The organism is Novosphingobium naphthalenivorans NBRC 102051, assembly GCF_001590985.1.
In the GTDB taxonomy this organism is placed as follows: domain Bacteria; phylum Pseudomonadota; class Alphaproteobacteria; order Sphingomonadales; family Sphingomonadaceae; genus Novosphingobium; species Novosphingobium naphthalenivorans.
The window spans coordinates 1-57671 of sequence record NZ_BCTX01000020.1 but is presented as its reverse complement, the minus strand read 5'-3'; the positions used below and the strand labels follow the sequence as shown (position 1 = coordinate 57671).

The following is a 57671-nucleotide window of genomic DNA, read 5'->3' as shown; positions in this document are numbered from 1 at the left end:
AGGGCAGGGCGGTTCCGTCCACCAAACCGGCCAGGCGCATTCTGGCGCTGTATCTTCTGCTCGGCTTTTCGGCCGGTCTGCCGTTCTACATGTTCAATGCCGTGCTCACCCTGCGGCTGGCCCGCCACGGGGTGGACATCGTCGTCATCGGCTTCTTCGCCTGGGTAGCGCTGCTGCCGACGTTCAAGTTCGCCTGGGCGCCGCTGCTGGACCGCTACAGCATTCCCGGCTTCTCCGGCTTTTTCGGCCGGCGGCGCAGCTGGATCATGCTTTCGCAGCTCGGCATCTTCACGGCCATGGTGGCGATGGCGCTCACTTCGGACGACAGCAATCTGCCGCTGACCGCGCTATTCGCGATCCTGCTGGCATTCTGGACCACGACACTGGAAGTCGCCGCCGATGGCTGGCGCATCGAGCTCGCGCCGACGCAGGCGGAGCAGGGGCCGGTCGTCGCCGCGAACTTGTGGGGCTATCGCAGCGCAATGGTTGCGGCGGGCAGCGGCGCGGTGCTGGCGGCGGCTCTGCTGGACTGGACCTGGGCCTACCTGATCATCGCTGTCGCGGCCTTCCTGCCGTTCCCGATCCTGGCGGCGATGCGTCCCGAACCCGATGCCCGGACCGGACGCGGCGCCGCGCTGGCGGGTGGGCTGGCCGTGAGCGTCGTGACGCTGTTGGTGGCCGCGCTTGCCACGGCTCTAGCGGGCTGGGCCGTGCTGGCGGCGGCCGAGAGCGCGGGCTTTTCGTCCAAGACCAACGTGACGCCGATCGTGCTGGGCATTGCCATGCTGCCTTTCGTGGCGCTGGCCTTCGCGCTGCCGCGTATCCGGCGGCTGCCGCCGGGCGCGGACCGCACGATGAACGGGCTGGTCGGGCCCTATGTCGAGCTGTTCTGGCGCTATGGCTACACGGTGCTGCCGGTTCTGGCCTTCGTCTCGTTCTACCGCATGGGCGATGTGCTGACGCTCACGCTGTCGCATCCGCTGTGGAATGCGGCCGGCTATTCGCTCGAACAGATCAGCATGGCGGACGGCGCGGTGGCGCTGGTGTGCAGCATGGCCGGGGTCGCGGTCGGCGGACTGATGGCGGCCCGGTTGAAGCTAGTGCCGGCTCTCGCGCTCGGCGCGCTCGCTTCGGCGATCAGCAACTGGATATTCGTATGGCTGTGGTGGCATGAGCCGTCTTCCGCCGTGCTCTATATCTCGGCTGGGGTCGACCAGTTCGGCCACGGCCTCGCCGGGGCAATCTTCGTGGTCTATCTCTCGATGCTTGTCAGCCCGCGTTACCCCGGCACGCAGTATGCGTTCCTTTCGGGCTTCGCGTTCCTGCTGCCGCGCCTGCTGGGCGGTGCGGCCGGCGCGATCCAGACGCAGATCGGGTATGACGGCTTCTTCATGCTGTCGGGCAGCCTGAGCCTTGCAGCCGTCATCTTCCTGCCGGTGATTGCACGGGCCCGGGCACGCACGGCGGATCTTCCGGAAGGGGAAACCCCATGATCGAGAGTATCTGCGAAGAGGCCTTCGCGCCCGCCGCGCGCTATGTTGCCAGCGGCCGCATTCCGGGCGCGGCGCTGGGCGTGGTCACGGCTGAGGGCAGGGCCGTGCGCCTTGCGGGGCTTGCCGCCCGCGAGCCCGAACCCGAAGAGCTGACGCGCGACCACTGGTTCGATCTCGCCTCGGTCTCCAAAGTGATCGCGACGACGACCATGATCCTCAAGCTCGCCGAACAGGGCCGGCTCGATCTCGACCGGCCGCTTATCGACGCCATTCCAGACTTACGCCAGTACGATCCGCTTGGCGCGGCCGAGCGCAAGCTGACGTTCCGCGACTGTCTGGCTCACCGCACGTTCTTTCCGGCGGTCGAGCCGGTCTATACCTATGGCGACGATCCCGCGCGGCTGCGCGCTTTCGTGCTGCAGCGCGAGTGGCGCCATGGCCCGCCCGTCTATTCGGACATCAACTTCATCCTGCTGGGCATCGCGATCGAGCGGATTACCGGGGCGCCGCTGAGCGCTTGGCCGCAGGGCGAATGGCCGATGGGAGAGGGGCTTTCCTATGGTCCGCCGCCGGGACCGGCGGTGGCGACCGAGCGCTGCATGTGGCGCGGCCGGGTGCTCAAGGGCGAAGTGCATGACGAGAACGCCGCGGCGCTCGGCGGAGCGCCGGGCCACGCGGGGCTGTTCGGGACCGCCGATGGTGTGCTCGGCTTCGCCGCGGCGCTGCTGCGGGGCGATGTTCTTTCTCCGGCGATGATCGAGGAAATCCGCACCGCGCAATACGAGCACCGCACGTGCGGCTGGGAACTGCCCTTCGCGGGCTGGTCGGGCGGGCAGGCGTGCTCGGCCGTGACCATCGGCCACACGGGGTTTACCGGCACCGGCCTGTGGATCGACTTCGAGCGCGGCCTTGCCTGGACCCTGCTGACCAACCGCGTCCACCCGACGCGGCATTTCGACAGCGGCATCTTCGAACTGCGCGCCGAGACGGGCGAAGCGGTGGTGCGCGCGTTTGACGCGCGGGCCTGATCCGGCCGGTTCCATGCGCAGCCTGCGAGAGGGCATAACCCCAGGGCATGAGCGCGAAATCCGGTGCTTGCACGCGATGCGCGCCGCACCTTAGTCAGGTGCTATGAAACATTCTTCGGTTGCCCTTGGCGCAGCACTGCTGCTGCCTTTCGCCGCCCTTGCACCGGGTTTTCCAGGTCTCTCTTCCGCTTCTGCCCTCGCGGCGGCCGAGGCGCCCGCTTCGGACAGGCTGACCGCGAATCTTGCCCTGCCGTTCGCCAGCGGGCTTACCGGCGCGGCGAAGGCGTCGGTCTTCGCCTGGGTGGTGAACCGGGCCGGTGCGCGGAACATCTGGATCGGCGGGGACGGGCTGGAAGGACGCCAGCGCACGGGGTTCACGCAGGACGACGGGATCGAGATTTCGGAACTGGCGCTGAGCCCGGATGGAACCAGCCTGCTGTTCGTGCGTGGCGGCGATGCGGAATTTCCCGATGACAGTTTGCCGAACACCGGCGCCGCGCCGGAAGCGCCGGGCCAGATGCTCTATCTGCTCGATGTGAAAGGCAGCGGCGCTCCCAAGCCCATCGGCGAAGGTCACGGCGCGGCATTCAGCCCCGATGGGACGCGCGTGGTCTATACGCATCAGGGGGAAATCAGTCTGTGGTCCGCCGGGCAGCCGTCGCGCCGTCTGGCCAAAGTGCCCGGATCGGTGGTGGACCTTGGCTGGTCTCCTGACGGCACTCGCATTGTGTTCCGCGAATACCGGAGCGGGCACAGCCTGATCGGCGTTCTCGATCTGCGGCAGGGGAACCTGCGCTATCTGGGGATGACGCTGGGCCATTCGGCGGACCCGGTTTTTTCGCCGGACGGGCGCGAAGTGGCCTTTATCCAGTTCCGCGATCCCCCGGCTGAACTCTCCGCGAGCGAGGCCTCGTTCTGGTCGATCCGCGTGGCCGATGTCGAAACCGGCGGGGTGCGCACGGTCTGGACCGCGCCGGAGGGCGAGGGCGGCCAATACTATGGCACGCGCGGGCGGAACCTGTTCTGGACTGCGGCGGGACAGCTCCTGTTCCCGTGGGAGCGGACCGGCTGGCTGCACATCTGGACGGTTCCAGCTCAAGGCGGCGCGAAAGCGCGTGACCTCACGCCCGAGGCAAACGAGGTCGAGAATTTCCGTCCTTCGCCCGATGGCCATGCGCTGGTCTATTCGGCCAATCCCGGCGATCTCGATGCGCGCCAGATATGGCGTGTGGCGATTGCGGGCGGCAAGCCGCAGCGCCTGACGCCGCAAGACCAGTTCGCCTTCTTCCCGGTGTTCGGCGGCGATGTGCTGGCGGCCACTGTGACCGATGCGGTCCACCCTGCGCATATGGTGCGGGTCGAGGGCATGAAGCCGCTGGAGCCGGTCGCCACGGGCGCGGGCTATGTGAAGCCGCAAGTGGTGGTCTTTACCGCGGCGGACGGCGTGAAAGTCCATGGGCAGCTATTCCGGGGCAAGGGTGCGGGCAAGCGCCCGGCTCTGGTCTTCGTTCACGGCGGGCCGCGCCGGCAGATGCTGCCCGGCTATTCGACGATGTACTACTACAACAACGCCTATGTCCGGAATCAGGCCTTCGCGGCGCAAGGCTACACCGTGCTTTCGGTGAACTACCGCAGCGGCACCAATTACGGCCGCGCTTTCCGTGAAGCGCCGGAAACCGCGCGCGATGGCGCCTCGGAATACCGCGACGTGCTGGCCGGCGGCCAGTGGCTGGCCGCGCAGAGCGATGTCGATCCTGACCGCATCGGTATCTGGGGTGGAAGCTGGGGCGGCTATCTGGCGGCGCTGGCGCTGGCGCGGAACAGCGACCTGTTCAAGGCCGGGGCCGATTTCCACGGCGTCCACGCCATGGTCCGTCCGGTGGAAAAGACGCTCTCGCCCGAGGCAGCGCAAAAGGCGCATCAGCTCCAATGGGATTCTTCTCCGATGGGCGCGATCGAACGCTGGCACTCACCGGTGCTGATCGTCCATGGCGATGACGACAAGAATGTCGATTTCAGCCAGTCGCTGCTGCTCGCCCGCGAACTGACTGCGCGCGGCGTACCGTTCGAGGAGCTCGCGTTCCCGAACGAACGGCACGATTTCTTCCGCTATGCCGACTGGCTGACCAGTTACCGGGCTACCGGCGCCTTCTTCGACCGCTATCTGGAGAAACGCCCATGAAGCGCCTCCTTGCCGTTCTGGGCGCTGCCGTTGTCGGACTGGGAGCCGTCATGGGCGGCATGGCCGTGGCGGAGCCTGATGCGCCGGCCACGCTGCTGATCCGGAACGCCCGCGTGTTCGACGGCACTGGCGCTCCGGCCGAGAAGGCTGACGTGCTGGTGCGGGGCGAACGGATCGTGGCGGTCGGGCCGGGGCTCAAGGCGCCGCGCGGCAGCCGGGTCGTCAACGCTCATGGCGAAACGCTGCTGCCGGGTCTGCATGACCTGCACGCGCATCTGCGCTCGCCTGGTTACGATGCGCCCGAGGATCTGGGCAAGGCCTACGCCGGTTATCTGGTGCAGGGCATTACGACCGTCAACGACTACTCGGTCTCGGCCGAAATGTTGCAGCCCATCCGCGAGATGACTCGCCAGCCCGGCGGGATCTGGGCGCCGCACCTCAATCTCGCGATCCGCACCGGCGTTCCGGGCGGGCACGGCACGGAATATGGCTGGGGTGATTTCTTCACGATGAAAGCGGCCACGCCGCGTGCGGCCCACCTCGTGATGGCAAAGGCGCTCCCTTACAAGCCGGACGAGATCAAGGCGTTCACCGATGGCTGGCGCTATGGCCGGGGCGGCGATCTCAATAATATGAACGAGGAGACGCTCGCAGCCATTGTCGAGGATGCGCACAAGGCGGGCATCCCGGTGGTGACGCACACCGTGACTTTGGCGGGCGCGAAGATTGCGGCCAGTGCGGGTGTCGATTCCGTGGTTCATGGGGTCGGCGATGCATCGGTCGATGCCGATCTGATCGCGCGGATGAAGGCGAAAGGCACAGCCTATGTCTCGACCATGGTCGTCTATGAACCGCAGCAGACCCGCGCCTTCACCCCGGCCGAATGGGCCAGCTTCACACCCGGCGAAAAGGCGCGGGAAGAGGCGGAACGGGCCAAGGGACCGGAGCCTGTCGAGGACTACGATGCACGCCGCTGGGCGATCATGCAGGCCAATCTGAAAGCCATCCACGCCGCGGGCATTCCGATCGGGATCGGCACGGATTCGGGCATTGGCGGGGTCTATCACGGCCCGGCGGCGATCCGCGAGATGGTGCTCTATACGAAGCTGGGCTTCACTCCGGCGCAAGTGCTGGTCGCGGCCACGCGCACGAGCGCGCAGATCATGGGGCAGGGCAAGGATCACGGCACGATCGCGCCGGGGATGCGCGCCGATCTGGTGCTGGTCGATGGCCGGCCCGACGAGACGATCGAGGATATCTGGAATGTCTCCCGCGTCTGGGTTTCGGGGCGCGAGGTCCCGCTGAAAAAGCTGCACGCGCGGTTGGAGAGTTCCACGCAGACGCCTCTGCCGGTCCGCAGGATGGCCGGGCCGATCTGGACCGGCAAGCGCGCCGATGGCCGCACCGATCTGGATACGCTGCCGGTGGATGCCACCGATTCCGGGGCGGATCACAGCCACATCACGTTCGTCCACCCGGAAACCGGGCCGGAGGGTGAGCGGCCGGTGTTCATGGCCGCGCAGTTCGGTGCGGCACCGAAGCCTTTCGCGGAACTGGTGCTTCCGCTGACGCGCGGTGCGATCGATCTGGTTGATGCGCGCGGCTTCACGGGCATTGCCTTCACCGTGAAGGGTGCGGGAGACTATCGCCTGAATCTGGAAAGCTACGGCCTTTCCGAAGGCGACTGGTTCGGTGCGGGCTTCCACGCCGGTGAGCAGCAGGCCGAAGTGCGCCTGCCGTTTGCGGCCTTCACCAGCAAGGAGGAAGGTGCAAAGCTTGATCTTGCTGCCTTGCGCGCGCTGCGTTTCCAGCTGTCGGGCAAGCCCGGTGGCACCGCCTGGCTGGAGCTGGGCGACGTTCGTTTCTACTAAAGGGCCGACTGTCATGCGATCGTTTCTGCTTTTGCCTGCTCTGGCGCTGGCGATGCCCGCTCTCGCGGACGGACCACCCGTGCCGCCGGTGGCGGCCGCTGCGCAGCGCCCCCTTTCGCTGCCGGCAACGGCCCAGAACGCCGCTGTGCTGGACGCCGTCCAGCGCGCGCTTGCGGATGGGCCTGCCGGAACCCGCTACGGCATTCTCGTCACCACGATGGAGGGGAAGGACCTGCTGGCGATTGCGCCGGACCAGCGCTTCATCCCGGCTTCGAACACCAAGATGTTCACCACTGTCACGGCCTTCTCTGAACTTCCGGTTCTGGATGCCTCGGCGCAGGGCACCGGCGTGCGGCTGGAAAAGGCCGGGCGCGGTGCACAGGATGTCGTGCTGATGGGGCACGGCGACGCGCGGCTTTCCGGCGCGGACGATTGCACGCAGGATTGCCTGACGACGCTTGCCGACGCGGTCGCCGCCCGCACGCGCAAGGTGCGCAATGTGATTGGTGACGACACCTGGTTTCCCGATGAACGCTGGAGCCCGGGCATGAGCTGGAACAATATCCAGGCGCGCTACGGCACCGGCATTTCCGCCCTGACGATGGACGACAATGAACTGACGGTCACTGTTGCGGCAGGTGCGTCCGGGGAACTGGCCATTATCGGGGCCCCCGGCTTCTACACGATCGAGAATGCCGTGCGCACCGTTTCGGGGACGGAGAGCGCGATCGGCGTGATGCGGATGCCGGGCAGCGACCGGCTGGTGCTGAGCGGGACGATCGGTGCCGAAGCCAAGCCAGAGACCTTGCGTCTCGGGATCGACGACCCGGCACGCTGGGCGGCCTGGCGCCTGAAGCAGATGCTTGAGGCGCGCGGCGTGCGGGTGACGGGCGAGGTGCAGGTGCGCCACCGTCCGCTGACGCCCGCCGACGATCCCGCCCAGCGCGGCGGCACGCCAGCGGCTCATGCGCCCGAACCGGAGATGCTGGCGCAGCTTCCGGCCCTGCCGCTGGCCGAAGACATCCGCATCATCAACAAGGTCAGCCAGAACCTTCACGCCGAACTGATGTTGCGCCGGGTCGGCCGGGAGAGCGGCAGCGGCTCGATCGCGGATGGGCAGGCGGTGCTGCACAAGGTCATGGGCGAAGCGGGCCTGCCGGAGGAAGGCTATTTCTTTGCGGACGGTTCGGGGATGTCGTCCTACAACCGGATCTCGCCGCGCGCGGCCGTGACACTGCTCGGCTGGGCGGCGCGTCAGCCATGGGGCATGGCCTGGCGCGAGACGCTGCCGGTGGGCGGCGTCGATGGCACTCTGCGCAGCCGTTTTCACGATACACCGCTTGACGGCAAGCTCTTCGCCAAGACTGGCTCACTCAATGCCTCACGGGCGCTCTCGGGCTATCTGGTCACAGCCAAGGGGCAGACGCTGATCTTCTCTACCATCGCCAACGATGTGCCTGATGAGCGGGACAGCGAAGCGACGGCAGCGATGGACAAGGCGCTGCTGGCCATCGCTGCCGCTTATTGATCGGGGCTCAGGCTTCTTCCGGCACGAGCTCCATCCGGCTGACCGTCTGCGCGCGGACGGCGGCCGGGGAGAACGGCAGTTTCTGCATGTCGCCAGCCAGCCACAGCGGATAGAAATCCCGGTAGTGCGGTGAGGCCGGGTCGGCGGATTGGCCGGGCAGCAGCAGGAAGCGCGTATTGTCCCAGTTGCCGACGTCGGCGACCATCAGGTAGCTGGCGCCGTGGCGCACCTCGTAGCCGTGCTTGGCATTGAAACCGCGGGCCATCACTGTCGTCCCGTCCCCGCCCGAACGGCCCCCTGAAATTTCGGGATAGGCGGCATCGATTGCGGGAATGTCGGAAAGCGGATGCTTGATGGTGACGCGGTGGAGATCGCCCCAGCGCCATTGTGCCGGATCGGGGCCGGCGAGTTCGGCGGCCTTCGCCCATCCCGCCGCCAGCGCTTCATTCAGCAGGGCATCGCGGGCAAGGGTGGGATCGGCACCGAGGCGCGGGTCGGGCTGGGCGAGAGCGGTCAGCATTTCGTCAAGGTCGATCGACGTGATGAGATCGCGCGCTTCGGCGGGGATTACCGCCTTGCGGAACCGGTCCGACAATTCGGGCACGGTCATCTCGTAAAGCAGGGCGGCCGCGCTGTCCGCGGCGATGCCGCAGTCCCAGCGGCGCAGCAGCGCGGCGGCGGGCGTGGCTTCGGGCGAGGGCGTCTTGGGCAGCAGCTTGAGCAGCGCGCGGGCGGGCAGAGACTGCACGTCGTGCTGCAGCGCCACGCTTTCCTCGATACCGTGGCGGCCGGGCTTGCCCAGCACTTCGCGAATCCGGTCATACCGGAAGGGATCGCTCCACGAGAAGCTGATGATCCGTTCGCGGTAGGGATAGCCGGCGGGCAGGTTCATCGCGTTGGCCGAAGCGATCCAGCCGTTTTCGGGATTGTAGATGCTGGGCATCTCGTCGACGGTAAGGATGCCGCCCCAGTCGAAATCGCCGTCTCCCGGCGCGGGGAACAGGCCGTCGTGGCGCGGCCGCTTCGGTGTGAAGCCGATCGCGTGCCAGCCGGTGTTCCCGTCGATATCGGCATAGTGCAGGTTGGTGGGCGAGACATGCAGCTTGAAGGCCTCGCATAGCGAATCCCAGTCGTGCGCGAGATTGATCGCGATGATCGCGAACTGCATGTTGGCGCCGGGCAGCATGGTCACGGTAGCGAAGGCCGTCGCGCGGTTGCGTTCGGGATCGCGGGCAATGACCGGGCGGCCTTGGGCATAGCGCAGCATGACCGTTTCCGGGCTGCCGCCCTTGACCGGGATCGTCTCTTCGTACGTCTCGAAGCGCTTCCATTCGCCCTTGTGCCAGTACTGTTCCGGGTCGTCCTCCTTCGTGCGCAGGACGAACAGGTCAGTCTGGTCGATGTGGAAGTTGGTGCGGCCGAAGGCGAAGCGATCGGTATGCCCCTGCATGATGCCGGGCAGGCCGGGATAGCCGGCGCCGATCACGTCGAGCCCCGGTGCGGTGAGATGGACGATATGGCGCGGGCTGGCCCCGCCGATCGACAGGTGCGGATCGTTGGCGAGGATCGGGCGCCCGGTGGTGGTGTGCGATCCGGCCACTGTCCAGGCATTGCTGCCCTGCGCGGCCTGATCGCTGCGGTAGAGGTCCGGGTCCCAGCCGGCCAGTTCCGCCTGATCGAAAGGCAACGGTTTGCCCAGTTCGGGCAGGATGCCGAGATCGGCGAGGCTCACGGCACTGCAATCGAGGCCTTCGGGGACAGTGAACGACCACGCGGGGCGCAGCGGGTCCATATAGTGATCAAGGTCCAGCTGGCCGCGCGCCTGCAGCATGGCCCGGCGCACTTCGTCGTCGGCATTTCCGGTCGATCCGCCGCGCGTGCGGATCATGTCTTCCAGGTTCCAGTGCAAGGGCCGGATGCCGATGATGGCATATTCGGGCGGCAGCAGTGACGGATCGGCTTCGGTCTCGGCAATGCGGGCATTGATCCCGGCGATGTAGCCGCGTGCACAGTCGAGCACCTCAGCGGGGATCGCAGCCAGTTCGGCCGCGATGTCACCGCGATAGTGGAAATGGCGCACGGCGCGGTCGGCTGCGGCAAACTTCGCCCCGAAGGCTTCGGCCAGCCGGCCGAGTTCGCGGCGATTGTCGAAGTCGAGCTGGAACAGCCGGTCGCGCGCGACGAGATAGCCCTGGGCAAAGAAGGCATCGTGCTTCGATTGCGCGCGCACGTGAGGGATGCCGAAACGGTCTTCGCGAATGGCGATGGGGGCACGTGCGCCGGGGACGCGCAAGGTGCGTTTGGCGGCGCGGTGCGTCACGGCCGCATGGGCAAAGCCAGTGGCGGAGATGGCAAGAAGGGCAGCCGATGCCAGCAGGACTGCGCGACGCTCTATCATTCAGGCTCTCCGGATTGCCCCAGGAATAGGCCATGCTATCCCCATCACGCTGTCTGGCACGCATAGTTTGCCGCAGCGAGCCCATAGCCCCGAGCTATCGGCCGGAACCCCTTTCCCGGAGCAGGGAAAGTGCGTCGAATTTGCCACTATTCCCCATGGCTATACCTTTGACAACCCGGAGAAAGGTCCATCTATTGACCGCAATCCGCCTGCCTGTAACGTCCTGTCCCGGAAATGACATAGTCCGTTGGGCGATGCCGTTTTTCCATCAGACCAGGCCGGGGCGAACGGGCCATGAGGGACTTTCGCATCAGGCCGTCCGGAGAGGGACGAATGAGGTTGGGCGCGTCACCTACAAGGGGTGTTGCGCACGAAGTTTAGAATGCGACTGACCGGCACGGAACGGCGATCGCGTGAGCTCGGCAATCAGGCTCACGCGCCGTCGAAATGGCCGGCTTCCAAGGGGGGTGTCGATGTTCGACCGTACTCGAATTAACAAGATGTTTGTTTCTCGCCTGACCATGGGGGTCGCGCTGGGAGCTGCCGCCAGTGTCTATGGTGCGCCGGCTTGGGCGCAGGATACGCAGGCCTCTGCGGTGGATAAGGTGGACGAGGACAACATTGTCATCGTCACCGGTTCGCGCGTCGCGCGCCAGGGCTTTGAATCGCCCACGCCGCTGACGGTCATGTCGCAGCAGGATATCCTGAATCAGTCGCCGACCAACAACCTTGCGGACTTCGTCAACCAGCTGCCGGCTCTTGCAGGCAGCACGATGCCCTCGAACTCGCGCCTGGCGCTGAGCTCGGGCCTTGCCGGCATCAATGCGCTCAACTTGCGCAACATGGGCGAAATCCGCACGCTGGTGCTGCTTGACGGCCGCCGTTCGGTCGGTTCGAGCGTGACCGGCCTCGTCGACATCAACACTTTCCCGCAGCAGCTAGTCAAGAGCGTCGAAGTGGTGACCGGCGGTGCCTCGGCAGCCTATGGCTCGGACGCTGTGGCAGGCGTGGTGAACTTCGTGCTCGACAAGAAGTACGAAGGTCTCAAGCTCAGCGCCGATACCGGCATTACCCAGTACGGGGACGGCTTCAATTATTCGTTCAAGGGCGCCGGCGGCTTTTCCTTCGCCGATGGACGCGGCCATGTCCTGCTGAGCGGCGAGTATGCCCACAAGGACGGCATCTTCAAGACGACGCGCAAATGGAACGCCCACGGCGACCGCATCATCCCCAACCCGGACTATACCGCAGATAACGGCCTGCCGCGTTATATCCGGGTCTCGCCGGGCGGCACCAACAACGTCCTGCCGGGCGGTATCATCAATTCTTCCACCGGCACTGTGGCGAACAGTCTTCGCGGCATTTATTTCGGCGAAGGCGGCTCGGTCAACCAGTACGACTATGGCTCGCTTTCGACCTCGTCCGTGTCGGTCGGTGGCGACTGGGCGCTGGCGGACAATGGCCGCAATATCGGCCTTGATGCCCAGGATGACCGCCGCGGCCTTTACGGCCGTGTCAGCTACGACGCTACTGACTGGGCAACCGTCTGGGCCGAAGCGTCGTACACTTGGACGCGATCGCTGTTCAACGCCGGGCCGCAGTACGCCAGCTCGCGCACGCTCACCTCTGACAACGCTTACCTGATCAACGCGCTCGGTGCGGACGCGCTGGCCGGCGTTACGTCGGTCAAGCTGGGGACGACGTCGTCCGATCTGCCTTACCGCGAGACCAACAACCAGCGCGATGTCCAGCGCTACGCGCTCGGTGCCGAGGGTGAGTTCACGATGTTCGGCAAGCCGGCCATCTGGAGCGCCTATGGCCAGTACGGTGAAACCAACACGCGCGAACAGCTCCGCAACATCATGAACAACGAGGCGATCAGCCTTGCGACCGATGCGGTGTTCGACGGTTCGGGCAATATCGTCTGCCGCTCGACGCTGACCGATGCCGGGAACGGCTGCGTTCCGATCAACTGGCTTGGCACCGGCGTGATGACGCAGGAAATGGCCGACTATGTGCTGGGCGATCCTTACCGCAAGCAGAAGCTGAAGCAGACTGTTGCCGGTATCAACCTTTCGGTGACGCCGTTCGCGACCTGGGCAGGCGATGTCAGCGTTGCTGTCGGCGGTGAATACCGCAAGGAAGAAATCTCAGGCTACGTACCCGAAGAGTACCAGACGGGCTGGTCGGTGGGTAACTACCTGCCCACCTTCGGCAGCTACAACGTCAAGGAAGCCTACCTTGAGACCGTTGTGCCGCTGGGTCTGGGGCTGGAGTTCAACGGCGCCGTTCGTGCGACCGATTACTCGACTTCGGGCTATGTGACGACGTGGAAGACCGGTGCCACCTGGCAACCGATCCCCGATTTCCGCCTGCGTGTCACTCAGTCGCGCGATATCCGTGCGCCTAACCTGGCCGAGTTGTATGCGGCGGGCACGTCGCGCACCAATTCGCTGACGGATCCGATTACCGGTGCGGTCTATACGTTCCTCGAAACGACCACCGGCAATCCCAATCTGAAGCCGGAAAAGGCGGACTCGACCGTCATCGGCGGCGTGTTCACGCCGACGTTCCTGCCGGGCCTGTCGTTCTCGGCCGACTGGTTCCAGATCAAGCTGAAGGATGCCATCAGCCAGTACTATTCGCAGGACATCTACAACCGCTGTATCGAAGGGCACACCGCGTTCTGCTCGGCCTTCACGGCGGATCCGAGCGGGCAGCGGGACTATCTGTTCAGCGCGAGCCCGTTCAACTTCAGCCGCATCACCACGCGCGGCATCGACTTCGACCTCGCCTATCGCCGTCCGGTCGGCGATGGCTCGGTCACGCTGCGCGCGCTGGCGACCCACTACATCGACCGTATTGTCGACGATGGCATCTCGACCCCGATCGACACTGCCGGTACGAACGGTGGCAGCGGCCCGCCGAACTGGATCTTCCGTTTCTCGGCCACGTATGACACGCCGAGCTTCAGCCTGACCGGCACCGCGCGCGGCATCAGTTCGGGCCGGTACAGTTCGAGCTACTACGAGTGCACGTCGAACTGCCCGGCCTCGACCACCGAGGTCTCGACGATCGACAACAATCACGTTTCGGGCACGTTCTACGTGGATGCGAACGCCACGTTCAAGATCGGCGATACCATGTTCGGGGATTCGCAGTTCTTCATCAACGTGACGAACCTGTTCAACGCTTCGCCGCTGTTGCTGCCGGAAAGCGGCATGGCTGCGAACACCACCTATAGCGACCTGCTCGGGCGGTCGTTCCGCGTCGGTTTCCGCTTCGAAATGAAGTGAAAGAGCCCGCCGGGCGGGGCCTCACACCCGTCCGGCGGTTTCTTTCTGGAAATCCGACTGCGCTTCCCCCGCGACCGTTTCGGTCCCCCCGGGTCGCAAAGGCCGGCTGGCGAACATATCGCCAGCCGGCCTTATCGCGTTCTGGTGACGAGGCTTAGAGGTAGCGGGAGAGGGCGAGGTCCGCCGTCTCGATCGCGGGCGTTCGGCCGCTGATGAGATCGGCGACAAGCTGAGCCGAGCCGCAGGCCATCGTCCAGCCGAGCGTGCCATGGCCGCAATTGGTGAAGAGATTGGGCAGGGGCGTGCCGCCGATGACCGGCGTGCCGTCGGGCGTCATCGGGCGCAGGCCGCACCAGAATGCAGCGTCCCGTTCCCGGCCGCCGTGCGGGAACAGGCTGCCGAGTGAAAGCGCCAGCGTTTCGCGCCGCCGTTCCGGCAGGCTCAGGTCAAAACCGGCCAGTTCGGCCATGCCGCCCACGCGAATACGGTCGCCGAGGCGCGTGAGAGCGACTTTGTAGGTCTCGTCGAGAACGGTGGAGCGCGGCGCCCCGGAGGCATCGGTGACGGGGACTGTCAACGAGTAGCCCTTCACCGGATAGATCGGCAGCCGCAGGCCCAGGCCGCGCACCATGGCGGGGGAGAAGCTGCCGAGCGCGAGCAGGTAGCGGTCGGCATCGAGCCGGCCGGCACTGGTCCTCACGGCCTCGACCATGCCCAAGGCCGTGTCGATGCCCTCGATGGTCACGTTCTGGAGGAAGCGCACGCCGAGCGCCTCGGCCTTGCGGGCAAGGGCCGTGGTGAAGACATGGCAATCGCCGGTCTCGTCGCCAGGCAGGCGCAGGCCGCCGGCGATCGGGGCCGTGGCGCTGGCCAGCGCGGGTTCTGCCAGAAGGCAGCCGTCGCGGTCGAGCAGATCGTGCGGCACGCCCAGCTCGCGCAGGATGGCGACGTCCTTGGCACTGGCATCGAGCTGCTGCTGCGTCCGGAAGACCTGCAGCGTGCCGAGTGTGCCTTGGTCGTAAGTAAGCGCCGTGTCCTGACGCAGTTCGCGCAGGCAATCACGGCTGTATTCGGCCAGGCGCATCATCCGCGCCTTGTTCACGTGGTAGCGGGTCTCGGTACAGTTGCGCAGCATGGCCGCGAGCCAGCGCAGCAAGGCCGGATCGAGTGAGGGATGCAGCACTAGCGGCGCGTGGCGGGCAAAGAGCCAGCGCAGTGCCTTGCGCGGAATACCCGGCGCGGCCCAGGGAGCGGCATAGCCGGGAGAGACTTGCCCGGCATTGGCGAAGCTGGTTTCCAGCGCGACGCCCGGCTGGCGATCCACGACGGTGACTTCGTGTCCCGCGCGGGCGAGGTAATAGGCCGAAGTGACGCCGACGACACCAGCGCCCAGAACGAGGATCTGCATGGGGGGAGGGCGATCCGCGCTCAGGGGCAACCGGCAGGGGCCGGACGCAGCAGCACCCGGCCGGGCCTTGCACCGGTGGTCTGGCTGTTCTCGACAGCCAGCGTGCCGTTCACGAACAGCGCCTTCACGCCGACGCTGAGTTCGCGCGGGTGCACGTAGTCTGCACGCGGCGCGAAATGATCGGGGTCGAACACCAGCACGTCGGCGAAATAGCCGGGTTTCAGATAACCGCGATGGTCGATCTTGTAGATGTCGGCCACGCGGCCGGTCGACTGGCGCACGAATGTGCCGAGATCGATGACTTTGCGCTCCTTGACGTACTTGACGTATTTCTCGGGATAGGTCGCGAACATGCGCGGGTGGCCGTTCGACCCGTCGGAGGAGGTCACGATCCACGGCTGCTTCATGAACTGCTCGACGTCGGGTTCGGCCATGTTGAACGAGGCGACGTCGGTGCCGCCGCCGCCTTTTTCCGCGCTCTGGCGGATGATCCGCAGTGCGGCCTCGATCGGATCGATGTTCCAGTCCCCGGCGATCTGGGCAAGAGTCTTGCCGGTCCAGGGATAGCCTTGCGCGGTCAGCAGCAGCGAGGACGGGCCGCCCCGGCGGCGCATGTTCTCGATCATTTCCTTGCGGATGCGGGCATTTGTCGCGGGATCGTCGAGGCGGGCGAGCAGGGCCTTGTCGCCGCCGTCGACCGACCAGCGCGGCAGCAGCGAGGCATCGAGGCTCGAACCGGAAGCCAGCCAGGGATACTGGTCGGCCGTCACGTCGATGCCTTGCGCGCGGGCTTTGTTGATCCGCGCGATCACGTCGCCGGCCTCGCCCTGCACATCGACGCCCAGTGCCTTGATGTGCGCGAAGTGCACCGGCATCCCAGCCTCGCGGCCGATCCGGATGGCTTCGTCGACCGAGCCGAGCAGGCCGATGGTATAGCTGGATTCGTCGCGCTGGTGCGTATCGTAGATGCCGCCGCGCTTGGCGGCCTCGCGCGCCACGGCCACGACTTCTTCGGTCTTCGCGAAACTTTGCGGGGCGTAGAACAGGCCGGTGGAAAAGCCCACCGCGCCTTCGCACATGCCCTTGGCGACGAGGGCCTTCATCTTGTCGAGTTCGGCGGCATCCGGTGCGCGGGCATCATCGCCCAGCACCCGTTCGCGCACGGCGCCGAAGCCGACGAACGGCACGGCATTGGTGCCGATTCCCGAGGCCTGCAGTTTGCGCGCATCGTCCGCGACATCGGGCGTGCCGCCGCCATCGACGCCGATCACGACGGTCGAGGCGCCCTGATCGAGCCAGGCGGCGTTGACCCGCTGGGCGGGATCGGGGGAGCGGATGAAGACATCGGCATGGGTATGGGCGTCGATGAAGCCGGGCGTCACGATCATGCCCTGCGCCTCGATCGTGCGGCTGGCGGCTCCGGGGGCGGACGGACCGACATAGACGATCCGGTCTCCGGTGAGGGCGACGTCGCCCACAAACGGCTTGGCATCGCTGCCGTCGTAGATGGTCCCGCCATGGATGACGACATCGTAGTGCTGTTGTCCGGAGGTGGTGGCGCAGGCACCGGCCGCGAGCAGCGAGCTTGCGGCCAGAAGCCGGAACAGCACATGGGACTTGCGAGGCGCGGTGGGCGAAGACGGCATGGAAATTCCCCAGTGAGCGAAGCGGCGGCAGGACCGGAACAGGCCGCCACTCTAGACGGCGGAGTGCGGCAAAGTCACCGATGGTATCAAGCCAGTCCAGCCCTTGGCTTTTTTCGGTCCATAACCCGGATGCATGGCTGTCCAGCCGGGGCGGGGTGTCTATAGTATGACGTCCTCGCGACGGTCCTGTACCCCCCGGAACCAGATGCAGACAAAGGCCATTCCATGAACCTGCGCCAGATCGAAGTCTTTCACGCCGTTTATCTCCACGGCACGGTGAGCGCTGCGGCCCGCTCGCTCAATGTCTCGCAGCCATCGGTGACAAAAGTTCTGCGCCATGCGGAAAAGTCGATCGGATTGCCGCTCTTCGAGCGCTCGAAAGGGCGGCTGATTCCGACGCAGGACGCCCGCACCCTGTTCGGCGAAGTCACCGAGATACAGGACCGCGTGCGCTCGCTGCGGCAGGCCTGCCAGAACATGCGGCAGGGGCGCGGCAGCCTGTTGCGGGTTTCGGCATTGCCCTCGCTGGGGCTGGGCGCGATCCCCGATGCCGTGGCCCAGTTCATGGCCGGGCACGAGGACATTCTCTTCGACCTCCAGACGCTCCACCACGATGAGATGGTGCGCAAGCTCTACGAGCGCGAGACAGACATCGCCATCAGCTTCGAAGTGCCCCCGTCCGCGCCTGTGACTCATCAGGTCATCGGCGAGGGGGAACTGGTCGTGCTGTTTCGCGAGCAGGATATCCCCGATGCGCCTTCGCGCCTGCATCTCGATGATCTGCGTGAGCACAAGTTCATCAGTCCGGTCCAGAGCGGTCCGATCGGCCAGATGTTGGCGAGCGAGCTGAACCGGCTCGATGTCGTGCTCGACGAAGTGGTCTCGGCGCGGACCTATTACATCGCGGCGGGGCTTGTCCGCGCGGGCGTGGGCATGGCGATCGTCGACAACTTCACGGCGGCAGCGGTCTGTGCCTCGGGTCTTGCCAGCCGTCCGCTGCAGCCGGCGCTGACGTTCGACATCAATGCCGTCTATCTCCAGAATCGGCCGCCCTCGCGCGCCGCGTCGGATTTCCTGGAACTGCTGGCGGGCGTGATCGAGCAGCTATAGCTCCGTGCTATAGGGCGCATGGCGTTGGATATTGGGGGCTTTCCGGTCATGGCGATAGAACTGGCTGGCCACGGAAAAACAGAGCCAAACGCCAATGATCGCCACGCCCTATCTTCTCTACCTCGGTCACTCCAGCGACGACATCGGGATCAAGACCTCCCGCGGGCTCGCCGTGTTCCGGCCCGACATCTGTGTTGGCGAATTCCGCCACGATGACTGCCCGTTGACGCTGGGCCTGCCCCGGATGGGGTTTGCCGAAGCGGTCGCCGCCGGTGCACGCACGCTCGTGCTCGGTATCGCCAATGCCGGGGGCACTCTGGGCGAGGATCTGATCGAGGATTCGATCGCGGCGATGGAAGCCGGCCTGGATGTCGCTTCGGGGCTGCACAGCCGCCTGAAGGATGAACCGCGCCTCGTCGCGACTGCGGCCCGCACCGGCCGCACCCTGCACGATGTGCGCGATCCGAAGCCGAACATTCCCATTGGCACTGGGCGGTTCCGCGCAGGCAACCGCCTGCTGACGGTCGGCACCGATTGTTCGGTGGGCAAGATGTACACGACCCTGTGCCTTGCCCGCGCCATGCAGGCGCGCGGCCTCAAGGCCGATTTCCGCGCAACCGGGCAGACGGGTATCCTGATCGCCGGAGACGGCGTGCCGCTTGACGCCGTGGTGGCCGATTTCATCTCGGGCGCGATCGAGCAGCTTTCCCCCGCACGCGAGGATGGCGGATGGGACCTGATCGAAGGGCAGGGCTCGCTGTTCCACCCGTCATTTGCCGGGGTTTCGACCGGCCTGCTGCACGGTGCCCAGCCCGATGTGCTGGTGATGTGCCACGATCCCGCGCGCACCGACATGCGCGGCCTTCCGGGGCGTGCGCTGCCCGGCCTTGCGGAATGCATCGCCGCCAACCTCAAGGTGGCCCAGCTCACCAGCCCGCAGGTCCGCATCGCGGGCATCGCCCTGAACACTTCGGCACTGGGCGAGGAAGAGGCCAGGGCACTGTGTGCCCGCATCGAGGATGAGCTCGCCCTGCCTTGCACCGATCCCTATCGCATGGGCGTGGACGCGATCGTCGATGAGGTGCTCAATCCGGCCCGTTCGCTTGCCAAAGCGGGCGAGGCTGTCTGAGATAGGCCCATGACCCGCAGCCTGACCGTTTTCGCCGAGACATTTCCGCTCCTGCGTCCGTTCCGCATCTCGCGCGGGGCAAAGACCGAAGCGCAAGTCGTGACTGTCGTGATCGAACAGGAAGGCGTGACCGGGCGCGGCGAATGCGTGCCTTATCCGCGCTATGGCGAGACTGTGGAAACGACGATCGCCGCGATCGAAGCGCTGCGCGGCGCGCTGGAGCAGGGGGCGGGCCGTGCCGACCTCCTGCGGCTGATGCCGTATGGCGCGGCGCGCAATGCGGTTGATTGCGCCTTGTGGGATCTGGAAGCCCGTCTGGCCGGCACCAGCGTTACGGCGATGCTCGGCAGGACGGGTTCGCTGCGGCCGGTCGCGACGGCGCTGACGGTCGGGCTCGATACGCCGGAGCGCATGGGCGCTGCGGCCCGGGAGCTGGCACGCGTACCGCTCATCAAGGTCAAGGTGGATCGCAACGATCCGGCCGCGCAGCTTCGCGCCGTGCGCGAGATGGCACCACGCCCGCGGCTGATCGTCGATCCCAACGAGAGCTGGACCATCGACGAAGTGGCCGGTCTGCAGCGGCTGATGGCCGATCTGCGCGTGGACCTGCTCGAACAGCCGCTTCCGGTGGGCGAGGACGGGGCGCTGGCGGGGTTCTCCTCGGCGATCCCGATCGCGGCTGACGAATCCATCCACGTCGCGCAGGATCTCGAAACGCTTCCGGACGGCTATCACGTCGTCAACATCAAGCTCGACAAGGCCGGAGGGCTGACGGCCGCGCTGGAACTGGCCGAAGCGGCGAAAGCGCGCGGGCTGGCGCGGATGACCGGATGCATGGTCTGTTCCTCGCTGTCGATCGCGCCCGCGCTGGTGATAGCTGCGGACAGCGCTTTCGTCGATCTGGACGGACCGGTCTGGCTGGCCCAGGATCGGGAGGGCGGCGTGACTTGCGAAGAGGGTATGCTGCACGGACCGGATGCGGGTTTCTGGGGCGGTCTCCAGACCGGCACGATGTCCCCGCCGCCGGTCGCGGATCACGCATTGGAGCCTTGATGAAATCCCTGTTTCGACGCTGGCTGGATATACCACTTTGGCAAAGGGTCGTGGCGGGGCTGGCGGGCGGCGTCCTGATCGGCCTGTTCTGGCCAGACGCTGCGCCGTGGATCGCGTTTCTCGGTGAACTGTTCGTCCGGTTGATCCGGATGCTGGTGGTGCCGATCGTCTTCGTCAGCATTGCATCGGGCGTGACCGCTCTGGCCGATCCGCGCAAGCTGGGTGTGGTCGGGGGTCATACCGTCGCGCTCTTTGCCGCGACCACGGCCTGTGCGGTGAGCATCGGCATGGTCATCGGTCTGCTCATAGAGCCCGGCGCCGGGGCGGCGATCGGCACGGCGCAGGCCCATGCGCTGGGCGAGCCCAAGTCTATCCACGACCAGTTGATGGGGATCGTGCCGATCAACATCGTCCAGTCGCTGGCGGAAGGCGACATGCTGGCGATCATCTTCTTCTCGATGGCCTTCGGTTTCAGCGTTGTCCTCGCGGGCGAGGAGGGCAAACCGGTCGCGAACCTGCTGCAATCGGCCGGGCGCGTGCTGTTCCATCTGGTCGCTTTGGTCATGGAACTGACGCCCCTTGGCGTTCTCGCATTGATCGCGGGCGCGGTGGCGGAGCACGGCGTGGCCGTCTTTACCAATATCGGCATGTTGGCGCTCTGCGTCGTCATCGGCGTGATCGCGCAGATCGTGCTGGTGCACCTGCCGCTGATCAAGCTGGTGGCGCGGCTCTCGGTCCGCGGCTTCTTCCGCGCGGCGCTCGACGCGCTGGTTGTGGCCTTCTCCACCGCCTCGTCCGCCGCGACACTGCCGGTGGCGCTGCAGATTGCGCTGGAAGACTTGAAGATCGAGCCCGGCGTCGCCTCCACGGTGCTGCCGATCGGCGCCAGCATCGGCAAGGACGGCACGGCGATGTACGTCGGCCTGCTCAGCATTTTCAGCTTGCAGGCGCTGGGCGTTCATCCCGATGCGATGATGCTGGCGCTCGTATTGCTGACCGGTTCGCTGGCGGCTTTCGGTACGGCGCCGATCCCGTCGGCCTCGCTGTTCATGCTGGCCGCGGTGATGGCGGCGGTGGGCGTTTCGGCCGAGCAGACCGCGCTGGTCGTCGGCTTCGTGCTGCCCTTCGACCGCCTGCTCGACATGACCCGGACCGTGGCCAGCGCCAGTGCCAACCTGACGGTAACGGCTACCGTGGCCCGCTGGGGTGGTTCCGGGGAGGCTTGATAGCAAGGCGCGATGAGCTGACTCATCGGGACTTGGTTAAGCCCGTGCGGCGCTTGAGCATTTTCCAAGTCTGATGCGTCAGCATCTCAGAGACTTGGTATGAAGGCCGTCAGCCGGGATAGCCGGCCAGACGCAGGGCGCCGTCGAGGGCATCGCCCACGGGTTCGCTCAGCCGTTCGACCGTGCGCGCGCGCAGCCAGGGCTTCATGCGTGCGGAAAGCCCGCCCACCAGTGCGCAGCGGGAGGCACCGCGTTCGAAGATGGTCTCGATGAAGCGCTCGATATGCGCGGCGGCGTCCTCGACGATCGAGCGGGCAATCGCATCGTCCGCTTCGGCATAGTCCATCACCAACGGCGCGAAAGTGCCGTAGTCGCGCGGGGTGGCCTGGTCCATCCAGGCGATGGCCTGTGCGGTATCATGCTCGAAGCGCTCCGTGACGGCGGCGCTGAGTTCGGTCTTGCGAGTCCGCCCGTCGAGCGCACGCAAGGCATGGCGCATGGCGGATAGTCCGAGCGCGGCGCCGCTGCCTTCATCCGAAATCGGAAAGCCGTATCCGCCGATGGTGAAGTCCTCGCCGTTGACGCGCAGCTGCGCGGCACTGCCGGTGCCGATGATCAGGATCGCGCCGTCGGCTCCGGCATGGGCGCCGAGATTGGCAATCTGCGCATCGGTGGCATAGGCGGCCGAGGCCAGGCCGAAGTCGAAGGCGTCCAGCGCTTCGCGCACGCCGGGGCGGGTGATCCCGGCAATGCCCATGCCGGCGTGGATCATGCCGCGCTGTTCCCCGCTGAGACCCGCTTCGGCCACCGCCTGATCCACCGTTTCCTTCAGCGTGCCATAGAGCGCGTCCAGCCCGATGCGCGCATTGGCCGCGCCGGACTTGCCGTGCCCGATCACCTTGCCCTGCGCGTCGATCAGGCGCGCGCGGCAATGGCTGCCGCCAGCGTCGATGCCGAGGTAGTAGGTCATGAGCAGCACTCTCCATGGCCGGCGGTGGACCAGCCGCGCCCACGCGCGGTCTGGCCGATACCGGGATTGAGCTGGTTGCGCGGATCGAGTTCGCGATAGAATCCGGCCAGTTCGGGCTTGGCGGTGTAGAGATGGCCGACGTTGTGTTCCGCCGGATACTGCGCGCCGCGCGCGTCGAGCAGGTCCCACAGCGCATGTTCGAAGGTGAGCGGATCGGTGCCCTTTTTCACGATGTAGTCCTGATGGAACACCTGGCAGAAGAAGTGCCCGTAGTAGAGCGCGTGGATCACTTGCCGTTCGAGCGCTTCGGGCAAGTGCTCTTCCCACTCGCGCGTGTTGCGGGGCAGGGCAATATCGAGTGCGACGATATCCTCCACGCTGCCGGTGTGGACAGCGCGGTATCGCACTGCGGCCCCTGCCGCGACGAAGCGGTGGAGGAAGGCCTTGGCGGCTTCCGGCGCGGTGCATTCGAAGTGGCTGGCTTGAGCATTGCCGGGGAACAGATCCTTTAGCAGCGCGCGGGTTGCTTCGGCCTGCTCTTGCCCGACTTTGAGGATCAGGTGATGTGGGAAGCGGCTGCGGTATTCGCGCATCCGGGCAGGCAGGTGGTCGCGCAGGAAGCGGCTGGACCATTGCATGATCCGGTCGCTGCGCCCTTCACCGAACAGGCCGTCGAAGCGGGACTTGGCGGCGAAGAGCATGGGCAGGCGGTCGGTGCCGATCCGCTCGATTGCCACGAACATGTCGCGCCCGTAGCGATCGGCCACGTCGAAGGCGGTGCGGTGCATGTATTCGCCGGCGATCGGCGGCCTGTCGAAATCGCGCAGCATGGTGCGGCGCAGTTCGGTCAGCCGATCGGGCTCCGTAGTGCCGATGTAGAAAGTGGCGGTATCCTCCTCGCGCGCGAAAGTGTCGAGGCGGACGGCGAAGACGATCAGCTTGCCCGCGCTGCCGGCGGCTTCGTAGAGGCAGCGCGTGTCCGCATTGAAGCGGGAGGGCACGCCGCTTTCGATGTCGCGCACATGCTCGGCGTAGCTGTGATCGTGCGCCCAGCGATCCCCGGCCGGATCGATCTCGGCTTCGGTGAAGGTTCCGGCGTCCAGGCGCGAGAGGATGTCCTCAGGGCTGTCGCCCAGCGCGATCCCCAGATGATTGACAAGATGCAGCGTCCTGTCGGGCAGGATCTGGGCAAAGAGCGCAAGCTGGGTGAAGGCCGGGCCGCGCCGCACCAGCGAGCCGCCCGAATTGTTGCACACCCCGCCCACCACCGAGGCGCCGAGGCACGAGGAGCCGATCACCGAATGCGGCTCACGCCCGTAGGGCCGCAGCGCCTGCTCCAGCCGGTTGAGCGTGGTGCCGGGCAGGCAGAGCACTTGCGTGCCGTCCCGGATCACCCGCAGCGCGGAGAGCCGGGTAGTGCTGATGATCACCAGCCCGCCGGGATAGTCAGCCCCATCGGGCGTCGAGCCGCCAGTGAGCCCGGTGTTCGAGGCCTGCATGATGATCGAGACGTCCGCCGCCACGCAGGCCTGGGCCACCCGCCAGAGTTCCACCAGACTGCCCGGCCGCACGACGGCCAGTGCGGGCCCATCGCCGGTGCGGTAGCCCTTGCGGTAACGCGCCGTCGCCCGCGCCGAGGTGAGCACATGCCGCCGCCCCACGATGTCCCGCAGGCGGGTAGCGAGATAGTCTTCGCGCGTCACCGGATCCGGTCCTTTCCGCGGGGCGCAGGGCAGTCTTCGAGCAGACCGGGTGTCATTCGGGATGGTCCATCCGCGCGCCGCCGATCCACGTGGATTGCACAAGGCGCGCTTCGTCAAGGTGGACGAGGTCTGCGCGCAGGCCGGGGGCGATCGTCCCGGTCTCGCCATCCAGCCGAAGGAAGCGCGCGGGATTGCCGCTGGCCATGCGCGAGGCGGTGACGATGTCGCAGCCGAGCATGTCCATGGCGTTGCGCAGCGCATCGGCCATGGTCAGCGCGGACCCGGCCAGTGTGCCGTCACTGCCCCGGCAGGTGCCGTCCACCATCACGATCTCGCGGCCCATCAGCGTGAAGCGCGTGGCCGTGCCGCCCACGGGGGGCATGGCGTCAGTCACCAGCATGGCGCCCTCCACGCCGCGCGCGAGCAGGGCCACGCGCAGGCTCGCCGGATGGACGTGGTGGCCATCGACGATCATGCCGAAGTGCGTGGAACGGCTTTCCAGTGCGGCCCCGACAAGGCCCGGCTCGCGGCTGAGAAACTGCGTCATCGCGTTGAACAGGTGGGTGAACCCGGCCAGCCCTTCGCCGAGCGCCGCGCGGCCCTGTTCGTACGTGGCGAGGCTGTGCCCGGCACATACCAGAACCCCGGCATCGGCCAGTGCCTGCACGGTGCCGGGGGGGGGCAGTTCCGGCGCGAGCGTGACCACGCGGCGGCCGCGCGTGGGGGCGGAGAGGCGCGCGACCACGTCCGCATCGATCGGTGCGATCCGGCTGGCGTCATGGATGCCTTTCTTTGCCGGATTGAGATGCGGCCCCTCTATGTGCAGGCCCAGCACGCCGGGAACGCCCTCGGCCAGCGCCGCCTCGCCTGCCGCCAGCGCCTTTTCGACCACGGCAGGGTGATCGGTGATCAGCGTGGGCAGAAGGCCGGTCGTGCCGAAGCGGCGATGGGCGGCGGCGATGGCGCGGATGCCGTCGACGCTGGGACTGTCGTTGAACAGCACATCGCCGCCGCCATTGACCTGGGTGTCGATGAAGCCGGGCAGCAGCCAGCCGCCGCCCAGGTCCTGTACTTCGCAGCCTTCGGGCAGGGCGTCCGCTGGGGCGAGACCGGCGATGCGCGCGCCGTCGACGAGGAGCGCCTCTCCCTCGATCACGCGATCGGCGAGCACGATGCGTGCGCCGGTCAGGGCGGTGCGGGTCATAGCGTGCGGGTCACTTTGTTGAGATGCGGCGGACGGTCCGGATCGTAGCCGCGCGCCAGTGAAAGTGCGTTGGCGAGGCCGTAGAAGCTCTGCACTTGCGCAATCGCACCGAGCACCGGATGCACATTGGTTTGCGTGGGCAGCGCCAGACTGGCGTCCGCAATATCTTCAGGATGGCCGGAGGCAATCACTGCCGCGCCGCGCGCGGTGAAATCCGCCAGCCGTTCGCGCAAACCGGCGCGCGCCACGTCGAGCGGCCCGAGCGCCAGCACGGGATCGCCTGCGCCGACCAGCGTCATCGGCCCATGCGCCACTTCGGCGCTGCTGAAGGCTTCGGCGTGCAGACCGCATGTCTCCTTGAACTTGAGCGCGGCTTCGCCTGCGATCGGCAGGGTGGGGCCGCGGCCCAGTACGAACATGTCTCGCGCGCTTTGCAGCGGTGCCACGGCGGGCGTCCAGTCCGCAGCCGCTGCCTGTCCGAGAATGTCGCCGGTGGCATCGAGGGCATGGAGCAGGGCGCCGTCCTGGCTCCATTCCGCCACCAGATGGGTAAGTGCGACAAGCGTGCAGATGAAGCTCTTGGTGGCGGCGACACTGGTTTCCGCACCGGCGTGGACGGGGATCACGATGTCGGCAAGGTCTGCGAGCGGCGAGCCGGTGTCGTTGACCAGAGCCACCACGACAGCGCCCTGCGCCTTGGCATCTCCGGCGGCGGCCAGCAGATCGGGGCTGCGTCCGGACTGGGAGATCGCAAGCATGGGGACGCCGCGGAAGCGCGGCGAGGTGGCGTGATAGAGCGAGCCGATCGAAGGCGCATGGCTGAGCGTGGGAATGCGTGCGTGCGTTTCGAGCAGGACCTTGCCGAAGGCCGCCGCATGATCCGAACTGCCCCGTGCGAGAGTCGCGGCGAACGGCGGGGCGAGTTCACGCAGGCGGCGGCCCGCATCGCGGACAAGTCCGGCGTTGAGTGCAAGCTGCCGCGCGGCGCGTTCCGGCGCCTCGGCGGCCTCTAATGCCATTCTGGTGGGAGTTTCGGGGGGTATGGAGCTCATGGGTTTGTGAATACCAGTTTGGCAAATTGACACAAGTGGTATTGATATGGTTACATGGTCCAGCGGGGTGGATTGACGGGGCTGTGTCTTGTCAAACGTTCGAAAGGAGTATTCCGTTGCTCAGGATCGAAATTGCCGCCTCCGATGGTCAGAGTCATGTCAACGAGGATTGCGTCGGGCACTTCGGCCCGGCGGCCTGGGTCATCGATGGTGCCACCGGGGTCGGTGGCAGGCTCACGGAAGAAGCCAGCGATGCGGCATGGCTGGCGCGAACCGCCAGCCGCCTGCTGGCGGAGACTCTGGAGCGGGAACCCGATATGCCGACACGCGACCTGTTGCGTGCAGTCATGGCGCAATGCGGCGAAGCGCTGGAGCAGGCCAAAGTCCGCGAGCCCGAGGCCGCGCACGAACTGCCTTCGGCCGCATTCGCCATGGTGCGGGTGATCGATGGTGAGGCTGAATTCACGGCACTAGCCGATTGCCGGGTTGCGGCGCTCGACGCCGATGGCTGTCCGCGGCTTTTCGGCAGTTCGGAGCTCGATGTCCACGCGGACCGCACGCTGACGGCGGTGCGGGGCCTGCTCGCGGAAAATCCGGCGATGACGTCGCGGGACCTGCACGAGCATCTCCTGCCGGGGCTGCAAGCCACCCGCCAGCGCATGAACTGCGAAGGTGGCTATTGGGTGCTCGGGACGAACCCGGCGGCGGCCGATCATCTCTGGCAGGAGCGGGTGCCGCTGCAGCCCGGCGCGCGGTTCGCCGTGGCCAGCGATGGATTTCTGCGGCTCGTCGAATTGTTCGATGTGGCCGGGCCGGAACATCTTCTGGCCATGGCCGGTCCGGACGACTGGGCGCATTGGCTCACCCGGCTGCGCGATCTGGAAGCCGAGCCGGGATCGCTGCCGCGTTTCCCTCGGGTCAAGGTGCATGACGATGCCAGTGTCATCGTATGCCGCTGGAGTGGGGTGCCCGAAGAAGGCGGTGCGGCTGTTGAATAACCATTTGAATACCAGTATGTACCTAAAATCTGCTGTGCGATCATGCACGGCGCTTCCGGCGTCCGGCTCTCCTCCTCCAGCCGGGCGCCGGGACTGCTTTCGCAGACGTCGATATGTCCTTTGCCCGACCGGATAACACCACGATGAATACCGAAGCTCTCGATCCCCGCTACCGCGATCTCGATCTCTGGCCGACCGAGCGGGCGGTGGAGGCCATGCTGGAAGGGCAGATGGCGGCGATCGCGGCTATCCATTCGCAGACCGCGGCGATTGCCCGGGCCGCCGAAGCCGCCGCCGCGCGGCTGGGGCAGACGGGACGGCTCGTCTTCGTGGGCGCGGGCACGTCGGGCCGCCTCGCCGTGCAGGACGGCACCGAACTCTATCCCACGTACGGCTGGCCGATGGAGCGCATGGTCTTCCTGATCGCGGGCGGCACCGAGGCGCTGACCGAGGCGCAGGAAGGGGCCGAAGACGATGTCGAGGCGGCGCTGGAAGAGATTGCGCGCCATGCGATCGGTCCTGACGACGTGGTGATCGGCGTCGCGGCGAGCGGACGCACCCCTTATACGGTGGGCGCGGTCGCGGCGGCGCGGACGGCGGGGGCCCTGACTATCGGCATTGCCAACAATCCCGGCTCCGTGCTGCTCGAAAATGCCGAGCACGGCATTCTGGCTGTGACCGGCAGCGAAGTGGTGGCGGGCTCGACCCGGATGAAGGCGGGAACGGCGCAGAAAGCGATCCTCAACCTGCTGTCCACCGCGATCATGATCCGGTGCGGTCTTGTCTATGATGGCCGCATGGTGGCCATGCGGATTTCCAATGCCAAGCTCCTGCAGCGCGGCCGGGCGATGGTTCAGGACATGGCCGGGGTGGATGCGGAAACGGCGGCCGCGGCGCTCGATTTGGCGGGCAAGGATATTCGTCTGGGCGTGCTGGTGGCGCTTGGCTTGCCCGTGGCAGAGGCGCGCGAACGGCTCGATGCTTGCGGCGGGGATTTGCGCCGGGCCTTGCAGGCGCTGGAAGGGCGAGGCTGACGCGCGATGGAAGAGTTTGCCTGGACGCGGATCGGCGACAGAACGCCGCTGTACCTGCAGCTTGCGCGCAGCCTGCGGGAACAGATTCATGATGGTGTGCTCCATCCCGGCAGCGCGCTGCCGTCCGAGCGCGACTTGTGTGAAATGGCCGGTCTTTCCCGCGTTACGGTGCGCAAGGGCATCGAGCAGCTGATCGATGAAGGGGTGCTTGTCCGCCGGCAGGGATCTGGAACCTTCGTGACCCAGCGCATCGAGGCGCCGGGGGCCAGGCTCAGCAGTTTCAGCGACGATACGCGCTCGCGCGGGGAGGATCCCGGCGTCGTGTGGATCAATCGCGCCCTTGCTCAGCCGACGGAGGAAGAGGCGGCCGTTCTGGGGATTTCTCCCGATGCGAGCGTCGTGCGCCTGAGCCGCGTCCGCCTTGCGGGCGGGGAGCCGCTGGCGATCGAGAATGCCGTGGTTCCCGCCGAGTTTCTTCCCGATATCGGCCGTCTTGGCGACTCGCTCTACAAGGCTCTCGAAGAATACGGCCATCGGCCCGCATCCGGCACGCAGCGCGTGCGGGCGTCTCTGGCCACGCCGACCGAGGCGGGGATCCTGTGCATCGGGCAGAACACCGAGGTCCTGCGTATCGAGCGCACGACAAGGACCAGCGAGGGGCGCGTGGTCGAATTCACGCGCTCGGTCTATCGCGGCGATCGCTATGAGTTCGTGACGGAACTCAGGGATATATCGTGAGGGGTTGAAGCGCCCCGGATTCCCGGAAATCGTTCAGTATCGGAGTGGTGCTTTCGCGGCCGGCTTCTCTCCCGCGCAGGGAGGAAGCCGGCTGGAGAAGGCCTCTGCTCAGCGGGTGATTTCCGACACTGACATGATGTGGTCCTTGTAGCCCGGGAATACGTAATCGAATTCGAGCACGAGCCCTTCACCCAGCGGGCCGTCGACGATCAGGTCGGTCTCGCAAAAGGCCTGCACGCCGTTGCGGCCATAAGTATGGCGGGTGACGCCGCGATAGACGGGAGATGCGTCCATGCGCGCGTCGATTTCGGGATTGCCGGGCAGGGCGCGGTTGACGAGGAACTTGAGGCGGCCGGCAAAGCGCGGATCGGACGCTTCCAGTGCCTGCAGGGCCTGAAAGCGTTCCTCCAGATAGTCCAGCGAATCGATCAGGAAGCCCACGTGGAAGTTGAATTCGGGGTCGCTCGCCTGTGCGGCGTGATAAGCGCCCACCGCCGGGTGTTCGTTCTGCGTGCCATAGCCCAGAACGTCCCGCGCGGCTTTCAGCAGGGCAGCGGTGGCCCCTGCGCGCGCATTGGCGTCGGCCGGTTCATCGTTGCCAAAAGCCGCAGGAGCAAGCGTGCACATAGCGATCCCGGCAAGCAGAAGGGACGAGACGAGTTTTACAGGCAATCCTCTTCGAGATGCGCGCGGGTTTGCGCGTCCTGATTTTCGGGCAGGCTAAGGCCGGGACAACGATCTGTCAATATATCGATCGAAATCGTTCGATTATGCTTCGAGATTGCCCTGAGGGCCCGGCTGTGGAACAACTGCCGAACGATGAACAAAGCGAAAGACCTTCTCAAGCCCAAGGCGGGCCGGCCCAGCGCTGCCCGTGCCAACGCGATCGATCGGCTGATCATTCAGGTCGCCCACGACATGTTCGTGGCTGACGGCTATGACGCCGTGGCGATGGAGCAAGTCGCGCTCGCCGCGAAAGTCTCGAAAGGGACGCTCTATGCCCGCCATCCTTCAAAGGAGGCGCTGTTCAACGCGGTCATCGATGCTTCGGTCAAGCAATGGTCACAGGAAGCCGCGGTCGAAGACTACTTGCTGACCGACGATATCGAGCAGAGGCTGCGGCATCACGCCGTCACGATCGCGCAGTCCTTGCGCAAGCCCGACGTCATGGCCGTGCAGCGGTTGGTGCTGTCGGTGCGTGACAGGTTTCCCGAGCTTGCCAATGTCATTCTCGACAGCGGCTATCTCTATATCATCGATCTGATCGAAAAGGATATTGTTGAAGCTGCCGAGCGCGACGGCAAGCCTGCGCGCGATCCGCGAACCGTTGCGCGTACTCTGGTCGGGGCGCTGTCCGGAATTCAGATCCAGGAAGGCCCCCGGGTTTCTGGCGAGCAGCTTGATTATTTCGCGCAGCGCATCGTCGATCTGCTGATCAGTGGTCGCGACGCCTGGTAGGCTTGATATTCGAACGTAAGTGTGCGATAAAGTCGCAACGGCTCGGGCCGCGATTCGAGAGGATATTTGTACGTAAGGTTATGAGTTTCGTCGCGATTATTGGCGTTTTGGCAGCCGCTCCGGCTATCGCCCACGAAGATACGACCGCGGCAAATGCAGTCGTGCAGGCTGGCGCCGCGGATCAGCTTGCGGTCAAGCACGGCGCGCCCAAGTATACCACGGCTGACACCGAAATCGGCACGCTGCTGGACGATCCCACAGCCAAGGCCATCATTGCCAAGCACATTCCCGGTTTGATCGATAACGACCAGATCGAAATGGCGCGGATGATGACGCTCAAGAGCATTCAGCAGTACGCCCCCGACGACGTGACCGACGAGCGTCTGGCCGCGATCGATGCGGACCTTGCGAAGCTGAAGTAACGCTACTCAGGAAGACCGGCGGCCCTTGTCGCCGCCGGGCAGCAAAAAGGGGTATCGGCTGATTGCCGGTGCCCCTTTTTGCATTTGGTCCCCTCCCTCCGGGGAAGGGGGGACACGGATATTACTTCTCCTGTAGCGGGACACAAGGTTCTGCAATTTTGGGACAAGAGGTTCTGCATAACTCAAATGCCGGTCGTGTCCCAAGTGTAGGAAGGTTTCCCTGAAAGGGTGGCCACCGTCGATCTTCTGGTAGGGGTCGGATGCGAACTCCAACCTGGAGAAGAAGACGATGACCGACGACAGAATGGCCCTTTTTGAGCTGATTGAGCAAGGGGCTGACAGCGGATCATGACAGCGGCCTGAGGCCACTTTCGGGCCGGAGCTGAGGACATCCGCCGATGGACATGAACCCGCCGGTTCAGGCGGCCTCATGTCCGGTGCAGCGGCGGCTATGACGCGAAATTTGCAGGTTCGTTGTGTCCGGCCTTGTTGCCCCGGTCGATCCACAGGAACACGGCCGTGGAAATCCCGATCATGCCGGCCACATACCAGTAGAAGCCGCTTTCATAGCCGCTTTCCTTGAGCGAGAGGGCGACATATTCGGCCGTGCCGCCAAACAGCGTGTTGGCCAGCGCGTAAGGCAGCGCCACGCCCAGCGCGCGGATTCTGGCGGGAAACAGTTCGGCTTTCACCACCGCGTTGATGGATGTGTAGCCGGTCACGATCACCAGAGCGCCCAATACCAGCAGGAATGCATGGAACGACGTGGTCGTGCGTTTCAGTTCCTCGAATATGGGAACGGTCAGCAGCATACCGGCAATGCCGAAGGAGATCAGCAGCGGCTTGCGGCCGAGCCGGTCCGAGGCCCAGCCCGCCAGCGGCTGGAGCAGCATGTAGATGAACAGCGCCGCCGCCATGATCCCGGTGGAGGTTTCGCGGCTGAACCCGGCGCTGTTGACGAGGAATTTCTGCATGTAGGTGGAATAGGCATAGAAGGCGAGCGTGCCCCCTGCCGTCAGGGCGATGACCACCATGAACTGGCGCGGGTGATAGCGCAGCAGGGCCATTCCGCTGGATTTGGGAGCAGGTGTGGCGGTGGATGGCTGGTCTTGCCCCAGTTTCTGGAAATCGGGCGTTTCGGCCATCGAACGGCGGATGAAGAACACGCTGAACGCGAGCACACAGCCCATGGCGAAGGGAACGCGCCAGCCCCAGGCTTCCATCTGTGCGTCGGTCAGCAGCGCCTGCAGGACCAAGAGCACGCAAAGCGCCAGCAGCTGGCCGGCAATCAGCGTCACGTACTGGAAGCTGGAGAAGAACCCGCGCAGTTCGCGCTGGGCCATTTCCGAAAGGTAAGTCGCGCTCGCGCCGTATTCGCCGCCGACCGACAGACCCTGCATCAGGCGGGCCAGCAGCAGCAGCGCGGAGGCCCAGGGGCCGATCTGCGCATAGCCGGGCGTCAGCGCGATCAGCAGCGCGCCCGACCCCATGAGAATGACTGATAGCGTCAGCCCGGCCTTGCGGCCCTTGCGGTCGGCATAGATCCCCATGAGCCAGGCGCCGAGCGGCCGCATGAGGAAGCCGACGGCAAAGATCGCGGCAGCATTGAGCAACTGCGCCGTGGGATCGGCCTTGGGGAAGAAAACCGGCGCGAAATAGAGCGTGAAGGCTGAATAGACGTACCAGTCGTACCATTCCACGAGGTTGCCGAGAGCGCCCCCGAAAATGGATTTGAGCGGGCTGTGGCGGCCCGAAATGGCCTGCCGGATAGAGGTGTTATCGTGCATATCGGTCAAGACGAGCGGGGCCGGCAATTCTGCCAGCGCCGGGGCGCGGGAAGTCGCATGTCAGGTTCCTTCGGCCGGAACGCCGGCGGAGGAGGGCGCGTCGCCGGGCATTATGAGGACGCTGTCCTTTCCGGGAACGGCGCGTAGCCCGAAAGCCGACGAGAGAGAGCGGATGAACGTATCGGAATCCGCCGTGTGCACAGTGCCGCCCACTCGCAGCGAGGCGATTTCGGGCGAGCCGATGACCAGCGGCTTGCTGCGATAGCGGTTCAGTTCCGTCACGGCCTGTTCCAGCGTTTCGCCATCGAACGTGATAACGCCTTCGCTCCAGGCGGTGCGGCGCGCCATCTGCGCCGTGCTGAGGCGTGAGACACCCACTGTCCCGCCGCTGACGACGGCATAGTTGCCGGCGGAAACCACGGCTTTGCGATGCCCGCGGTCCGCCACGCCAACCCGTCCGGACATGACGGTCAGTTCCGTCAGGCCAGAGTTCCGGCGCACGTCGAACACGGTTCCCAGGGCCTGGAACGAGGCGTTGCCTGCATCGACCACGAACGGGCGGTTCGGGTCATGCGCGACGGAGAACCGGGCTTCTCCCTGCAACAGGTGGATATGGCGCAGCTTCTTGCGCAGCGAAACCTCGACCGTGCTGCCGGTATTGAGCCGGATCGTGCTGCCGTCGGCCAGATTGACCACGCGCTCTCCGCCAATGGCGGTACTGTAGCGCTGCACGTCCATCCATTTCTGCAGGCCGACAGTCACGCCCGTGCCGACGAGTGCGGCCAGCACCAGTCCCACCAGCGCGCGGCGGCCGAACATGGCTTCGAAACGGCCGGCAGGGCCGGCGACCTCTTCGGGCACTTCGGGCAGGTGGGATTCCCCCAGCCGCCCGGACAGTTCCCAGCTGGCTTCGGCCTTGGCGAAAGCATAGCCATGCGCCGGATCGCGCTCTACCCAGTCGTAGGCGCTGTCCCAGTCACCGCTTTGCTGTGCCTCAAGATACAGCCGGGCTGCTTCGGCTTCGATCGCCGACCAGTCCCTGGCTGTTTTCCCGCGACGATCCAAAACCGAATTCCTCATGATCACCAATCGCACGCATGACCTTGAGAGCGGCCCGGGCGATGTGTTTGTCTACAGTAGAAACGGACAGGCCCATTTCTTCTGCTATTGCCTTCACGGGTTTACCGTGCACGCGGCGCAAAATAAATGCTCGGCGGCATTGTATCGGCAGCGTGTCGATGATGGCTTCCAGGCGGCGCAGCTCGTCGCGGGCCTGGAGCTTGCGTTCGGCGGAAATGTCGTCGGCGATCAGGTCGAGATCGGCAATCACTTCGTAAGAGACGACTTTCGAGCGCCGTGCCTCGTCGATGATCAGGTTGCGGGCGATGGTGAACAGATAGCCGCGTCCGTTGGTGATGCGGGTGAAGTCGTCCACCGCGAAAGCCCGGGTCATCGTTTCCGATACCGTGTCGTCGATTTCGTCCGAATTCGCCATGATCCGGCGTAAACGGGCCCGCAGCGCGGCCTCGTGCGGCAGCACAGTCTGTTTGAACCAATCGAGTTTCCGTCTCGCCGGGTGCACGCAATATCCCCTGTCAATGGTGTCCCATTTTCCAGAATGCCGTTGTGATTTATGCTGTTGCGTGCAGTCCGGCAGTTCCAACGGTGCGGCCGCATCTCTTTCAAGAGCACCCCGTAAGTCAGATAGATTTTCGGCCAATGCAACAATTTTGTGACGCCGGGTGGCAGATTTGGCGGGGTGTTCCGTTTCAGGGGGTAACGTTCCTCAAAACCAGCAGGGGGCTGATCCCAGGATGTCATACAAATCTGCTCGACATGAATTCGCCTACGTTCTGGCATCGGTGCTTGCGCTTGGCGCGGCGCCGCTTTCGGCACAGGCCAGTCCCATCGACGCCAGCGTGCCCGCCCGGCAGGATGCGATGGATTTCGCGATCCCTTCGCAGTCGCTCAAGTCCGCGATGGCGGCTTTTTCCCGCCAGTCGGGGCTGCAGGTTCTGTTTCCCTACGATCGCGTCCAGGGGATGCGCACCCAGGCCGTTTCGGGCCGGATGACGCCGGACGAGGCGCTGCGGCACATGCTGGCCGGGACGGGGTTGAGGATCAACCATGCGGGGCCTCGCGGCGTGGCCCTGTCGCTTGCACCGCAGTCCGTCCCCGGGCGCGGCGCGGTGCAACTCGCGAGCGGGGAGGGCTCCGGCCCTGTAGCCTTCCCCGTGACCGGGCAGGCGACGGCGGCGCAGGCGGCCGCAACGCCCCGGCGTGAAGAAGCGGAAGAGCAGAAGGACATCGTCGTCACCGGTTCTCGCGGGCTTCCCCGCACTGTGGCCGACAGCCCGACGCCGGTTGACGTGATTACCGGCAAGGATCTGGAAAAGACCGGTAAGCCCGGCCTGCTGGCCGCGCTCAATACGCTGGTGCCGTCCTTCAACTCGCCGACGCGGGCCGGCGGCGGCACGTCCACCATCATTGCGACGGGTGGCCTGCGCGGTCTCAATCCCGATCAGACGCTGATTCTCGTGAACGGCAAGCGCCGCCACAAGACCTCGCTGATCAATGCCGTGTCCTCGCTCTACAACGGTTCGGTTCCCGCCGATCTCAACCTCATCCCGACTTCGGCGGTCGATCACATTGAAGTGCTGCGGGACGGTGCGGCGGCGCAATATGGCTCGGACGCGATTGCCGGGGTGATCAACATCATCCTGAAAAAGGATGTCTCGGGCGGTTCCGCCAGCGTGACGGCAGGCCAGAACATGGACCGCTCCGATGGCGAGACCTATCTTGCTTCGGCGAACGTCGGCACCGCGCTGGGCAATTCGGGCTTTGCGGACTTCTTCATCGACCTGAAGAAGCAGAAGGCGTCCAACCGCGCGAAACCCATCAGCTCGGATATCGCGCTCTACACGCCGATCGATGGCGCAGCCGATCCGCGTGAGGCAACCGCTGACCGCCTTATCACCACGAACTACGGTGCCTTCCCGCAGGAAGGTTTCAATCTTGGCTATAATGCCGGGTACGATGCCGGTGATGTCCACATCTATTCGTTCGGCACTTTCAGCCAGCGCAATTCGACCCTGAACTACACCTATCGCTATCCGTCGAACGCGAACTCGCTGCCGGAAATCTATCCCAACGGCTTTCGTCCCAAGATCAGCGTGCATGAACAGGACTATGAGTTCGCTCTGGGCGTGAAGGGCATGATGAGCGGCTGGGACTGGGATCTCAGCACGACTTACGGCAAGAACCGTGCGCGGCAGACGGCCAGCAATACGATCAACGCCTCGCTTGGCCCGACGAGCCCGACAAACTTCTACGTCGGCACGCTGCAGTCGACCGAATGGGTCAATTCGTTCGATGTCACCAAGGGTTTCGATGTCGGCGGCAACCTGCAGGTTTCGGCAGGTCTGCAGCACCGTCTGGAAACCTACGGCGTCTATCAGGGCGACGAATATAGCTATGCTGCGGGCGACTACACTTACGTCAACAGCAATGGCGTTACGGTGACGCCGTCCGCCGGTGCGCAAGGCGCCGCCGGCTTCCAGCCCGGAGACGAGGGGCACCTTACCCGCAACAACCTCGCCGCCTACATGGACCTGGCCTACGACCCCAATCCCAACCTGACTCTGGGCGGCGCGGTTCGCTTCGAGCACTATGACGACGGTTCGGGCAACACGCTGATCGGCAAGTTCAACGGGCGCTATGCCCTTACCGACTGGGTGTCCTTGCGCGGCGCGGTCAGCACCGGCTTTCGTGCACCGGGTCTGGCGCAGCAGATCTACGCATCGACGACCGGGCAGTTTCGCGTGATCGATGGCGAGCAGGTCCTGCTGCAGATCAAGACGCTGCCGGTCAATTCCGCCGCGGCCATCGCCCTTGGCGCCAAGCCGCTCAAGCCGGAGAAGTCGACCAACTTCAGTGCGGGTATCGCCCTGACCCCGCTCGATCGCCTGAGCATCACGGTCGATGCCTACCAGATCAAGGTGAAGGACCGCATCGCGATCACCAGCACGCTGACCGGCGATGCCGTGACAGCCATCCTCGTGGCCAACGGCATCGACGATTACATCAGCGCCCAGTACTACACCAATGCCATCGACACCCGCACGCGCGGTATCGACGTGGTCGCGACCTACCGCCACCCCATCGGCAGCTTCGCCAACATGCAGTGGAACATCGGGTACAACTACAACAAGACGATCATCACCCATATCGCCGACAATCCGGAAGAGCTGTCGTCGCTGGGGTCTGACTACGTGTTGTTCGGTCGCAACTCGCAGGCCAACCTGACCAAGAACCTGCCCAAGAGCAAGCTGGTGATCGGCAACCTGCTGACGGTCGGCGACTTCACGCTCAACACCCGCGTGGTGCGCTACGGCAAGCTGGCTTCGATCCAGAATGCCGAGTCCAGCGACCGTTATTTCGGCGCGAAGTGGATCACCGATGCCGAGCTTGCCTGGCAGATGACCGAGAAGCTGAACATCGCGGTCGGCGCGAACAACCTGTTCAACGTCTATCCCGACGCGAACGGTGTTTACAGCTCTGCCTACGGTTCGGGCATGTATCCGACGACGGCGCCTTACGGCTTCACCGGCGGATATTACTACGGCCGCCTCACGGTTTCATTCTGAACCAGCCGTGCCGGGCCGGGACGATCGTCCCGGCCCGCTTCTTCTTTCGATCCTCCGTAACAAGGAATACCAACCATGCGTTCAGCTGCGATCGGACTGGCCTTTGCCCTGGCCGCCCTGACCGGAACCAGTTCGATCACCGGTCCGGCCGTGGCCGCGGCGGGCAAGCCGTCCCAGGCTTTCGGCGGCGGCGAGATCCTGTGGGACAGCTTCGGCGTTCCGCATATCTACGCCAAGACCGAGGCCGGGGCCTTCTATGGCTTCGGCTATGCCCAGGCGCAGAACCACGGCGACATTCTGCTGCATATGTACGGCGAATCCCGCGCCAAGGCCGCCGAATACTGGGGCGGGAAATATGCCGAGCAGGACCGGTGGCTGATCGCCAACGGCGTGCCGGAACGGGCGGCACAATGGTACAAGCTTCAGACCCCGCAGATGCGCAAGGATCTCGATGCCTTTGCCGCCGGGGTCAACGCCTATGCGCAGGCACACCGCGACAAGCTGTCTCCCGAGGTCCTGCAGGTGCTGCCGATCAAGGGCGTGGACATCATTGCCCACGCTCACCGGCTGATGAACTTCCTCTACATCGCGTCGGATCGCCGGGTTCTCGTCGAACCGAAGACCAACGAGGCGGGCGGATCTAACGCCTGGGCGGTCGCGCCGTCGCGGTCGGCCAGCGGGCATACCATGCTGCTCGCCAACCCGCACTTGCCCTGGGCGCCCAGCCTGCTGACCTACATGGAAGCTCAGCTCAATGCGCCGGGGCTCAGCGTCTATGGCGCGACCCAGGTCGGCCTGCCGGTGCTGCGCTTCGGCTTCAACAACGATCTGGGCTTCACCAATACCGTCAACACGATGCTGGGCTACACCAGCTATGCCCTGACGCTGAAGGACGGCGGCTATGAATTCGACGGCAAGGTGCTGCCGTTCAAGACCGCGCAGAAAAGCTACAAGGTCCGCCAGCCCGACGGCTCGCTGAAAACCGAGACGTTCACCCAGCGTTACGCGGTGCAGGGGCCGGTCTTCGACCTGCCCGGCGGCAAGACCACCATTGCGCTCAAGGTGGCCGGGCTCGACCGGCCCGGGGTGCTGCAGCAGTACCTGGACATGGGCAAGTCCCATAACTGGGGCGAGTTCAGCAAGGCCCTGCACGAGATGCAGGTGGTGATGTTCAACATCGTCTATGCTGATAGGGACGGGAACATCCTCTATCTCGACAACGGCCTGCTGCCCAAGCACGACGGCGGCGATGTCGGCTATTGGTCGAAGCCGGTGCCCGGCAATACGTCGAAGACGCTGTGGACCGGCCTGCACAGCTATGACGAGCTTCCCAAGGTCTTCGATCCGGCCACCGGCTTCGTGCAGAACGCCAATGATCCGCCATGGCTGAGCACTTGGCCGCGGGCGCTTAATCCCAAGGACTTCCCTGCCTATGTCGCGCCGGTCGGTCCGGTCAGCCAGCGCGCGCAGATGTCGGTCAAGCTGCTGAGCGAAGGGCCGAAGATCAGCTTTGATGATTTCGTCGCGAAGAAGCTCACCACCCGCTCGCTGATGGCCGATCGCATGATCCCGGCGCTGGCGCAGGCGGCCGAGGGCAATACCGATCCCGATATCCGCAAGGCGATCGACCTGCTCTCCGCCTGGGATCACCGCTTCGAGCCGGACAGCCGCGGCGCGCTGCTGTTCGAGACCTGGGCGGCCATTTTCTCACCCAACAACTTCACCGATCAAAGCAATTACGCGATCGAGTGGACGCCCGACGATCCGTTGCAGACCCCGCGCGGGTTGAAGGACCCGGCTGCCGCCGTCGCCATGCTGAAGCAGGCGGTCGCGAAGACCAGGCAGCTCTATGGCGCTGTGGATCGCCCCTATGGCGAGGTTTCGCGCTTTCACATCGATGGCGTGAACCTTCCCGGCAACGGCGGATACGGCAACACCGGCGTGTTCCGCACGATCACCTGGGGGCCGATGAAGGATGGCGAACGCACGCCGGTCCACGGCGAAACCTGGGTCTCGATGGTCGAGTTCGGCACCCCGCTGAAGGCCAAGGGTCTGATGAGCTACGGCAATGCCAGCCAGCCTGGCTCACCCCATCGCGGCGACCAGCTCAAATATCTGTCGGACAAGTCTTTCCGCACCCTGTGGATCGACCGCGGCGATGTCGAGAAGCACCTCGAAGACACCACCAAGTTCTGAGTTCAGCGAATAATTTCAGTAAACAAGGGGATATCCCATGATGAAATCCGCCAAAGTGTTCGCGGCGCTTGCTTCCCTCTGCGTCGTTTCTCCCGCATTCGCGGGTGAGGGCGCCTTCGACAATACCGGCCTGAATGGCAGCTATCACTCGGTCGAGGTGAAAAGCTACTGGAGCAACGGGGAGTTCCCGAAGGGGTTCAGCCTGACCATCGATCTCGCGTTCGGTCCCGATGGCCTGCATTATCATTCGGTCAACGACACCCGCAAACCGCAGCTCTACGTCACCGATTTCAATGCCACGCTCGACGATGTTGCCGGCCCGCTGGAGCATAATCCGCGCTTCAACGAGATCCGCATCCGTCAACTCGACGCAGACACCTTCCAGGTGCTTGAACAGAAGGATGGCGATGTCATCGTCGGGCAGTACTGGCGCTTCTCGAAGGACCGTCACATGTTGACGCGCTGGGGTGTAGGCAAGGCGCCGGACGGCAAGTCCAAGGCGTTTCTGGAAACCTTTGAACGCGTGAAATGACTTTTGCCCCACCGGCCTCTGCCTGTTCTGGACAGGAGAGGCCGGTGGGGAAACGGTCGTGCCACGGCTCCGACAGCCCTGGCCGGACTGGAGCATTCTTAAACGCAAAGGCCTCGCTGATGGCCATCAGCGAGGCCTTTGCGTTGAGGCGCGTGGGGTGCGGATAGCAGCCGGCAGGTGCCAGACCTGTGTTGGATGGCTATCGTCGCCTTTCGTGCAGTGGTTGAAAGAGCCTCTTTGGGAGAATTGACTCATTTCATTAGCGTGCTAATGAAAATTCATGAATCGTGGTTCCATGGAACGGCTATTTGCCACCCAATTTGCCAACCTGTCCCGGCAGTGGCGGCTTTTGGGCGATCAGGTGCTGTCGCGCCTCAATCTTTCCAGTTCGAGCGGCTGGTGCCTCCTTTACATGGAGCGGCTGGGGGAAGGGGCTTGCCAATCGGACCTCGCCCGGGCCGTCGGGGTGCGCGAGCCGACACTGGTGAGAACCCTCAACAGTCTGGAGCAGGCCAAATTGATCGAGCGCTTCCCGCATCCACTCGATGCGAGAGCGAAGCTGACGCGGCTGACCGTCAGCGGAAAGCGCATTGTTCAGGAAGTCGAGGATTGCCTTCGGGAACTGCGTCAGGAGCTGCTGGCCGGGGTTAGCGACGAGGATCTTGCCGCAGCCCTGCGCGTTTATGAAAATATCGAAGGCGTCATGACGAACCGGCGAGGCGGATCGTGACCTGGCGTCTGGGGATGCCCGTCGCGCTCTTCGCGCTGAAAGTCTATGTCGCGGCCATGCTGGCGCTCTACGTTGCGCTGTGGATTGGACTTCCGCGGCCATACTGGGCGGTGATGACGTCTTTCATCATCGCGCAGCCGCTTGCCGGTGCCGTGTTGTCCAAGGCGGTCTTCCGGGTCATGGGGACGATTGCCGGCGCTGCAGCGGCAGTGGTCATGGTTCCGCCGCTTTCCAATGCGCCCGAACTGCTGTCGCTTGCGATCGCGCTCTGGCTGGCGCTGTGCATTTTCATCGCGCTGCTGGACCGTACTCCGCGCGCCTACATGTTCGTGCTGGCGGGCTATAGCGCCTGTCTTATCGCCTTGCCGAGCGTCGAGGCCCCTGCCGAAATTTTCAACGTCGCCATCCTGCGCGTTCAGGAAATCACGGTCGGCATCCTGTGCGGCAGTCTCGTGCATGGCGTGGTCTTCCCCGGATCCGTGACCGCCGTGCTGGTGCGCCGCGTGGATGCGACCTTGCGCGATGCGGAGCGCTGGTCCCGGGATTCGATTTCGGAAGAGGAAGTACCAAACCTCGATGCGGAACGCCGCAGGCTTGCCCTCGACATTACCGAGATGCACCAGCTTTCAGCCCATCTTCCGTTCGAGACGGCCCGAACCGCTCCGCGCGTCCGCACGATCCGGGCCTTGCAGGATCAGCTGTCGCTGATCCTGCCGCTGGCGGCGGGCGTGGATGACCGGATCAAGGCTCTGGCAGAGCGCGGATCGGTGCTGCCCGATGCCGTGGGATCGCTGCTGGTGGATTGCCGGGCGTGGCTGCAACATCCCGGCGACGATCGGGAAGAACGCCACCGCCAAGCTGAAGCCTTGCGCCAACGCGCCGCACAGCTCGAACCGCAAACCGAAACCGGCATGGGCTGGGATTCCGCGCTGCTTCTCAACCTTCTTGCCCGCCTTTCGTCGCTGGTCGGCGCGCATCGCGATTGCCGGGATTTGCGGGACCAGATGGTAAGCCCGACGTGGCATCCGGTCTCACCACGCGCCGCCGAACTGCTGGAAGGGCGGAGCCAGCGCCCGCTTCATCGCGATGTCGAGGGGGCGGCGCGCTCCGCATTCAGCGCGGCGCTGACAATCATTGCGGGCTGCGCGCTGTGGATCGGCAGCGGCTGGCAGCACGGTTCCATAGCCGTGATGCTGGCCGGCATATTTCTCGCGCTGTTCGCCAGTGCCGATGACCCGGTGACGCCGATCCGCCTGTTCTTCATCGGCACGGTTGTCGCCACGCTGGTCGGTGCGATCTATGCTTTTGCCATTCTGCCCCGTATTGACGGTTTCCCCATGCTTGCCGCCGCCTTCGCGCCGGTCCTGCTGGTCGGCGGCGCGATCATGATGTCGCCCCGCTATGCCGTCGTTGCCCTGGCCGCAATGCTGGGGCTTGGCAGTCCGACTTTGCTGGAAGCGCAGTACAACAGCGAATTTGCGACTTATACGAACGAGGCCATTGCCCAGATCGCCGGTATCCTTTTCGCGCTTGTCATGGTGCGGCTGCTGCAGTCGGCCGGGCTCGAAGGGGCGATCCGCCGGACGTTGAAGGCCGGCTGGGCCGATATTGCCAATCGCAGCAGCCAGAACACGCCGCCCAACGTGTCCGCGTGGATCAGCCGTATGCTCGATCGCATCGGCCTGCTGGTGCCGCGCCTGGCTGCACGCGGGGACGATCCCGGCCAGCCGCTCTACGATGCACTGCGCGACTTGCGCACGGGAATGGTCATCGGCGAGCTGCGCCAGCTTCGCCTTGGCCTGCCGAAAGAGGAGGGGGCCGTGATCACGCCCGTGCTGAAGGATATCGGCGATTACTACCGCGCGATGGAGCCGGACCGCATGCCGGAGAGACCGCCCGAGATGCTGGCGCGGATAGACCGCGCCGTAACGGAGCTTGCCGGCCATGCCTCCCTCAGCATTCGGCGCGCGGCCGTGCTGGCGCTCATCAGTCTGCGCCGGAATATCTTCCCCGATGCACCGGCCTATCGCAGTCCGGAGAAGGCAGGCGTGAAGGGCGGTGCGGCATGACCGGCGAAGTCTCCATCGGCGGGGTCTTCGTGCCCACTCTGCTGCTGATCGCGATGGCGGCGCTGTTGATCAGCATGACCGCGATCCGTCTGCTCAACCTCTCGGGGTTCTATCGTTTCGTCAGCTACAAGGCGCTCGTCGACCTTGGGATCTTCATTCTGATCCTTTGCGGCCTTGCGCTTGTGGCGACCCATACCGGATTTCAACCATGAAAAACTTTCTGCCTGCCCTTGCACGCAACCTTGCCACTGTCTTCATCGTGCTCCTGGCCACTCTGGCCGCGGTCTGGATGTGGAACCACTACGAGCGGAGCCCCTGGACCCGTGACGGGCGGGTGCGGGCAGATGTGGTGCGTGTCACGCCGGACATCGGCGGGCTCATCACCGAAGTGGATGTGCATGACAACCAGCCGGTGAAGGCAGGGGATCTGCTCTTCGTGATCGATCGTCCGCGGTATGCGCTGGCGCTTGATCAGGCGAATGCCGCGATTGCCAGTGCCAGGGCGACGCTGGCGCAGGCCCGCCGCGAAGCGCAGCGTGACCTTGCGCTCGGGGATCTCGTCGCGAAAGAGACGCACGAACAGAACGTCGCCAAAGTGGAGACGGCACAGGCGGCGCTGACACAGGCCCTGGCAGCGCGAGAGGCCGCCGCGCTGAATGTGAAGCGGACCAATGTCCATGCCTCGGTAAACGGCATTGTCACCAATCTCGACCTGCATCCCGGCGATTACGTCGGCGCGGGGCAGCAGGCGATGGCGCTGCTCGATACCGACAGCTTGCGGGTCGAAGGCTATTTCGAGGAAACCAAGCTGCCGAAGATCCACGCCGGTGCCCCGGCGGAAGTGCACCTGATGGGCGAGGACGGCACCTTGCACGGCCATGTCGAGAGCATTGCCGCGGGCATCAACGATACCACGCGTTCCAATTCGGGCAATCTGCTGCCCAATGTCGATGCGACGTTCAGCTGGGTCCGTCTGGCGCAGCGCATCCCGGTGCGTATCCGGCTCGACAATCCGCCCAAGTCGGTGCTGCTTGTCGCCGGGCGGACGGCGACGGTGACGATCCAGCCGCAGGGAGGCAAGTGATGCGCGCCGCGCTCCTTCCTCTCTTGCCGGCGGCGCTGCTGGCTGGCTGTACCGCGGGCCCGGATTACCACATGCCCAAGGAGGCCGTGGCAGTCTCCGATGCGGCGGGACGGCCCTTCGTGTCGGCACAGGACCAGGCGTTTTCATCCGAGGCGCTGCCCGACAAGTGGTGGCAGCTCTACAACGATCCGCGTCTGAACGACCTGGTCACGCAGGCCCTGACCGCGAATGCCGATCTTCGCGTTGCCGATGCCAATCTGCGCCGCGCGGCCGCCATCGTGCGCCAGGTGGAGGCGGGGCGGACTGTCTCGACGAGCGTGAGCGGCGGGATCGATCTGTCGCGTCCGTCCTCGACCGGATACAACCTGCCCGGCATTCTGGGCTACGATGCCGGCATATCGGCGGGCTTGCCGCTGGACCTGTCCGGCAAGATTGCCCGCGCCATCGAGGCTTCGCGCGCCGACGAAGAGGTCGTGCGGGCTGCCCGGGACGACACCCGGGTTGCCGTCGCCGCTGCCATGATCCGCGCCTATGCGGGTGTTTGTGCCGCCAATTTCAACCTGGCCACGAACCGGCACGTTGTCGCCCTGCTGCGCAAGACCCTTGAGGCGACGCAGCGCCTCGAACGCGGGGGGCGGGGTACGGCCTTTGATGTCACGCGCGCGCAGGCGGCGGTCGATGCGAGCGAAGCGCTTCTGCCGGCCATCGTCGCAAAGCGGCAGGCCAATCTGTTTCTGATCGCGACCCTGCTGGGAAAGGTCCCGGCCGACTATCCGGAAGGCCTGGCCGATTGCAGCGCTCTTCCTGCCATGAGCCGTCCCCTGCCGGTCGGCGACGGCGCGGCCCTGATCCGGCGCAGGCCCGATATCCGCGCGGCGGAACGGCAGCTGGCGGCCGATACGGCGCGGGTGGGTGTGGTGACGGCCGACCTTTATCCGCAAGTCAGCCTGGGCGGATCGCTGGGGATTGGCGGCCCGTTCAAGTCGTTTGCTTCGGGCAACAGCTTCGGTTTCAGCCTTGGCCCGCTCTTGAGCTGGTCGTTTCCCAACCGTCCCGTCGTAAAGGCGCAGATCGCCGCAGCGGGCGCGCAGGCCGAAGCCGATCTCGCCAGCTTCGATTCCACGGTTCTGGGGGCCTTGCGTGAAACCGAAACCGCGCTGAATACCTATACGCAGAGCCGCAAGAGCACCGAGGCTCTGCAAAAGGCGCGGGACAGCGCCGCCAGTGCTGCCGATCAGGCAGACCACCTGTTTCGCTTCGGGCGCTCGGATTTCCTGCAGGTGCTGGATGCCCAGCGCAGCCTTGCCGATGCCGAAGTGGCCCTGGCGAATTCCCGGACCGCGATGGTCGACGATCAGATCAACGTGTTCCTCGCACTGGGCGGGGGCTGGCAATAGGGCGCCGGATGGCGAACCCGCTGCGCGGCGGCGCCTGGCGGGATTTGCTTTCGCCGATGGTGCCCGGCTCGCCGGGGCTGCTCAGACTCGTTCGAGCAATACCGCGAGGCCCTGACCGACACCGATGCACATGAAGGCCAGCGCATAGCGGCCGCCGATGCGATGCAGCTCTTCCACCGCTGAAAGCGCGATGCGCGCGCCGGACATGCCCAGCGGATGGCCGAGCGCGATGGCGCCGCCATTGGGATTGACGCGCGGATCGAAGGGATCGACGCCGAGGTCGCGCAGGGTCGCGATCGCCTGACTGGCAAAAGCTTCGTTGAGTTCGATCACGTCAAGCTGGCCGATGCCCAGTCCGTTGCGGGCGAGGACCTTGCGCGCCGCCTCGATCGGGCCGGCACCCATGATCCGGGGGGCGATGCCCGCAGCCGCCATGCCGGCGATGCGCGCGCGCGGCGTTAGGCCATGCGCTGCCGCCGCGCGTTCCGAAGCGACCAGCATGGCCGCGGCGCCGTCGTTCAGGCCCGAGGCATTGCCGGCCGTCACGGTGCCGTCCGCCTTTACCACCGGCTTCAGCTTCGCCAGCGCTTCCAGACTGGTCGCGCGGGGGTGTTCGTCCCGTTCGAACAGGATCGGATCACCTTTCCGTTGCGGCAGGGAGACGGGCACGATCTCGGCGGCGAGGCGGCCACAGGCCTGTGCCCGGGCGGTCTTTTCCTGGCTGGCGAGGGCGAAGCGGTCCTGCTCCTCGCGGCTCACCTGCCACTGCTCGGCGACGTTCTCGCCGGTCTGCGGCATGGTGTCGACGCCATAGGCGGCCTTCATCGCCGGGTTCACGAAGCGCCAGCCCAGCGTGGTGTCCTCGATCTTCTGGTCGCGGCCGAAGGCGCTGCCCGCCTTGCCCATGACATAGGGGGCCCGCGTCATGCTCTCGACGCCGCCGGCGATCAGGAAATCGGCATCGCCGCTGCGGATCGCCTGCGCCGCCATGCCCACGGCATTGAGGCCCGAGCTGCACAGGCGGTTCACCGTTACGCCAGGAACCCCTTCCGGAAGCCCTGCCAGCAGCACGGCCATGCGCGCGACATTGCGGTTGTCCTCACCCGCCTGGTTGGCGCAGCCGAGGATCACGTCGTCGAGGGCCGCCCAGTCGGCTGCGCCGTTGCGCGCCATGAGGGCCTTGAGCGGAAGTGCCGCGAGGTCGTCGGCTCGCACGGTTGCAAGCGAACCGCCGAGCTTGCCGACAGGAGTGCGGATGGCATCGCAGATGAAGGCTTCAGGCACGGGTTTCAGGCTTTCAGAAATGCGAGGAGGGCCTTGGCCAGCGCTGCGGGCGCTTCGAGCGGGGCAAGGTGCGCGGCTTCCAGGGAGACGTGGGCGGCGCCGGGAATGCGGGAGACGAGATGTTCGCCATGGCCTTCGAACGGCGTGGAGGTATCACGCGTGCCCGTGACGACGAGCGCCGGGCAGCTTATGCCGGAAAGGCGCGAGGCGAGATCCATGTCGCGGATCGCGGCGCCGCATCCGGCATAGCCTTGCGCGTCCATGGCCAGAAGCTGGCGGCGCACGGCCTCGTAAAGGGCAGGTTCGGCCTTGTCCGAGAGAAAGCGGCCCATGGCCAGATCGGCAATCGCGGTCATGCCGTCCTGCCGGACCTTCGTCACGCGATCGTTCCATGCGCCGCTGTCCATCGTGGCGGAGGTGCAGATGGGGACGAGCTTCTCGATCCGTTCGGGCGCGCGCAGGGCCAGTTCCATGCCGATCATGCCGCCCAGCGATACGCCGGCGAGCGAGAAGCGCTCGATGCCTGCCGCATCGGCAACCGCCAGCACATCGGAGGCGAGCATGGCCATCGAGAAATCGCCCGGCTTGGCGGTGGATGCGCCGTGACCGCGGGTGTCGATCCGCAGCAGCGCGAAATCTCCGCGCAGGTGCGGAAGCACTGCGTCCCACAGGTCCATGTCGGTGCCGATCGAATTGAGCAGCACCAGCGCTGGCGCCGTGTCGCGCCCGTCGCGCTTCCAGTAGAGGCGGGCGTCCTGGGTGTCGAGGAACGGCATCAGGCGGCGGCCTCCGCGGTCTGGTCGTGAGCGAGCGGTGCGCCGGTTTTGGCGAGAACTTCGTCGAGCGAGACGCCGGGAGCCAGTTCGACGAGCGTCAGGCCGCCCTTTGTCCGGTCGACGGCAATCACGGCAAGGTCGGTGACGATCAGGTCGACGCAGGCCTTGCCGGTCAGCGGCAGCGCGCATTCGGGAAGGATCTTGGGCGCGCCGTTCCTGGACACATGGTCCATCACCACGACGACGCGCTTGACGCCCGCAACGAGATCCATTGCCCCGCCCATGCCCTTCACCATCTTGCCGGGGATCGTCCAGTTGGCGAGGTCACCGCGGGCAGAGACTTCCATCGCACCCAGCACGGCCATGTCGATGTGGCCGCCACGGATCATGGCGAAGCTGTCGGCCGAGGAGAAGAAGCTGGAGGTCGGCAGCGCGGTGATCGTCTGCTTGCCCGCGTTAATAAGGTCGGGATCGACGTCCTCGTCATAGGGGAAGGGGCCGATGCCGAGCATCCCGTTTTCGCTCTGCAGCGTCACCTTGATGCCTTCGGGCACGTGGTTCGCCACCAGCGTCGGGATGCCGATGCCAAGGTTCACGTAGAAGCCGTCGCACAGTTCCTGTGCGGCACGGGCGGCCATTTCATCGCGGGTCCAGCCCTTGATCTCCTGCGCCATCAGGCGGGTTCCTTCTCGCGGACGGTGCGCTTCTCGATGCGCTTTTCATTGATGGTGGAGAGCACCACGCGGTCGACGAAGATGCCGGGGGTGTGGATGCAATCGGGATCGAAAGTGCCCTCGGGGACGATCTCTTCCACCTCGACGACGGTCACCTTGCCGGCGGTTGCCATGTTCGGGTTGAAGTTGCGCGCGGTCTTGCGGAACATCAGGTTGCCCTCGGGATCGGCGCGCCAGGCCTTGATGATCGCAAGGTCGGCGCGCAGCCAGGTCTCGCGCACGTATTCCTCGCCCTCGAAGACCTCGACCGGCTTGCCTTCGGCGACTACCGTGCCAACGCCGGTCTTGGTGTAGAATGCCGGGATACCGGCACCGCCGGCGCGGATGCGTTCGGCGAGCGTGCCCTGCGGGTTGAGTTCCAGTTCCAGCTCGCCCGAGAGGTACTGACTCTCGAACAGCTTGTTCTCGCCCACGTAGGAGGAGATCATCTTCCTTACCTGCCGGCTTTCGAGCAGCATCCACAGGCCGAAGCCGTCAGCGCCCGCATTGTTCGAGATGACCGTGAGGTCCTTCACGCCCGAGGCACGGATTTCGGGAATCAGGCTCTCGGGATTTCCCGAGAGTCCGAAGCCGCCCGACATGATCGTCATGCCATCGAACAACAGGCCTTCCAGCGCGGTCCGAGGGCTGTCGTAGATCTTGGACATATAGTGCTTTCCTTCAGCCCAGATCGCCGCCCGCGACGGGCATGATCGAGCCGGTCACATAGCTGGCCTCGTCAGAGGCCAGGAACAGGATGGGGGCGATTTGTTCGTCCAGCGTGCCGTAGCGTTTCATGAAGGCCGAGGACGTGACCTGTGCGACGGCTTCGGCCATCCAGGCCTGTTCCTGCGTGTTGTCGCCTTCGGCGTTGCGGGGGACGCGGCGGGGAGGGGCCTCAGTGCCGCCGGGAGCCGTGGCGACGACGCGGATACCGGCCTCGGCATATTCCATGGCGAGGCTCTGCGTCAGGCCGTTGATCCCGCCCTTGGCCGCCGAATAGGGCACCCGGCGAATGCCACGCGTGGCGTTGGACGAGACATTGACGATGGTCCCCGCCCTCTGCGCCAGCATCGCGGGCAGGACGGCGTGACAGCAGTACAGCGTCGGCATCAGCGAACGCCGGATTTCGGCATCGATCTGCGCGGGTTCGAACTCGGCATAGGGGCGCATCCGGATCGCGCCGCCGACGTTGTTGACGAGGATGTCGATGTGTCCGAAGGCATTCATCGCTGCCGCCATGGCCTGCGCCGCACCTTCGTAGGTCTCAAGGTCGCATTGGACCGACACGGCCTGTCCGCCCGCGCTCACGATGGACTGCTCGATCTCGGTCACGAAATCGGCGCGATCGACCAGCACGAGCCTTGCTCCCTCGGCGGCTGCGCGGGTGGCGACACCGGCGCCGATGCCCTGCGCAGCCCCGGTTACGATCATGACCTTGCTTGCGAAGCGTCCTGGAAAGATCATCGTTTGCGCGCTTTCAGATGTGGTAGACGTCGATGACCTGGTGAATGTAATCGTCCTTGAGAACGATCTTCTTCTTCAGGATTTTCGGCGTCTCTTCAGAGGTGTCGAGCGTGAGGAACGTGGTTCCGAAGAACTGCGCCGTCTGCTGGTAACGGTGACTGAGTGTTTGCCAGTTGTAGCGCAGTTCGATCGTGCCTTCGCGCGTTTCCAGAACCTCCACATTGGCGATGAAATGCGCCGTGCGGGGCTCGGGTGTGCTGGACGAGGACCGCTCGGTCTTGAGGCGATAGACGCGGTCTTCCAGCCCCCGTCGGTTGGCGTAGTAGATCAGCGAGATCTCGCGCAACGGGTCGGTCGTGAGGGTATCGTCGTCGGTCCAGGCCGGCATCCAGTATTCGACATCTTCCGAATAGCATTCCAGCCATGCGTCCCACGCGCGGTCGTCGAGTAGCTGTGCCTCGCGATAGAGAAAGGCGCAGATGTCGTGATAGGAAAGCGCCGTGCGCTCCTTTTCGAGAGTGACTGTCATTCTGCCGCCTCCATCACAGATTCGGTTCCTGCATCCCGGGCGAGACCGTCGAGCATGATCTGGGCCCAGAATTCGTGCTGGCGGACGAAGAGGCCTTCGTCCTCGCTGCGCTCGCTCGAAAGCAGGGGAGTCATCCCCATGGCCTTCGCATTGGCGTCGGGACCGTCGATCCAGCGGGTGGCCCCGCGGCTGAGATCGTTCCACAGTGCGCCTGCACCTTCATAGGCCGACTGGCAGCTGCGGAATTCCTCCAGATCGTCGGGCGTGCCCATGCCGGTGACGTTGAAGAAGTCCTCGTACTGGCGGATGCGGTGGGCGCGGTCCTCGGCGCTTTCGCCCTTGGGGGCGTAGCAGTAGATCGTGATTTCGGTTGTGTGCACGTCGACCGGCCGCACCACGCGGATCTGGGTCGAGAACTGGTCCATCAGGAACACGTTGGGATAGAGCGCGAGATTACGCGTCTGCTCCAGAATGAAGCGGGCCTTCTCCTCGCCGAGGCGTTCCACGATCTGGTCCTTGCGGTTCCAGACCGGGCGCACTTCGGGGTTGAGGACCTGCGTCCAGAGCAGGATATGGCCGTTCTCGAAGCCATAGACTCCGCTGGCCGGCGCCTTGGACCAGCCATTGGCGTCGACCGCCTTGGTGCCGCCTTCGGCGCGGCGGCCCATGGTGGACTGGTAGTTCTCGTGAACGGAGCTGACGTGGTAGCCGTCGCAACCGTTCTCCATTTGCATCTTCCAGTTGCCGTCGAACGTGTAGGTCGAGTTGCCGGAGAGCACCTCAAGCCCGTCCGGGGCCTGATCGACCATCTGGTCGATGATGATCTTCGCCTCGCCCAGATGCTGTTCCAGCGGAGCGACATCGTGGTTCAGCGATCCGAAGATGAAGCCGCGATAGCTTTCCACCCGCACGCGAGTCAGATCGTGCGAGCCGTCATGGTTGAAACTGTCGGGATAGGCGCCGGTGCTGGCGTCCTTGGCCCGCATCAGCGTGCCGTCGGTCTTGAAGCTCCAGCCGTGGAAGGGGCACACGAACAGCGGCTGGTTGCCGCGTTTACGGCGGCAAAGCTGCGCGCCCCGATGCGCGCAGGCATTGACCACACAGCCGATACCGCCGTCCTTGCCGCGGGTCAGGATCACGGGGGTGCGCCCGATCCAGGTCGTGAAGTAGTCGTTCTTCTTCTCGATCTGGCTTTCATGGGCAAGGTAGACCCAGTTGTTCTCGAAGATGTATTTCATCTCCAGCTCGAACAGCTCCGGGTCGGTGAACACGTCCCGGCGGCAGCGAAACAGTCCGGTCTCGTGGTCGTCGACGACGGCTGTCGCAACGCGCTGCATCAAGTGTTCATGCATGATCCTGTCTCCCGTCGTGCCGCGCTCAGGCGGCTTCGGTTTCCGGCTGTGCCTTCGCTTCGGCACGGGTGCGTGACGAGAAGCCCTCATCCCCTTCGCCGGCAGCACGCTGGAGCTGGAAGTCGAAGCCGATATAGGCGCTGTCACCCTGACGGCTGGGCACCGGCAACAGGCCTTCGCGGGTGCCGAAGGCGAAGTCGTCGGCTGCGAACGGATCGTCGCCGAAGTTGATCTGCGTTGTCAGTGTGCGGTAGCCCGGGGCCTCGATGAAGAAGTGGACGTGGGCAGGGCGGTTGCCGTGGCGGCCGAGCGCCTGCATGAGCTGGTCGGTCGAGCCCTGCGGCGGGACCGAATATCCGCTCGGCATCTTCGAATGGAACGCATAGCGCCCGTCCTTGCCCAGCTTGATGCGGCGGCGGTTGTTGAACGGCGTCTGCTCGCCGGTGGGATCGAAGTGCGAATACCAGCCCTGCGAGTTCGCATGCCAGACGTGGAGGATCGCATTTTCCACCGGCTCGCCGTCGGGGCCGGTGACAGTGCCGGTCATGTGGAGGACCTGGGTGCCTTCGTCGGGATCGGTGCTGAGGTTGGCGTTACCTTCCACCAGCGGCGCGCCAGCAACGTAGAGGGGGCCCTCGATAGTGCGCGGGGTCCCGCCGGTGAGGCCGGCTTCGGCGTCCTTGGCATCCATGTAGAGATCAAGGAAATGCTCAAGGCCGGTGCCCGGCACGATCAGGCCGATCTCGCCGGACGCATCCGCGAGATACTTCATCGCGAGCCAGAATTCGCTCTCGGAGATGTCGTGCTTCACGATCAGTTCCATCACGCTTTCGGTGAGGTCGCGCATGATCGCCTTGAGGCGGGGATTGCCGCCGCTTTCGTTCACGCCTGCGGCGCGATCGAGAAGCTGCTGGATTTCGGGGGTCTTTACGAAGCTGACGTCCATTTCATTCTCTCCCATGAAGTGGTGTTGGCGGCGATCAACGATCGTCGTCGTGGAGCGAGGAGGGGTGTCGGCACAGCGGCGTCACCTTCATGGTCATGAAGGGATAGAGCGGCAGTGCCATGAGGGTATCGTGCAGGGCGGTGTTGCTCTCGACGTCGAAGATCGAGACGTTCGAATAGAGTCCGACCTTGCGCCAGATGTGCCGCCAGGTGCCGGCAGCCTGGAGCTTCTGGAAATAGGCCTTTTCCTCGGCCTTGATCCGCGCGGCTTCCTGGGGATCGTAGTCCAGCGGAATGTTGACGTCCATTTCGACCATGAAAAGCATCGCGTCAGGCTCCTGCGTTGGCGGCGTGAAGGGCTGGCGCGCTGATGACCGACTGGGTGCGGTCGCGCCGGAAGAAGGCGAGCTTGTCCTCGTCGAGGGCAATGCCGAGGCCCGGCCCGGAGGGAACGGCGAGCGAGAAGTCGCCATAGGCAAGCGGTTCGCTGAGGATTTCCTCGGTCTGCAGCAGCGGGCCGAACAGTTCGGTGCCCCACACGAGATCCGGAACCGTGGCAAAGACGTGAGCCGAGGCGGCCGTGCCGACCCCGCCTTCGAGCATGGTGCCGCCGTAAAGGCCGATACCTGCGGCCGTGCCGATGGCGGCAACTTCGGCCGTGGCGAAAAGGCCGCCTGACTGCGCGATCTTGAGCGCGAAGACGCCTGCCGCGCTGGCCGAAGCGATCCGCAGGGCCGTGCGCGGCCCATGAAGCGCCTCGTCGGCCATCAGGGGGATCGCATGAGTGGCCGACAGGCGGGTCATCGCGGCAAGGTCGTCACCGGCAATGGGCTGCTCGACAAGATCGCAGCCGACGTCCTGCAGCATCGCCATGCCCATCTTGGCCTGGGCTTCCGACCAGTTCTGATTGACGTCGACCCGGACGCTCGCGCGGTCGCCCAGGGCCTTGCAGATAGCACCGACGTGAGCAACATCCTCGCGCACTTCGCGCTTGCCGATCTTCAGCTTGAAGATGCGGTGGCGCCGCCTCGCCAGCATTTCCTCGCCTTCGGCGATGTCGCGGGCGGTGTCGCCGCTCGCGAGAGTCCAGGCGATCGGCAGACTTTCGCGAACCCGGCCCCCGCCGATCAGCTCGGAAACGGGAATGCCGAGCCGCTTGCCGGCCATGTCGAGCAGTGCCGTTTCCACGGCACACTTGGCGAAGCGGTTGCCGCGCACGCACTTGGCAACCTTGGCCATGGTCGCGCCAACCTGGGCGATGTCGCAGGTCTCGAGTACCGGAACGATGTAGGTATCGATCGCGGACTTGATGCTCTCCGGGCTTTCATCACCGTAGCTGAGGCCGCCGATCGTCGTGCCTTCCCCCACACCTTCGACACCATCGGTATCGGTCAGGCGGACGATCACCATCGACTGGGCGTGCATAGTCGCCATCGCCAGAACGTGCGGGCGGATAGTCGGCACATCGACAATGAAGGTATCGGCGTGGCTCAACACGGCCATTGCAGCGACTCTCCCGAATGCTTAGATTTCAGGGAATGACGTAAGCTCCGGCTGCTCCGCTATCAAAGATCAATGCGGTGGGTGCTTAATACCATGGAGGTATATTTGATCGACTTGCGCCTTCTGCGCTATTTCGTGATGGTAGCGGATGAAGGCAATTTCAACCGCGCGGCGGAGAGGTTGCACATGGCCCAACCGCCGCTTTCCCGAGCCATCCAGCAGCTGGAGGGGCACGTTGGTGCGCCCTTGCTCGATCGCTCGAACCGGCCGCTGCGGCTGACTTCGGTGGGCCGGCTCCTCTATGCGCAGGCGGTGCAGGTCCTTGGGCGCATGGAAGACGTCGAGGCCATGGTGAAGGCGGCGGCGGTCAGCAAGCGGCGACGGCTGGTTATCGGTTTCGTGTCCTCGACGATCTACGCACGGTTGCCCGAACTCATCCGGGAATTCCGCAAGAGGGCGGAGAACGTCGAGCTGGTCATGGTGGAGAGCACTACTCTCGACCAGATCGCGGCGCTCAAGGACGGGCGTATCGATATCGGTTTTGGCCGCATCCGGTTTGAAGACCCGGCCGTCCGGCGCATCGTTCTGCGTGATGAGAAAATGATTGCGGCCTTCTCTATCGGTCATCGTCTCGCAGCAGGAGAAGGTCCGGTCTCGCTGCGTGATCTCGCGGACGAACCGCAGATCATCTACCCCCGCGCACCGCGCCCCAGCTATGCGGACCAGGTGATCTCGCTGTTCCGGGACCATGCTATCGAACCGCACATCGCGCACGAGGCGCGTGAACTCCAGATCGCCATCGGCTTGGTGGCGGCAGAAGAGGGCATGGCGATCGTGCCTGAATCGGTACGCCGCGCGCGCAGCCACGATGTCGCGTTCCGGGATCTTGCTGAGCCTGCGACCTCGCCGATCATCATGAGTCATCGTCTCGGCGATAACTCACCTGAACTTGCCCTGATGGGCGCAGTCATTGCCAGAAAATATGAGGAGTGGGGGTATGGTGTTCCGGCGGCTCTGATGGAGAAGTCATGATGGGGAGGGGGCGTCTGACAGATGTCGGGGCGACGGGACAGGGCGATTTCACTATTGCTTTCGGTTTATCCCTGTACTCGACGAGAATAATGGCCTGAAAACCGCGTAGGGGAAAGCTTTTTTCGGGGGTATTCAGGTTGATCGCGTTTGCACGAACGCCATGTGGCAGGACGCTTTCAGATCTGGTCGGCATTCAACTTAATCGGCTCGTCCATCTGGATCATTTTTGCATGCGGATGCTGATCTGCCGGCGTGTTTATCCGGGACAGTGTCTCGCCATGCGAGCGGTCCCGGCTCTTTGCGAGTTATCAAAAAGTCTATCTTGCAAAATGAGTTAATGCTGGCAACTAAAACGCTTTCTCGGATCGAATGGCGTCTGGCCAGGCGCGAAAGTCTAGGAGGAGATTTTGTCCTACCGCCTCTGGCGTGCCGGAAATATCTCATACGATGAACGTTCAAGTGCTCTTTCCCTGAACGACGCGCCGCTATTTCTGGACCGGACGGCCCGGGCCATTCTGATTGCATTGCTTCGGGCCAATGGCGCGCCTGTCAGCAAGGACAGCCTTCTTGAGGCTGGCTGGCCTGGACGTCTCGTTCATGAAAATTCGCTGGCGAAAGCTGTCGGGCGCGTGCGCAGTGCGCTGGGCGAGGAAGGGCAGCGGGTCGAAGCGGTCTATGGGCAAGGCTACAGGCTGATCGGTGGCGCTTCCGTCGAGGCGGGGCTGTCTGACGTGGATGGCGAGCCTGAGCCTCTGGAGGTGTCCTCTGGCACCGTGCGCGAAGCGCGCTCAGGCTGGACGCAGCGGTTTTCCAGCAAACGGACAAAGGCCGTGCTGGCGATCGGAGCTTTCGCCGTTGCAGCAGCCACCGGTGCCGTGATGTACAATACGTCGCATGCGAGTTCCGGCGACGATCAGGCCGAACAGCTTGTCGCCTTTCTGTCGTCGGATCTGCTGGAACCCGCAGACCCCTATAGTCCCAGGCGGGGCAGCAAATCGCTGCATGCGGTCGTTGAAAAGACGGCTGCGACAATGAACACGCGTTTCAAGGACCGGCCGGACACGCTCATTGCGCTCAACCGGGTCATAGCCAATGCCTTCAGCGGCTGGGGGGAGTATCAGAAAGCGATCTTCCATCTGGATGCGGCTGCCACGCTGGAGCGGAGCGCGCATGGAACGGACACGAACGCTTATGCGCAGATCGAGGCCTCGCTCTGCCAGGCGCTGCGGCTGGCGGGGAAGGTCGGAAGAGCGCATACGGCTTGCCGTTCCGCGATTGAGATCAGCAACAGGATACACTCTCCGGCCCTTGCACCCGTGCGTGTGACGCAGGCCAAGCTGTTCTTTGAAACGGGGGAATATGAAAAGGCTGCTGGAGCGCTGAAGGAAATCCTGAGCGCTTCAAAGCCGCTTGAACCCAGCATTGAAGCGGACGCGAATTGGTTTCTGGGGCTCAGCTTGCGCAAGCTCGGGCGTTTCGATGAAGCCGGCACTGCGTTTCGCCGCCACCTCCAGCTGCGCGAGGCGCAAGTGGGGAGCCATCACCCGCTCACGGCATGGGCACTGGCCGACTATGGCGATTTTCTGGTCGATGCAGGCGATTTCGCGCGGGCGGAGGCCATGCTGCTCAAGGCGCGGGCCATCTTTGTCGACACATTGGGCAAGGATCACCCCGAAGCGCTGTCACCGCAATACAGCCTGGGCGTTCTTCGGATCTGGCAGGGGCGGCCGGCGGAGGCCCGGGATCTCCTCGTGCCCGTCCTCAAGCATTATCGCGAAGAACTGGGTTCGGATCATTTCTGGACGTTGTATGCGATGACGGAGCTGGCTCTGGCGGATGCGCAGATGGGCAACCGGACGGAAGCTGCCGCACTGCTCGAAGAGGCGCGTCAGACGGGAGCGCGCACACTCTACGGCCTCGATGCAAAGGCCTCCTACTTCCATATGCGATGGGCCCGGACGCTGCTGGCGCTGGGCGAGGCGGATTTGGCGGAAGAGGAAATCGGCCTGGCTCGTGACACGATCTCACACAGTTTTGCGCCGACGCATCCCTGGCAGGCGCGGGTTCACTGTCTTTCCGCGCGTTTATCGGCATTACGTCAGGTTCGATCTGAGGAGCGGCACGAGGCGATGAAATGCGAAAGCGGCCTGCGCGCTGCGGGTGTGCCATCCAGTTACGCGCTCTGGCGCGAAGTCCGGTCGCTGGAGAAAGATTCGGGATAATCTGGTATAACAATATGAAAGTTATGGAAATTCATAATTTTCATAATGGGAATGTTGCAGATTTCAGATTGTTTCAGACTGCTGGGAAAGAACCTGCGCTCGCGCTTGTGCCCCTTGCGACACACCACGGGGGGCACAAGGCATTCTGCGCGAGCGTTACGCGAGCGGGACCTGAAGCACGTCCAGCCCGTCCGAAGGCCAAGTGGCCGGAATTCGGGCGATGGCCAAAGTTCGAGCGATGGTTCGTGGTGAACTGTGATGATGTGCAAAAGGACCAGTAAACAACCATGCCCGAGCGCTCGAAGACCGATCTGACCAAGCTGCCGTTGCTCCAATCTTCCAGGACCAGGTCCAGTGGTATGGATTCCGGCTGGCGCCGCTTTCTGATCGGCACCGCAGCAAGTGTCAGCATTGCGCTTGCGGGCTGCCATGACGGCGGCGTTGTTTCTACGCCCACCCC

At 64.9% G+C, this 57671-nt stretch carries 46 protein-coding genes (1 of these 46 running past the window's edge); 25 read left to right on the top strand and 21 right to left on the bottom strand.

Annotation, left to right across the window (positions count from 1 at the left end; all coding sequences use genetic code 11):
* The 5 genes from NN5_RS08700 to dacB all read left to right on the top strand — a co-directional run.
* A protein-coding gene (locus NN5_RS08700) for an MFS transporter (RefSeq protein ID WP_245656362.1) crosses the window boundary here: on the top strand, window positions 1-1493 show its 3' portion. Its footprint begins 43 nt before the window's first position; the window shows 1493 of its 1536 coding nt (coding positions 44-1536); its start codon lies beyond the left edge, outside the window; it ends in the stop codon at window positions 1491-1493.
* On the top strand, window positions 1490-2521 hold the full coding sequence (locus NN5_RS08695) for a serine hydrolase domain-containing protein (protein ID WP_067733882.1): 1032 nt from the start codon (window positions 1490-1492) through the stop codon (window positions 2519-2521). The genes NN5_RS08700 and NN5_RS08695 overlap by 4 nt, the downstream gene beginning before the upstream one ends.
* A gap of 103 nt (window positions 2522-2624) precedes the next feature.
* Entirely contained in the window at window positions 2625-4703 is a 2079-nt protein-coding gene (locus NN5_RS08690; protein ID WP_084384825.1) for a S9 family peptidase, read from the top strand.
* Entirely contained in the window at window positions 4700-6574 is a 1875-nt protein-coding gene (locus NN5_RS08685) for an amidohydrolase family protein (RefSeq protein WP_067733881.1), read from the top strand. Before NN5_RS08690 ends, NN5_RS08685 begins: the two co-directional genes overlap by 4 nt.
* Before the next feature lie 13 nt (window positions 6575-6587).
* Window positions 6588-8102, top strand: a complete 1515-nt coding sequence (gene dacB / locus NN5_RS08680; RefSeq protein WP_067733880.1) for a D-alanyl-D-alanine carboxypeptidase/D-alanyl-D-alanine endopeptidase — start codon at window positions 6588-6590, stop codon at window positions 8100-8102.
* A 7-nt stretch (window positions 8103-8109) separates the two neighbouring features.
* Here dacB and NN5_RS08675 read toward each other — a convergent pair whose 3' ends face one another.
* On the bottom strand, window positions 8110-10500 hold the full coding sequence (locus NN5_RS08675) for a penicillin acylase family protein (RefSeq protein WP_067733879.1): 2391 nt from the start codon (window positions 10498-10500) through the stop codon (window positions 8110-8112).
* Between the two features lie 473 nt (window positions 10501-10973).
* Here NN5_RS08675 and NN5_RS08670 point away from each other — a divergent pair, with 473 nt between their 5' ends.
* Window positions 10974-13796 carry a TonB-dependent receptor plug domain-containing protein gene (locus NN5_RS08670; RefSeq protein WP_245656360.1) on the top strand — a complete coding sequence of 941 codons (2823 nt, stop codon included), beginning with the start codon at window positions 10974-10976 and terminating at the stop codon, window positions 13794-13796.
* 154 nt (window positions 13797-13950) lie between these two features.
* Here the strand turns inward: NN5_RS08670 and NN5_RS08665 are convergent, their stop codons facing one another.
* Entirely contained in the window at window positions 13951-15204 is a 1254-nt protein-coding gene (locus NN5_RS08665) for a D-amino acid dehydrogenase (protein WP_067733878.1), read from the bottom strand.
* A 20-nt stretch (window positions 15205-15224) separates the two neighbouring features.
* Window positions 15225-16850 (bottom strand): N-acyl-D-amino-acid deacylase family protein, encoded by a 1626-nt coding sequence (locus NN5_RS08660; protein ID WP_067733877.1) that lies wholly within the window; start codon window positions 16848-16850, stop codon window positions 15225-15227.
* Between the two features lie 225 nt (window positions 16851-17075).
* Here NN5_RS08660 and NN5_RS08655 point away from each other — a divergent pair, with 225 nt between their 5' ends.
* From NN5_RS08655 to NN5_RS08640, 4 genes are all read left to right on the top strand, one after another.
* The gene (locus NN5_RS08655) at window positions 17076-17960 is read left to right on the top strand and encodes a LysR family transcriptional regulator (protein ID WP_067733876.1); all 885 of its coding nucleotides are present in this window, start codon (window positions 17076-17078) and stop codon (window positions 17958-17960) included.
* Between the two features lie 94 nt (window positions 17961-18054).
* Window positions 18055-19089 carry an N-acetyltransferase DgcN gene (gene dgcN, locus NN5_RS08650; RefSeq protein WP_067733875.1) on the top strand — a complete coding sequence of 345 codons (1035 nt, stop codon included), beginning with the start codon at window positions 18055-18057 and terminating at the stop codon, window positions 19087-19089.
* 9 nt (window positions 19090-19098) lie between these two features.
* Complete coding sequence (dgcA, locus tag NN5_RS08645) at window positions 19099-20142, top strand: N-acetyl-D-Glu racemase DgcA (protein ID WP_067733874.1); 1044 nt, start codon at window positions 19099-19101, stop codon at window positions 20140-20142.
* Window positions 20142-21368: a dicarboxylate/amino acid:cation symporter gene (locus NN5_RS08640; protein WP_067733873.1), complete on the top strand. Its 1227-nt coding sequence runs from the start codon at window positions 20142-20144 to the stop codon at window positions 21366-21368. The genes dgcA and NN5_RS08640 overlap by 1 nt, the downstream gene beginning before the upstream one ends.
* Window positions 21369-21477: 109 nt before the next feature.
* On the opposite strand, the gene NN5_RS08635 is transcribed toward NN5_RS08640, so the two are convergent.
* The 4 genes from NN5_RS08635 to NN5_RS08620 are packed head-to-tail and all read right to left on the bottom strand — an operon-like array spanning window position 21478 to window position 26297.
* Window positions 21478-22338, bottom strand: a complete 861-nt coding sequence (locus NN5_RS08635) for a glucosamine kinase nucleotide-binding domain-containing protein (RefSeq protein WP_067733872.1) — start codon at window positions 22336-22338, stop codon at window positions 21478-21480.
* Window positions 22335-24041, bottom strand: coding sequence for a D-lactate dehydrogenase (gene dld, locus NN5_RS08630; protein ID WP_067733871.1), 1707 nt, complete (start codon window positions 24039-24041; stop codon window positions 22335-22337). Before dld ends, NN5_RS08635 begins: the two co-directional genes overlap by 4 nt.
* A 52-nt stretch (window positions 24042-24093) precedes the next feature.
* Window positions 24094-25245, bottom strand: coding sequence for an N-acetylglucosamine-6-phosphate deacetylase (gene nagA / locus NN5_RS08625; RefSeq protein WP_067733870.1), 1152 nt, complete (start codon window positions 25243-25245; stop codon window positions 24094-24096).
* Window positions 25242-26297 carry an SIS domain-containing protein gene (locus NN5_RS08620; RefSeq protein ID WP_067733869.1) on the bottom strand — a complete coding sequence of 352 codons (1056 nt, stop codon included), beginning with the start codon at window positions 26295-26297 and terminating at the stop codon, window positions 25242-25244. Before NN5_RS08620 ends, nagA begins: the two co-directional genes overlap by 4 nt.
* 116 nt (window positions 26298-26413) lie before the next feature.
* Between NN5_RS08620 and NN5_RS08615 the strand changes: the two genes are divergently transcribed.
* The 3 genes from NN5_RS08615 to NN5_RS08605 all read left to right on the top strand — a co-directional run bounded on the left by NN5_RS08615 (window position 26414) and on the right by NN5_RS08605 (window position 29067).
* The gene (locus NN5_RS08615) at window positions 26414-27295 is read left to right on the top strand and encodes a protein phosphatase 2C domain-containing protein (RefSeq protein ID WP_067733868.1); all 882 of its coding nucleotides are present in this window, start codon (window positions 26414-26416) and stop codon (window positions 27293-27295) included.
* A 143-nt stretch (window positions 27296-27438) separates the two neighbouring features.
* Window positions 27439-28329, top strand: coding sequence for an N-acetylmuramic acid 6-phosphate etherase (locus NN5_RS08610; protein WP_067733867.1), 891 nt, complete (start codon window positions 27439-27441; stop codon window positions 28327-28329).
* 6 nt (window positions 28330-28335) lie between these two features.
* A complete protein-coding gene (locus NN5_RS08605; protein WP_067733866.1) occupies window positions 28336-29067 on the top strand; it encodes a GntR family transcriptional regulator in 732 nt (243 codons plus the stop codon).
* Window positions 29068-29175: 108 nt separating this feature from the next.
* Here the strand turns inward: NN5_RS08605 and NN5_RS08600 are convergent, their stop codons facing one another.
* Window positions 29176-29694, bottom strand: coding sequence for a hypothetical protein (locus tag NN5_RS08600; RefSeq protein ID WP_067733865.1), 519 nt, complete (start codon window positions 29692-29694; stop codon window positions 29176-29178).
* Between the two features lie 192 nt (window positions 29695-29886).
* Here NN5_RS08600 and NN5_RS08595 point away from each other — a divergent pair, with 192 nt between their 5' ends.
* Complete coding sequence (locus NN5_RS08595) at window positions 29887-30525, top strand: TetR/AcrR family transcriptional regulator (RefSeq protein ID WP_067733864.1); 639 nt, start codon at window positions 29887-29889, stop codon at window positions 30523-30525.
* An 80-nt stretch (window positions 30526-30605) separates the two neighbouring features.
* On the top strand, window positions 30606-30947 hold the full coding sequence (locus NN5_RS08590; RefSeq protein WP_084384822.1) for a hypothetical protein: 342 nt from the start codon (window positions 30606-30608) through the stop codon (window positions 30945-30947).
* Window positions 30948-31396: 449 nt separating this feature from the next.
* Here the strand turns inward: NN5_RS08590 and NN5_RS08585 are convergent, their stop codons facing one another.
* From NN5_RS08585 to NN5_RS08575, 3 genes are read right to left on the bottom strand one after another with little or no spacing between them, the layout of a single operon-like run.
* A complete protein-coding gene (locus NN5_RS08585) occupies window positions 31397-32734 on the bottom strand; it encodes an MFS transporter (protein ID WP_067733863.1) in 1338 nt (445 codons plus the stop codon).
* Window positions 32735-32794: 60 nt separating this feature from the next.
* On the bottom strand, window positions 32795-33799 hold the full coding sequence (locus NN5_RS08580) for a FecR family protein (protein ID WP_067733862.1): 1005 nt from the start codon (window positions 33797-33799) through the stop codon (window positions 32795-32797).
* Entirely contained in the window at window positions 33729-34397 is a 669-nt protein-coding gene (locus NN5_RS08575; protein WP_245656358.1) for an RNA polymerase sigma factor, read from the bottom strand. The genes NN5_RS08580 and NN5_RS08575 overlap by 71 nt, the downstream gene beginning before the upstream one ends.
* A 151-nt stretch (window positions 34398-34548) precedes the next feature.
* On the opposite strand from NN5_RS08575, the gene NN5_RS08570 reads away from it, so the two are divergent.
* The 8 genes from NN5_RS08570 (at window position 34549) to NN5_RS08535 (ending at window position 45388) form a co-directional block, all read left to right on the top strand.
* Window positions 34549-37380 (top strand): TonB-dependent receptor, encoded by a 2832-nt coding sequence (locus NN5_RS08570; RefSeq protein ID WP_067733860.1) that lies wholly within the window; start codon window positions 34549-34551, stop codon window positions 37378-37380.
* A 75-nt stretch (window positions 37381-37455) separates the two neighbouring features.
* Window positions 37456-39576: an acylase gene (locus NN5_RS08565; RefSeq protein ID WP_067733859.1), complete on the top strand. Its 2121-nt coding sequence runs from the start codon at window positions 37456-37458 to the stop codon at window positions 39574-39576.
* Between the two features lie 37 nt (window positions 39577-39613).
* Window positions 39614-40108 (top strand): hypothetical protein, encoded by a 495-nt coding sequence (locus tag NN5_RS08560; RefSeq protein ID WP_067733858.1) that lies wholly within the window; start codon window positions 39614-39616, stop codon window positions 40106-40108.
* 280 nt (window positions 40109-40388) lie between these two features.
* A complete protein-coding gene (locus tag NN5_RS08555; RefSeq protein ID WP_245656356.1) occupies window positions 40389-40838 on the top strand; it encodes a MarR family transcriptional regulator in 450 nt (149 codons plus the stop codon).
* A 14-nt stretch (window positions 40839-40852) separates the two neighbouring features.
* Window positions 40853-42907 carry an FUSC family protein gene (locus tag NN5_RS08550; RefSeq protein ID WP_067733890.1) on the top strand — a complete coding sequence of 685 codons (2055 nt, stop codon included), beginning with the start codon at window positions 40853-40855 and terminating at the stop codon, window positions 42905-42907.
* Window positions 42904-43119 carry a DUF1656 domain-containing protein gene (locus NN5_RS08545; RefSeq protein WP_067733856.1) on the top strand — a complete coding sequence of 72 codons (216 nt, stop codon included), beginning with the start codon at window positions 42904-42906 and terminating at the stop codon, window positions 43117-43119. Before NN5_RS08550 ends, NN5_RS08545 begins: the two co-directional genes overlap by 4 nt.
* A complete protein-coding gene (locus tag NN5_RS08540; RefSeq protein ID WP_067733855.1) occupies window positions 43116-43991 on the top strand; it encodes an efflux RND transporter periplasmic adaptor subunit in 876 nt (291 codons plus the stop codon). Before NN5_RS08545 ends, NN5_RS08540 begins: the two co-directional genes overlap by 4 nt.
* Window positions 43991-45388, top strand: a complete 1398-nt coding sequence (locus NN5_RS08535; protein WP_067733854.1) for an efflux transporter outer membrane subunit — start codon at window positions 43991-43993, stop codon at window positions 45386-45388. Before NN5_RS08540 ends, NN5_RS08535 begins: the two co-directional genes overlap by 1 nt.
* An 81-nt stretch (window positions 45389-45469) precedes the next feature.
* Here the strand turns inward: NN5_RS08535 and pcaF are convergent, their stop codons facing one another.
* From pcaF to NN5_RS08485, 10 genes are read right to left on the bottom strand one after another with little or no spacing between them, the layout of a single operon-like run.
* The gene (gene pcaF / locus NN5_RS08530) at window positions 45470-46672 is read right to left on the bottom strand and encodes a 3-oxoadipyl-CoA thiolase (protein WP_067733853.1); all 1203 of its coding nucleotides are present in this window, start codon (window positions 46670-46672) and stop codon (window positions 45470-45472) included.
* A gap of 5 nt (window positions 46673-46677) precedes the next feature.
* Window positions 46678-47448 carry a 3-oxoadipate enol-lactonase gene (gene pcaD / locus NN5_RS08525; protein ID WP_067733852.1) on the bottom strand — a complete coding sequence of 257 codons (771 nt, stop codon included), beginning with the start codon at window positions 47446-47448 and terminating at the stop codon, window positions 46678-46680.
* The gene (locus NN5_RS08520) at window positions 47448-48122 is read right to left on the bottom strand and encodes a 3-oxoacid CoA-transferase subunit B (protein WP_067733851.1); all 675 of its coding nucleotides are present in this window, start codon (window positions 48120-48122) and stop codon (window positions 47448-47450) included. Before NN5_RS08520 ends, pcaD begins: the two co-directional genes overlap by 1 nt.
* The gene (locus tag NN5_RS08515) at window positions 48122-48829 is read right to left on the bottom strand and encodes a CoA transferase subunit A (protein WP_067733850.1); all 708 of its coding nucleotides are present in this window, start codon (window positions 48827-48829) and stop codon (window positions 48122-48124) included. Before NN5_RS08515 ends, NN5_RS08520 begins: the two co-directional genes overlap by 1 nt.
* A gap of 13 nt (window positions 48830-48842) precedes the next feature.
* Window positions 48843-49628 carry a benzoate diol dehydrogenase BenD gene (benD, locus tag NN5_RS08510; protein WP_067733849.1) on the bottom strand — a complete coding sequence of 262 codons (786 nt, stop codon included), beginning with the start codon at window positions 49626-49628 and terminating at the stop codon, window positions 48843-48845.
* Window positions 49629-49641: 13 nt separating this feature from the next.
* Window positions 49642-50157: a benzoate 1,2-dioxygenase small subunit gene (gene benB, locus NN5_RS08505; RefSeq protein ID WP_067733848.1), complete on the bottom strand. Its 516-nt coding sequence runs from the start codon at window positions 50155-50157 to the stop codon at window positions 49642-49644.
* Window positions 50154-51509 carry an SRPBCC family protein gene (locus NN5_RS08500; RefSeq protein ID WP_067733847.1) on the bottom strand — a complete coding sequence of 452 codons (1356 nt, stop codon included), beginning with the start codon at window positions 51507-51509 and terminating at the stop codon, window positions 50154-50156. The genes benB and NN5_RS08500 overlap by 4 nt, the downstream gene beginning before the upstream one ends.
* Window positions 51510-51534: 25 nt before the next feature.
* Window positions 51535-52455, bottom strand: a complete 921-nt coding sequence (locus NN5_RS08495) for a dioxygenase family protein (protein ID WP_067733846.1) — start codon at window positions 52453-52455, stop codon at window positions 51535-51537.
* A gap of 34 nt (window positions 52456-52489) precedes the next feature.
* Window positions 52490-52780, bottom strand: a complete 291-nt coding sequence (gene catC, locus NN5_RS08490; RefSeq protein WP_067733845.1) for a muconolactone Delta-isomerase — start codon at window positions 52778-52780, stop codon at window positions 52490-52492.
* A gap of 4 nt (window positions 52781-52784) precedes the next feature.
* A complete protein-coding gene (locus NN5_RS08485) occupies window positions 52785-53957 on the bottom strand; it encodes a muconate/chloromuconate family cycloisomerase (protein ID WP_067733844.1) in 1173 nt (390 codons plus the stop codon).
* 108 nt (window positions 53958-54065) lie between these two features.
* Here NN5_RS08485 and NN5_RS08480 point away from each other — a divergent pair, with 108 nt between their 5' ends.
* Together NN5_RS08480 and NN5_RS08475 are read left to right on the top strand one after the other, a co-directional pair.
* Window positions 54066-54989, top strand: coding sequence for a LysR family transcriptional regulator (locus tag NN5_RS08480; protein WP_067733889.1), 924 nt, complete (start codon window positions 54066-54068; stop codon window positions 54987-54989).
* A 407-nt stretch (window positions 54990-55396) separates the two neighbouring features.
* The gene (locus NN5_RS08475; RefSeq protein ID WP_067733843.1) at window positions 55397-57211 is read left to right on the top strand and encodes a tetratricopeptide repeat protein; all 1815 of its coding nucleotides are present in this window, start codon (window positions 55397-55399) and stop codon (window positions 57209-57211) included.
* Window positions 57212-57671: the final 460 nt, after the last annotated feature.

Bases quoted from the DNA above. Each gene is read 5' to 3' on its own strand.
- NN5_RS08695 (WP_067733882.1), top strand. From the start codon at position 1,490: ATGATCGAGAGTATCTGCGAAGAGGCCTTCGCGCCCGCCGCGCGCTAT.
- NN5_RS08690 (WP_084384825.1), top strand. From the start codon at position 2,625: ATGAAACATTCTTCGGTTGCCCTTGGCGCAGCACTGCTGCTGCCTTTC.
- NN5_RS08685 (WP_067733881.1), top strand. From the start codon at position 4,700: ATGAAGCGCCTCCTTGCCGTTCTGGGCGCTGCCGTTGTCGGACTGGGA.
- dacB (WP_067733880.1), top strand. From the start codon at position 6,588: ATGCGATCGTTTCTGCTTTTGCCTGCTCTGGCGCTGGCGATGCCCGCT.
- NN5_RS08675 (WP_067733879.1), bottom strand. From the start codon at position 10,500: ATGATAGAGCGTCGCGCAGTCCTGCTGGCATCGGCTGCCCTTCTTGCC.
- NN5_RS08670 (WP_245656360.1), top strand. From the start codon at position 10,974: ATGTTCGACCGTACTCGAATTAACAAGATGTTTGTTTCTCGCCTGACC.
- NN5_RS08665 (WP_067733878.1), bottom strand. From the start codon at position 15,204: ATGCAGATCCTCGTTCTGGGCGCTGGTGTCGTCGGCGTCACTTCGGCC.
- NN5_RS08660 (WP_067733877.1), bottom strand. From the start codon at position 16,850: ATGCCGTCTTCGCCCACCGCGCCTCGCAAGTCCCATGTGCTGTTCCGG.
- NN5_RS08655 (WP_067733876.1), top strand. From the start codon at position 17,076: ATGAACCTGCGCCAGATCGAAGTCTTTCACGCCGTTTATCTCCACGGC.
- dgcN (WP_067733875.1), top strand. From the start codon at position 18,055: ATGATCGCCACGCCCTATCTTCTCTACCTCGGTCACTCCAGCGACGAC.
- dgcA (WP_067733874.1), top strand. From the start codon at position 19,099: ATGACCCGCAGCCTGACCGTTTTCGCCGAGACATTTCCGCTCCTGCGT.
- NN5_RS08640 (WP_067733873.1), top strand. From the start codon at position 20,142: ATGAAATCCCTGTTTCGACGCTGGCTGGATATACCACTTTGGCAAAGG.
- NN5_RS08635 (WP_067733872.1), bottom strand. From the start codon at position 22,338: ATGACCTACTACCTCGGCATCGACGCTGGCGGCAGCCATTGCCGCGCG.
- nagA (WP_067733870.1), bottom strand. From the start codon at position 25,245: ATGACCCGCACCGCCCTGACCGGCGCACGCATCGTGCTCGCCGATCGC.
- NN5_RS08620 (WP_067733869.1), bottom strand. From the start codon at position 26,297: ATGAGCTCCATACCCCCCGAAACTCCCACCAGAATGGCATTAGAGGCC.
- NN5_RS08610 (WP_067733867.1), top strand. From the start codon at position 27,439: ATGAATACCGAAGCTCTCGATCCCCGCTACCGCGATCTCGATCTCTGG.
- NN5_RS08605 (WP_067733866.1), top strand. From the start codon at position 28,336: ATGGAAGAGTTTGCCTGGACGCGGATCGGCGACAGAACGCCGCTGTAC.
- NN5_RS08600 (WP_067733865.1), bottom strand. From the start codon at position 29,694: ATGTGCACGCTTGCTCCTGCGGCTTTTGGCAACGATGAACCGGCCGAC.
- NN5_RS08595 (WP_067733864.1), top strand. From the start codon at position 29,887: ATGAACAAAGCGAAAGACCTTCTCAAGCCCAAGGCGGGCCGGCCCAGC.
- NN5_RS08590 (WP_084384822.1), top strand. From the start codon at position 30,606: ATGAGTTTCGTCGCGATTATTGGCGTTTTGGCAGCCGCTCCGGCTATC.
- NN5_RS08585 (WP_067733863.1), bottom strand. From the start codon at position 32,734: ATGCACGATAACACCTCTATCCGGCAGGCCATTTCGGGCCGCCACAGC.
- NN5_RS08570 (WP_067733860.1), top strand. From the start codon at position 34,549: ATGTCATACAAATCTGCTCGACATGAATTCGCCTACGTTCTGGCATCG.
- NN5_RS08565 (WP_067733859.1), top strand. From the start codon at position 37,456: ATGCGTTCAGCTGCGATCGGACTGGCCTTTGCCCTGGCCGCCCTGACC.
- NN5_RS08560 (WP_067733858.1), top strand. From the start codon at position 39,614: ATGATGAAATCCGCCAAAGTGTTCGCGGCGCTTGCTTCCCTCTGCGTC.
- NN5_RS08555 (WP_245656356.1), top strand. From the start codon at position 40,389: ATGAATCGTGGTTCCATGGAACGGCTATTTGCCACCCAATTTGCCAAC.
- NN5_RS08550 (WP_067733890.1), top strand. From the start codon at position 40,853: ATGCCCGTCGCGCTCTTCGCGCTGAAAGTCTATGTCGCGGCCATGCTG.
- NN5_RS08545 (WP_067733856.1), top strand. From the start codon at position 42,904: ATGACCGGCGAAGTCTCCATCGGCGGGGTCTTCGTGCCCACTCTGCTG.
- NN5_RS08540 (WP_067733855.1), top strand. From the start codon at position 43,116: ATGAAAAACTTTCTGCCTGCCCTTGCACGCAACCTTGCCACTGTCTTC.
- NN5_RS08535 (WP_067733854.1), top strand. From the start codon at position 43,991: ATGCGCGCCGCGCTCCTTCCTCTCTTGCCGGCGGCGCTGCTGGCTGGC.
- pcaD (WP_067733852.1), bottom strand. From the start codon at position 47,448: ATGCCGTTCCTCGACACCCAGGACGCCCGCCTCTACTGGAAGCGCGAC.
- NN5_RS08520 (WP_067733851.1), bottom strand. From the start codon at position 48,122: ATGGCGCAGGAGATCAAGGGCTGGACCCGCGATGAAATGGCCGCCCGT.
- NN5_RS08515 (WP_067733850.1), bottom strand. From the start codon at position 48,829: ATGTCCAAGATCTACGACAGCCCTCGGACCGCGCTGGAAGGCCTGTTG.
- benD (WP_067733849.1), bottom strand. From the start codon at position 49,628: ATGATCTTTCCAGGACGCTTCGCAAGCAAGGTCATGATCGTAACCGGG.
- benB (WP_067733848.1), bottom strand. From the start codon at position 50,157: ATGACAGTCACTCTCGAAAAGGAGCGCACGGCGCTTTCCTATCACGAC.
- NN5_RS08500 (WP_067733847.1), bottom strand. From the start codon at position 51,509: ATGCATGAACACTTGATGCAGCGCGTTGCGACAGCCGTCGTCGACGAC.
- NN5_RS08495 (WP_067733846.1), bottom strand. From the start codon at position 52,455: ATGGACGTCAGCTTCGTAAAGACCCCCGAAATCCAGCAGCTTCTCGAT.
- catC (WP_067733845.1), bottom strand. From the start codon at position 52,780: ATGCTTTTCATGGTCGAAATGGACGTCAACATTCCGCTGGACTACGAT.
- NN5_RS08485 (WP_067733844.1), bottom strand. From the start codon at position 53,957: ATGGCCGTGTTGAGCCACGCCGATACCTTCATTGTCGATGTGCCGACT.